The sequence below is a fragment of the Streptomyces sp. NPDC002130 genome (assembly GCF_040296465.1).
Lineage (GTDB): Bacteria > Actinomycetota > Actinomycetes > Streptomycetales > Streptomycetaceae > Streptomyces.
In genome coordinates this window covers 1-52,603 of record NZ_JBEOXI010000023.1, presented here as the reverse complement: position 1 = coordinate 52,603, position 52,603 = coordinate 1, and the positions used below count along the sequence as shown (strand labels likewise).

Annotated in this window: 37 protein-coding genes; 26 read left to right on the top strand and 11 right to left on the bottom strand. The window is 67.4% G+C overall.

Annotation, left to right across the window (positions count from 1 at the left end; all coding sequences use genetic code 11):
• Positions 1 to 251: 251 nt before the first annotated feature.
• Positions 252 to 1,031 carry a transcriptional repressor LexA gene (gene lexA, locus ABT116_RS06900; RefSeq protein ID WP_351628884.1) on the bottom strand — a complete coding sequence of 260 codons (780 nt, stop codon included), beginning with the start codon at positions 1,029 to 1,031 and terminating at the stop codon, positions 252 to 254.
• Between the two features lie 618 nt (positions 1,032 to 1,649).
• On the opposite strand from lexA, the gene nrdR reads away from it, so the two are divergent.
• Entirely contained in the window at positions 1,650 to 2,210 is a 561-nt protein-coding gene (nrdR, locus tag ABT116_RS06895; RefSeq protein ID WP_351628881.1) for a transcriptional regulator NrdR, read from the top strand.
• Positions 2,211 to 2,372: 162 nt separating this feature from the next.
• On the top strand, positions 2,373 to 5,264 hold the full coding sequence (locus ABT116_RS06890) for a vitamin B12-dependent ribonucleotide reductase (RefSeq protein ID WP_351628878.1): 2,892 nt from the start codon (positions 2,373 to 2,375) through the stop codon (positions 5,262 to 5,264).
• A gap of 83 nt (positions 5,265 to 5,347) precedes the next feature.
• Here ABT116_RS06890 and ABT116_RS06885 read toward each other — a convergent pair whose 3' ends face one another.
• Positions 5,348 to 5,881, bottom strand: coding sequence for a TerD family protein (locus ABT116_RS06885; protein WP_351628875.1), 534 nt, complete (start codon positions 5,879 to 5,881; stop codon positions 5,348 to 5,350).
• 154 nt (positions 5,882 to 6,035) lie between these two features.
• On the opposite strand from ABT116_RS06885, the gene ABT116_RS06880 reads away from it, so the two are divergent.
• The 3 genes from ABT116_RS06880 to ABT116_RS06870 all read left to right on the top strand — a co-directional run bounded on the left by ABT116_RS06880 (position 6,036) and on the right by ABT116_RS06870 (position 8,484).
• Positions 6,036 to 6,641: a YdbC family protein gene (locus ABT116_RS06880; RefSeq protein ID WP_053671020.1), complete on the top strand. Its 606-nt coding sequence runs from the start codon at positions 6,036 to 6,038 to the stop codon at positions 6,639 to 6,641.
• Positions 6,642 to 6,906: 265 nt separating this feature from the next.
• Positions 6,907 to 7,566 carry a histidine phosphatase family protein gene (locus ABT116_RS06875; protein ID WP_351628872.1) on the top strand — a complete coding sequence of 220 codons (660 nt, stop codon included), beginning with the start codon at positions 6,907 to 6,909 and terminating at the stop codon, positions 7,564 to 7,566.
• Between the two features lie 12 nt (positions 7,567 to 7,578).
• Positions 7,579 to 8,484, top strand: a complete 906-nt coding sequence (locus ABT116_RS06870; RefSeq protein ID WP_351628870.1) for an ADP-ribosylglycohydrolase family protein — start codon at positions 7,579 to 7,581, stop codon at positions 8,482 to 8,484.
• 385 nt (positions 8,485 to 8,869) lie between these two features.
• Here the strand turns inward: ABT116_RS06870 and ABT116_RS06865 are convergent, their stop codons facing one another.
• A complete protein-coding gene (locus tag ABT116_RS06865) occupies positions 8,870 to 10,417 on the bottom strand; it encodes an MFS transporter (RefSeq protein WP_351628867.1) in 1,548 nt (515 codons plus the stop codon).
• Positions 10,418 to 10,606: 189 nt separating this feature from the next.
• Between ABT116_RS06865 and ABT116_RS06860 the strand changes: the two genes are divergently transcribed.
• The 3 genes from ABT116_RS06860 to ABT116_RS06850 all read left to right on the top strand — a co-directional run bounded on the left by ABT116_RS06860 (position 10,607) and on the right by ABT116_RS06850 (position 12,821).
• On the top strand, positions 10,607 to 11,227 hold the full coding sequence (locus tag ABT116_RS06860; protein ID WP_351628865.1) for a TetR/AcrR family transcriptional regulator: 621 nt from the start codon (positions 10,607 to 10,609) through the stop codon (positions 11,225 to 11,227).
• Between the two features lie 194 nt (positions 11,228 to 11,421).
• Positions 11,422 to 12,123: a ribonuclease HII gene (gene rnhB, locus ABT116_RS06855; protein ID WP_351628863.1), complete on the top strand. Its 702-nt coding sequence runs from the start codon at positions 11,422 to 11,424 to the stop codon at positions 12,121 to 12,123.
• 68 nt (positions 12,124 to 12,191) lie between these two features.
• Positions 12,192 to 12,821 carry a hypothetical protein gene (locus ABT116_RS06850; RefSeq protein WP_351628862.1) on the top strand — a complete coding sequence of 210 codons (630 nt, stop codon included), beginning with the start codon at positions 12,192 to 12,194 and terminating at the stop codon, positions 12,819 to 12,821.
• A gap of 289 nt (positions 12,822 to 13,110) precedes the next feature.
• Here the strand turns inward: ABT116_RS06850 and ABT116_RS06845 are convergent, their stop codons facing one another.
• A complete protein-coding gene (locus ABT116_RS06845; RefSeq protein ID WP_351628859.1) occupies positions 13,111 to 13,722 on the bottom strand; it encodes a hypothetical protein in 612 nt (203 codons plus the stop codon).
• A gap of 313 nt (positions 13,723 to 14,035) precedes the next feature.
• The gene (locus ABT116_RS06840; protein ID WP_351628856.1) at positions 14,036 to 16,201 is read right to left on the bottom strand and encodes a RecQ family ATP-dependent DNA helicase; all 2,166 of its coding nucleotides are present in this window, start codon (positions 16,199 to 16,201) and stop codon (positions 14,036 to 14,038) included.
• 141 nt (positions 16,202 to 16,342) lie between these two features.
• Here ABT116_RS06840 and ABT116_RS06835 point away from each other — a divergent pair, with 141 nt between their 5' ends.
• From ABT116_RS06835 to ABT116_RS06755, 17 genes are all read left to right on the top strand, one after another.
• Positions 16,343 to 18,163 (top strand): DUF4192 domain-containing protein, encoded by a 1,821-nt coding sequence (locus ABT116_RS06835; protein ID WP_351628854.1) that lies wholly within the window; start codon positions 16,343 to 16,345, stop codon positions 18,161 to 18,163.
• Between the two features lie 620 nt (positions 18,164 to 18,783).
• Positions 18,784 to 20,703: a glycogen debranching N-terminal domain-containing protein gene (locus ABT116_RS06830; RefSeq protein ID WP_351628852.1), complete on the top strand. Its 1,920-nt coding sequence runs from the start codon at positions 18,784 to 18,786 to the stop codon at positions 20,701 to 20,703.
• Between the two features lie 129 nt (positions 20,704 to 20,832).
• Positions 20,833 to 21,591 carry an NUDIX hydrolase gene (locus ABT116_RS06825; RefSeq protein WP_053671009.1) on the top strand — a complete coding sequence of 253 codons (759 nt, stop codon included), beginning with the start codon at positions 20,833 to 20,835 and terminating at the stop codon, positions 21,589 to 21,591.
• Between the two features lie 143 nt (positions 21,592 to 21,734).
• Positions 21,735 to 23,819 carry an ABC transporter ATP-binding protein gene (locus tag ABT116_RS06820; RefSeq protein ID WP_351628850.1) on the top strand — a complete coding sequence of 695 codons (2,085 nt, stop codon included), beginning with the start codon at positions 21,735 to 21,737 and terminating at the stop codon, positions 23,817 to 23,819.
• 161 nt (positions 23,820 to 23,980) lie between these two features.
• Entirely contained in the window at positions 23,981 to 24,868 is an 888-nt protein-coding gene (locus tag ABT116_RS06815) for a FadR/GntR family transcriptional regulator (protein WP_351628848.1), read from the top strand.
• 425 nt (positions 24,869 to 25,293) lie between these two features.
• Entirely contained in the window at positions 25,294 to 26,835 is a 1,542-nt protein-coding gene (locus ABT116_RS06810; RefSeq protein WP_351628846.1) for an RNA polymerase sigma factor, read from the top strand.
• A gap of 118 nt (positions 26,836 to 26,953) precedes the next feature.
• A complete protein-coding gene (locus tag ABT116_RS06805; protein WP_351628844.1) occupies positions 26,954 to 27,850 on the top strand; it encodes a tyrosine-type recombinase/integrase in 897 nt (298 codons plus the stop codon).
• 8 nt (positions 27,851 to 27,858) lie between these two features.
• Entirely contained in the window at positions 27,859 to 28,131 is a 273-nt protein-coding gene (locus tag ABT116_RS06800) for a hypothetical protein (protein ID WP_351628843.1), read from the top strand.
• A gap of 370 nt (positions 28,132 to 28,501) precedes the next feature.
• The gene (locus ABT116_RS06795; RefSeq protein WP_351628840.1) at positions 28,502 to 28,816 is read left to right on the top strand and encodes a hypothetical protein; all 315 of its coding nucleotides are present in this window, start codon (positions 28,502 to 28,504) and stop codon (positions 28,814 to 28,816) included.
• Positions 28,813 to 29,496 carry a bifunctional DNA primase/polymerase gene (locus ABT116_RS06790; RefSeq protein WP_351628837.1) on the top strand — a complete coding sequence of 228 codons (684 nt, stop codon included), beginning with the start codon at positions 28,813 to 28,815 and terminating at the stop codon, positions 29,494 to 29,496. Before ABT116_RS06795 ends, ABT116_RS06790 begins: the two co-directional genes overlap by 4 nt.
• The gene (locus ABT116_RS06785) at positions 29,493 to 31,040 is read left to right on the top strand and encodes a hypothetical protein (protein WP_351628834.1); all 1,548 of its coding nucleotides are present in this window, start codon (positions 29,493 to 29,495) and stop codon (positions 31,038 to 31,040) included. Before ABT116_RS06790 ends, ABT116_RS06785 begins: the two co-directional genes overlap by 4 nt.
• A 1,213-nt stretch (positions 31,041 to 32,253) precedes the next feature.
• Positions 32,254 to 33,489, top strand: a complete 1,236-nt coding sequence (locus tag ABT116_RS06780; protein ID WP_351628831.1) for a helix-turn-helix domain-containing protein — start codon at positions 32,254 to 32,256, stop codon at positions 33,487 to 33,489.
• The gene (locus ABT116_RS06775; RefSeq protein WP_351628828.1) at positions 33,471 to 34,049 is read left to right on the top strand and encodes a flavoprotein; all 579 of its coding nucleotides are present in this window, start codon (positions 33,471 to 33,473) and stop codon (positions 34,047 to 34,049) included. Before ABT116_RS06780 ends, ABT116_RS06775 begins: the two co-directional genes overlap by 19 nt.
• Before the next feature lie 348 nt (positions 34,050 to 34,397).
• A complete protein-coding gene (locus ABT116_RS06770) occupies positions 34,398 to 34,757 on the top strand; it encodes a hypothetical protein (RefSeq protein WP_351628826.1) in 360 nt (119 codons plus the stop codon).
• A 5-nt stretch (positions 34,758 to 34,762) separates the two neighbouring features.
• The gene (locus tag ABT116_RS06765; protein ID WP_351628819.1) at positions 34,763 to 36,064 is read left to right on the top strand and encodes a radical SAM protein; all 1,302 of its coding nucleotides are present in this window, start codon (positions 34,763 to 34,765) and stop codon (positions 36,062 to 36,064) included.
• Positions 36,061 to 36,966, top strand: a complete 906-nt coding sequence (locus ABT116_RS06760) for a radical SAM protein (RefSeq protein ID WP_351628816.1) — start codon at positions 36,061 to 36,063, stop codon at positions 36,964 to 36,966. The genes ABT116_RS06765 and ABT116_RS06760 overlap by 4 nt, the downstream gene beginning before the upstream one ends.
• Before the next feature lie 36 nt (positions 36,967 to 37,002).
• Entirely contained in the window at positions 37,003 to 37,773 is a 771-nt protein-coding gene (locus ABT116_RS06755; RefSeq protein ID WP_351628813.1) for a hypothetical protein, read from the top strand.
• A 59-nt stretch (positions 37,774 to 37,832) separates the two neighbouring features.
• Here the strand turns inward: ABT116_RS06755 and aspS are convergent, their stop codons facing one another.
• The 6 genes from aspS to ABT116_RS06725 form a co-directional block, all read right to left on the bottom strand.
• Positions 37,833 to 39,143 carry an aspartate--tRNA(Asn) ligase gene (aspS, locus tag ABT116_RS06750; protein ID WP_351628811.1) on the bottom strand — a complete coding sequence of 437 codons (1,311 nt, stop codon included), beginning with the start codon at positions 39,141 to 39,143 and terminating at the stop codon, positions 37,833 to 37,835.
• Positions 39,144 to 39,744: 601 nt separating this feature from the next.
• Positions 39,745 to 40,284 (bottom strand): hypothetical protein, encoded by a 540-nt coding sequence (locus ABT116_RS06745; protein ID WP_351628808.1) that lies wholly within the window; start codon positions 40,282 to 40,284, stop codon positions 39,745 to 39,747.
• A 51-nt stretch (positions 40,285 to 40,335) separates the two neighbouring features.
• Positions 40,336 to 41,298 carry a hypothetical protein gene (locus ABT116_RS06740; protein WP_351628806.1) on the bottom strand — a complete coding sequence of 321 codons (963 nt, stop codon included), beginning with the start codon at positions 41,296 to 41,298 and terminating at the stop codon, positions 40,336 to 40,338.
• Between the two features lie 119 nt (positions 41,299 to 41,417).
• Positions 41,418 to 44,867, bottom strand: a complete 3,450-nt coding sequence (locus ABT116_RS06735) for a DUF499 family protein (protein ID WP_351628803.1) — start codon at positions 44,865 to 44,867, stop codon at positions 41,418 to 41,420.
• 34 nt (positions 44,868 to 44,901) lie between these two features.
• Positions 44,902 to 47,640, bottom strand: coding sequence for a DUF1156 domain-containing protein (locus tag ABT116_RS06730; RefSeq protein ID WP_351628800.1), 2,739 nt, complete (start codon positions 47,638 to 47,640; stop codon positions 44,902 to 44,904).
• Entirely contained in the window at positions 47,637 to 51,170 is a 3,534-nt protein-coding gene (locus ABT116_RS06725) for a helicase-related protein (protein WP_502983827.1), read from the bottom strand. Before ABT116_RS06725 ends, ABT116_RS06730 begins: the two co-directional genes overlap by 4 nt.
• A 521-nt stretch (positions 51,171 to 51,691) precedes the next feature.
• Here ABT116_RS06725 and ABT116_RS06720 point away from each other — a divergent pair.
• Positions 51,692 to 52,543, top strand: coding sequence for a S1 family serine peptidase (locus ABT116_RS06720; protein WP_351628797.1), 852 nt, complete (start codon positions 51,692 to 51,694; stop codon positions 52,541 to 52,543).
• Positions 52,544 to 52,603: the final 60 nt, after the last annotated feature.

Here is a 52,603-nt window from a genome sequence, read left to right as displayed (position 1 = left end):
AGCAGGGGGTGCGGGATGGACGACAGCGGCAACCTCGCCGGTGCCTACAGCGACGACAGCGTGCTCTTCCGGGTGCTCCGGCACCTCGGCTGGGAGCTGAGCCGCCGACCGCCCCCCCCACGTGCACGAGCCGCTGGGCCCTGAGGCTCGGCAACTGCCCCGGACAGCGCAGGGCCCCGGAACCGGCGCAGGGGTCCCGGGGCCCGGTCAAGGGGTGGGCCCGCTGGGCCCGCCCGACGCGGTGCGCGCTGTCAGACGCGGCGCAGCACGGCCACCACCTTGCCGAGGATGGTCGCATCGTCGCCGGGGATAGGCTCGTAGGACGCGTTGTGCGGCAGAAGCCAGACATGGCCGTCCTCGCGCTTGAAGCGCTTGACGGTGGCCTCGCCGTCGAGCATCGCGGCCACGATGTCGCCGTTCTCTGCGACCGGCTGACGGCGCACCGTGACCCAGTCGCCGTCGCAGATCGCGGCCTCGATCATCGAGTCACCGACGACCTTGAGGACGAACAGCTCACCGTCGCCGACAAGCTGGCGGGGGAGAGGGAAGACGTCTTCGACGGATTCCTCGGCGAGGATCGGGCCACCGGCCGCGATCCGGCCGACCAGCGGCACGTAGGACGCGGCGGGCTTGCCCGCGGTGTCCGTGGGCTGCACCGAGGCGGCCTGGTCGGAACCGCGCACCTCGTATGCGCGCGGGCGGTGCGGGTCGCGGCGCAGGAAGCCCTTGCGCTCCAGTGCCATCAGCTGGTGGGCGACGGAGGACGTGCTGGAAAGGCCGACGGCCTGACCGATCTCGCGCATCGACGGCGGGTAGCCCCGTCGCTGCACGGAGTCCCTGATGACCTCGATCACCCGGCGCTGGCGGTCGGTGAGTCCGGAACTGTCCGCCCGGATGCCGGGAGGTCGGCCCGGCAGGGAGCGCTTTTGCCCCTCAGGGTTCGTGGCTTCGTTCATCGCATGCACCGGCTCCAGTCGGCCCTGGGAGCGGTCCTGGGCAGCGATGGCGGCACTGTCTGCGGTGGTGGTCACGTCGGCCCCTCTCGATGGTCTCCCTGCTGGACAACGGTAGTTGCTTTCGAAAGGTTGCGCCAAACACACGTTCGAGTGAAAAAACGCGAATCACCGGACGCGATCATGTGTCCGGGTGTATTGGCGGCCGAACCACCTGGCGGGCAAAAGGGCCCATTGCTGTACTCTTCACCGCCGGGGTGATCGCCTCGTGGACTGTGCCCCAGTCTGCCATCCGGCATTCCCTCACCCGGGGACCAGCCCTCATCTGTGCGGGAGTCCCACGTCCCCTCCTCGCGGCGCCCACGGTATCTCCGCATGTGTCGCGGCGATACGGCCGTGCAGGAACGGATGTGGCCGCGCCCCTGGCGAAGCCGCCGACGGCGGCGCCTTCGAGGTGAACGGGCCCGTGCGGCAGGGGTTGACGGCGTCACCTGCGCCAACGCGCGCGACACGCGAGATGGGTGTGGATGTATGAGCCAATCCCCACATCTAGTGGTTGGATTGCATCAGCAGCCCAGAAGTTGTGGTCCCCCCGGTCTCGAGGCTCATGGTCATCGCCTATGCTTGGGGCTGCTTCGTGGGGCGCAAGATGCCCGGCGAGGCTATTGAGTCTGCTGTGAGGAGGGTTGGGAATTCATGCACTGCCCCTTCTGCAGGCACCCCGACAGTCGTGTCGTGGACAGTCGTACGACCGATGACGGCACATCGATCCGCAGGCGCCGCCAGTGCCCTGACTGCTCCCGTCGTTTCACGACCGTGGAGACGTGCTCGCTCATGGTGGTGAAGCGGTCCGGAGTCACCGAGCCCTTCAGCCGTACGAAGATCATCAATGGTGTGCGCAAGGCGTGCCAGGGGCGACCTGTCACCGAGGATGCGCTCGCCCAGCTCGGCCAGCGGGTCGAGGAGGCGGTGCGAGCCACCGGAAGCGCCGAGCTGACCACCCATGACGTGGGGCTGGCCATACTCGGTCCGTTGCAGGAACTCGATCTCGTCGCCTACCTGCGGTTCGCCTCCGTCTACCGGGCGTTCGACTCGCTCGACGACTTCGAGGCGGCCATCGAAGAACTCAGGGCGCAGACGGGACACACCGATACCGACGATCCGGACCGCGAAGACGCGGCTGCGGGGAGCCAGGAAGACGACCGCGGGCCCGGAGGGACGAAGCAGGTCCCCGAGCCCGCAGGCGCCGCCGACTGACCGGCGGGCCGGACCCGGAAGCCAGCTCCGGGCCCGGCCGGGCGGCGGCGTGAGAAGACCTGTTGCGGGCGTGTGAGTGGGTGCCCGCAACACCAGACAGAACATCGTGCACCGGGAACAACGGGGCACTTCAGGGCGTTTTCGCCCGTACAGGGAGGCGGCATGACAGAGACGGCGAGCGGTCCGGCACGGAGTTCCCGCGCCAAGAGCCCCAAGGCGAGCAAGGGCCTGCGTGTCGAGCGCATCCACACCACCCCTGGGGTCCACCCCTACGACGAGGTGGCCTGGGAGCGTCGTGACGTCGTCATGACCAACTGGCGCGACGGCTCGGTCAACTTCGAGCAGCGCGGCGTCGAGTTCCCCGACTTCTGGTCGGTGAACGCGGTCAACATCGTCACCAGCAAGTACTTCCGCGGTGCCGTGGGCACCCCGCAGCGTGAGACCAGCCTGAAGCAGCTGATCGACCGCATCGTGAAGACGTACCGGAAGGCCGGGGAGGACCACAAGTACTTCGCCTCGCCCGCCGACGCCGAGATCTTCGAGCACGAGCTGGCGTACGCCCTCCTGCACCAGATCTTCAGCTTCAACAGCCCTGTCTGGTTCAACGTCGGCACCAAGCAGCCCCAGCAGGTCTCCGCCTGCTTCATCCTGTCCGTCGACGACTCCATGGAGTCGATCCTCGACTGGTACAAGGAAGAGGGCATGATCTTCAAGGGCGGCTCCGGCGCCGGCCTGAACCTCTCCCGGATCCGCTCCTCCAAGGAGCTTCTGTCCTCGGGCGGCAACGCCTCCGGCCCGGTCTCCTTCATGCGTGGCGCCGACGCCTCCGCAGGAACGATCAAGTCCGGTGGTGCCACCCGCCGCGCCGCCAAGATGGTCGTCCTCGATGTGGACCACCCGGACATCGAGGACTTCATCGAGACCAAGGTCAAGGAAGAAGAGAAGATCCGCGTCCTGCGCGACGCCGGCTACGACATGGACCTGGGCGGCGACGACATCACGTCCGTCCAGTACCAGAACGCCAACAACTCGGTCCGTGTCAACGACGAGTTCATGAAGGCGGTCGACCAGGGCGGCCAGTTCGGGCTGCGCGGCCGGATGAGCGGCGAGGTCATCGAAGAGGTCGACGCCAAGGCACTCTTCCGCAAGATCGCCGAGGCGGCCTGGGCCTGCGCCGACCCCGGCATCCAGTACGACGACACCATCAACACGTGGCACACCTGCCCCGAGTCCGGCCGGATCACCGCGTCGAACCCGTGCAGCGAGTACATGCACCTGGACAACACGTCCTGCAACCTGGCCTCGCTGAACCTGATGAAGTTCCTGAAGGACGACAGCAAGGGCAACCAGTCCTTCGAGGCCGAGCGCTTCCAGAAGGTCGTCGAGCTGGTCATCACCGCGATGGACATCTCGATCTGCTTCGCGGACTTCCCGACGCAGAAGATCGGCGAGAACACGCGCGCGTTCCGCCAGCTCGGCATCGGTTACGCCAACCTCGGCGCCCTGCTGATGGCCACCGGTCACGCCTACGACTCCGACGGCGGCCGCGCCCTCGCCGGCGCCATCACCTCCCTGATGACGGGCACGGCGTACCGGCGCTCCGCCGAACTCGCCTCGGTCGTCGGCCCGTACGACGGGTACGCCCGCAACGCCGACGCCCACAAGCGCGTCATGAAGCAGCACTCGGACGCCAACGACAAGGCCGTCCGCATGGACGACCTGGACACCCCGGTGTGGGCCGCCGCCAGCGAGGCCTGGGGCGATGTCCTGCGCCTCGGTGAGAAGAACGGTTTCCGTAACTCACAGGCGTCCGTGCTCGCCCCGACCGGCACCATCGGCCTGGCGATGTCCTGCGACACCACCGGCGTCGAGCCCGACCTCGCGCTGGTCAAGTTCAAGAAGCTGGTCGGCGGCGGCTCGATGCAGATCGTCAACGGCACCGTCCCGCAGGCCCTGCGCCGCCTGGGCTACCTGGAAGAGCAGATCGAGGCGATCGTCGCCCACATCGCCGACCACGGCAACGTGATCGACGCCCCCGGTCTCAAGCCCGAGCACTACGAGGTGTTCGACTGCGCCATGGGCGAGCGGGCCATCTCCCCGATGGGCCACGTCCGCATGATGGCCGCGATCCAGCCGTGGATCTCCGGCGCCATCTCCAAGACGGTCAACATGCCGGAGTCGGCGACCGTCGAGGAGGTCGAGGAGATCTACTTCGAGGCCTGGAAGCTCGGCGTCAAGGCGCTCGCGATCTACCGCGACAACTGCAAGGTCGGCCAGCCGCTCTCCGCCAAGACCAAGGAGAAGGAGAAGGCGGAGATCACCGAGAAGGCCGAGGAGACGATCCGTACCGCGGTCGAGAAGGTCGTCGAGTACCGCCCGGTCCGCAAGCGTCTGCCGAAGGGACGTCCCGGCATCACCACGTCCTTCACCGTCGGCGGTGCCGAGGGCTACATGACCGCCAACTCCTACCCGGACGACGGTCTCGGTGAGGTCTTCCTCAAGATGTCCAAGCAGGGCTCGACCCTCGCGGGCATGATGGACGCCTTCTCCATCGCCGTCTCCGTCGGCCTCCAGTACGGCGTGCCGCTGGAGACGTACGTCTCGAAGTTCACCAACATGCGCTTCGAGCCGGCCGGCATGACGGACGACCCGGACGTGCGGATGGCGCAGTCGATCGTCGACTACATCTTCCGCCGCCTGGCGCTGGACTTCCTGCCCTTCGAGACGCGCTCCGCGCTCGGCATCCACTCCGCCGAGGAGCGTCAGCGCCACCTCGAGACCGGTTCGTACGAGCCGAGCGACGACGAGGTCGACGTCGAGGGCCTGGCCCAGTCGGCGCCGCGCGCCCAGGAGCTGAAGGCCGTTTCGGCTCCGAAGGCCGAGGAGGCGGTCAAGCCCGCCCCGCAGCAGGCCCACACCAGTGCCGAACTGGTGGAGATGCAGCTGGGCATTCAGGCAGACGCCCCGCTGTGCTTCTCCTGCGGTACGAAGATGCAGCGTGCCGGTTCCTGCTACATCTGCGAGGGCTGCGGCTCGACCAGCGGCTGCAGCTGACGCCGAGCACCTGAGCCGATGACGGAGGGGCACCGCCTGCGGGCGGTGCCCCTCCTGTCGTAGGTGCCTCGTCGGTGGCGACGTCAGGGACGGTGTGCAGAGCCCATCGTCGCGGTGAAGTCGACGGGGTCGCCCTCGAAACCACGGAGGCCGGCGCGGAAGTCCCACGGCCCCGAGCCGTCCCTGGCGAACTCCGCGACCGTCGCCGCGGTCGCACCCAGGACACCGCCGAAGTCGTCCTCCGTGAGGACGGTGTACCCCTCGCGGATACGCAGTCCGGGGTTGCGCACACTGACGAAAGTGCGCTCTGCCGGACGCTGCTGGATGACGACACCGACGACTACGCGCGCGTACCGGACGTCGAGCCGGTCCAGTTCCAGCGTCATGACTTCGTCGTAGCCGAAGCCCTGGCCGTCCTTGCTGTCCCGATTGAGAGTGATGGTGCCGTCCGGGGAGCGGCTGTCGAAGTGCACCACGTATGCGGGATCGCCGTGCGGAGCGTCCGCCAGGTAGGTCGCAGCGACCAGGTCCAGGTCGGTGGACGGCTGTCCCGCCGGGCTGGGATCCCACCGCACCGCGATCTCGACCTTGCGAAGCCCCTTGTTGAGCCCGTCCACCAGAGTCCCCTTCCCCGTACCGACCCGTCCGCCGGCCCAACTGCCGGGCGCGCATGACTGTTTGTCCATCCTGCCACGCGCGCGGGCGCGTGCGGGGAGGAGCGGTCCAGCCGAGAGTGACCGACGCCACGCTCCGTGGCCTTACCATGGCGCGGTGCTGGTCAAGTGGATTCGCTGCACCGTGGTGGACCGCCGCGGTTTCGAGCGGGGGCAGCGGAAGTGGGCGGGGCTTCTGGGGGAGCCGGGGTTTCGCGGGCAGGGGGGTGGCTGGAGCCGGGGGCGGCCGGACGTGGCGCACATTTTCGCGTTCTGGGAGAGCCGTGCCTTCTACGACTCCTTCATGGCACGGTCCCACGACCGGCTCGCATCGTCCCAGGCGGGCACGTTCAAGGACGCCCAGGTCAGACTCTTCGACTACCGCTTCGACGTGAAGACCGGCTTCGAGCCGCGGTTCACGGACGCCGACCTGCTCCGGGTGGCGCTCTGCCGTATTCACGAGGCGCGGGCCGAGCACTTCGTGCTGATGCAGGAGAAGGTCTGGAACCCGGCGATGGCCGGCTCGCCCGGCATGGTGCGCGGGCTGTTCGGCGAGGCACCCGGGAACGAGTTCATGGTGCTGTCGATGTGGCGCTCGGCCGCCGAGCACGGCAAGTACCGCACGGAACGCGTGGAGCGGCTCGCCCTGAGGGCCCAGACGGAGGCGGACGTGGCGGCGCTCACCGGGGACGTCGTGGACATGGAGTCGAGCTGGACGGTGTGATTCCGGGCGGTGTGTGTCTCCAGGCGGTGCTTGCGAGCGGTGTGTGGTTCCTTGCGGCGTCGGCGGGTGTAACCGGATGGCATGACTCCGGGGGCGCGACATCGGGGGTGCCACTCCCGGCGTGTGACTCCGAGAGCCGGAGGGCGTCGTTCCGGTCGGACAAGCGTGCGAGCGGAGTGATCTGCGGGGCAGGAATCGTGTGACCTACGCTGTATGGGCGCGGTGTGAGTCCTCCACGGGCCCTCACCCGATCTAGGGTCTTGGCATGGCACGACCACGGCGCATCGTCCTTGTCCGGCACGGCGAGTCAACGGGCAATGTTGATGACTCCGTCTACGAGCGTGAACCCGACCACGCCCTGGCACTGACCGGGCGCGGCAGACGGCAGGCGGAGGCGACGGGCGAGCAGCTGCGCGAGCTCTTCGGCGACGAGCGCGTCAGCGTCTACGTCTCCCCGTACCGCCGTACGCACGAGACGTTGCGCGCGTTCCACCTGGACACCGGTCTCATACGGGTGCGCGAGGAACCCAGGCTGCGCGAGCAGGACTGGGGCAACTGGCAGGACCGGGACGAGGTCCGCCTTCAGAAGGCCTACCGGGACGCGTACGGCCACTTCTTCTACCGCTTCGCCCAGGGCGAGTCCGGTGCCGACGTCTACGACCGGGTCGGGGGCTTCCTGGAGAGCCTCTTCCGCAGCTTCGAGGACCCGGACCACCCGCCGAACGTCCTCATCGTCACGCACGGCCTGGCTATGCGGCTGTTCTGCATGCGGTGGTTCCACTGGACCGTCGCGGAGTTCGAGTCGCTGTCGAACCCGGGGAACGGCGAGGTGCGGATGCTCGTTCTGGGGGACGACGGCAAGTACACGCTCGACCGGCCCTTCGACCGCTGGCGAGACCCCGAGCCGTACGAGATCACCGGATAGAGTGGCAGGGCGATGACCGCTGATTACTCCCCCGACGCGCGCCTGGACCGCGCCCTGGCCTGCCTGCGCGGACTGTCCGTCGGGGACGCCCTGGGTTCCCAGTACTTCGTGCCGGTGAACTACCCGCTGCTGAAGCGCCGCGAGGTGCCGTCCGGGACGTGGCAGTGGACGGACGACACGGAGATGGCCGGCTCGGTCGTCGCCGTCCTGGCCGCCCACCACCGCATCGACCAGGACGCCCTGGCCCTCTCCTTCGCCGAGCACCACGACTTCGACCGAGGGTACGGTCCCGCCGTCAATCGCCTCTTGCGCCTCGTCCGGGAGGGCGGCGACTGGCGGGAACTCGCCGCCGCGCTCTTCAAGGGACAGGGTTCGTGGGGCAACGGCGCGGCGATGCGGATCGCCCCGCTGGGCGCCTGGTACGCCGGAGACCCTGAGCAGGCGACGCATCAGGCGGAGATCTCGGCCTACACCACCCATCAGCACCGCGAGGCGGTCGTCGGGGCCATGGCCGTCGCCGCGGCGGCCGCGTTCGCCGCCGCGCCCGACGGACCGCCCGGCGCCGAAGCGCTCCTCGACGGGGTCATCGATCTGGTGCCGAAGAGCGCCGTGGGCGCGGGACTCCGCAGGGCCCGGGACATGCTCGACTATGACGACCCGGGCACGGTCGCGGCGGTGCTGGGGTGCGGGCGGCGTACGACCGCCCACGACACGGTGCCCTTCGCCCTCTGGTCGGCCGCGAGAAGCCTCGGCGACTACGAGCGGGCGTTCTGGACGACTGCCCAGGTGGGCGGGGACGTCGACACCACGTGCGCCATCGTCGGCGGCGTGGTCGCCTCGGGGAAGGCGGGGACGCCGCCCGCCGACTGGGTCGAGCGGACGGAGCCGCTTCCGGACTGGGTGCCCCTGTCGGCCTGAGTGTCAGGACTCTCACCCATCGGAAACTCTCCGTATATCTCGGGAACTCTCCGTAACCGCCCGCCCGTTGTTCCGATATCCGCTGTGCGGGCCGTCGAGGCGCGTGTGCGCCGGACACCCGGTGAGCGCGAAGGAGGGCGGACACCCGGGTGAGCGCGAAGGAGGGGGCGCCATGGAGTTTCTGTTCGCGGCTTGGATCCGTTGGTGGGACGCTGTCGCGCCTCGTGTGCAAGGCATGCGGTTGGCCACGCTGCCGGCCTTGTCCTCCGTTCCCAACATGCAGCCCGGGCATCCGCAGCTGATCGTGAACCAGCTCGACGTCCGTCGGCGAACTTGTGTCGTGTCCGCCGACGGGCCGCCGGGGCCGGTTCGTGACGCCCTGGAATCAGCCGAGGCCCGGTCCGGCGGAGCCGGAGAGCGCCTCCAGGTCGCTCTTGCGGACCCGGATCACCAGCCAGGCCGTGGCCAGAGCGAGGACGGCCATCGCGGCGGCCGGGATGAAGGCCGTCGAGATGCCCTGCGCCAGCACCTCGTGCCCCCACGGCGCGGGCAGTTGCTGCGTCCTGGCGAACTCCGCCTTCTGCTCCGCGGATCCGTCGGCCATGAACTTCGGAAGCTGCTTCTCCGCCTCGTCCTTGGTCGCCGTGCCGAAGACCGTCGTCAAGATGGAAAGGCCCAGCGATCCGCCCACCTGCTGTGTCGTGTTGAGCAGCCCGGACGCCGCACCCGCCTCGTGCGGGGCGACACCGGAGACGGCGGTGAGCGTCAGCGTCACGAAATTCAGCCCCATGCCGAAGCCGAACACCAGCATCGGGCCCAGAACCCCGCCGGCGTACGAGCTGTCGGAGCTGATGAGCGCCTGCCAGGCCAGTCCGGTCATCGCGAGCGCCGAGCCCACCAGCATGAAGGGCTTGGGGCCCAGCACCGGCAGGAACCGCTGCGACAGGCCCGCGCCGAGTGCGATCACGACCGTCACGGGCAGGAAGGCGAGCCCTGCCTCGATCGGGCTGTACCCGAGCACGTTCTGCACGAACAGGACGATGTAGAAGAACATGCCGAACATCGCCGCGGCCAGGCTCAGCATGATCACGTACGTGCCCGAGCGGTTGCGGTCGGCGAACATCCGCAGCGGGGTGATCGGCTCCTTGGCCCGGGACTCGATGATTGCGAAGGCCAGCAGCAGCACCACGGCGGCAGCGAAGGACCCGATGGTGAAACCGTCCCGCCATCCCTCGTCCGCGGAGCGGATGAAGCCGTAGACGAGCAATGCCATGCCCGCGGTCGAGGTCACCGCGCCCGCGACGTCGAAGCGGCCGGTGTGCCGTTCGGACTCGCTGATGTAGAGCGGGGTGAGCACGGCTATCAGTACGCCGATCGGCACGTTCACGAAGAGCACCCAGCGCCAGTCGAGCCACTCGGTGAGCATGCCGCCCGCGAGCAGACCGATGGCACCACCACCGGCGGAGACCGCGGCGAAGACGCCGAAAGCCCGGTTGCGCTCCGGACCCTCGGGGAACGTGGTGGTGATGAGCGCCAGCGAGGTGGGCGAGGCGATCGCGCCGCCCACCCCCTGCAGGACCCGGGCGGCCAGCAGCTGCCAGGGCTCCTGGGCCAGCCCGCCGAGCAGCGAGGCGAAGGTGAACAGCAGGATGCCGGTCATGAAGACCCGGCGCCGTCCGAGGATGTCACCGGCGCGGCCGCCGAGAAGCAGCAGGCCGCCGAAGGTGAGTGTGTAGGAGCTGACGACCCACGTGAGGTCGGTGGTGCTGAACTCGAGCGCGTCTTGAATGTGCGGGAGCGCGATGTTCACAATCGTCGCGTCGAGTACCACCATGAGCTGGCAGGCCGCGATGACGGTGAGCGCGATACCGGGGCGTCCCTCCCGGCGTGCCGCGCCTGGCTTGTGATCTTGGAGCAATGGAGAGGTGGTCACTATGGGTCCCCCACGAGTGCTTTAGTGAACGCTGGCGTTCACTGCCGCGTCAACGGTAGTGAATCCCCGACAGTGAACGCAAGCGTTCACTTACGACGTCGTCGTTCGGCACGTCCCCCTTGTGTGGCCGTCCGGCGCGTTCCCCATCCCCGAAAATGCCCGCTTCCTCTGCTCGTTGGAGAGAGTCAGATGGTTACCCCCAGCTGGGCGGATGCTCCCGCTCGGACGGCCGCTCGCCGCCGAGGCGCGGTACTCGAACGCGCCATCCTCGAAGCCGCCCTGGATCAGCTCAGCACCGTCGGCTGGAACGGCCTGACGATGGAGGGCGTCGCCGCCGGCGCGCAGACCGGCAAGGCCGCGGTCTATCGGCGTTGGCCGTCCAAGGAGGATCTTGTCGCCGACGCCTTGCGTGCCGGGCTGCCGCAGTTCGATGCGGTCCCGGACGAAGGGGGCGTGCGTGATGACCTCTTGGTGCTGTGCCTGCGAGCCCGTGACGCGATGTTCTCCCGTCCGGGTTCTGCACTTCGCTCGGTGATTCACGAGTGCGACACAGCGCAGGCCGAGCGCTTCCATGCCGTGATCTTCGAGGGGGTTGTGGAGCCCACCATGGAAATGTTGCGCGAGGTTGTCGACCGAGGTGTCAAGCGAGGCGAGGTGCGCCCCGAGGCTGTGAACGGTTATGTCTTCGACGCCATACCGGCGATGATGATGTATCGCTCCAAGATGTGCGGATGTGAATGGCAGGACCGCGAAGTCGAGGAGATGATCGACCAGTTGATGGTTCCGCTGTTGCGGCCGCACGGTTCCTGACGTCCCCGCCGATGGGGCTGTTGCTCCTGCGGGCCGGTGCGAGACCGTCGCGCTGAACGGTGCGCCGTGCTCGCGTCGAACGGTCGCCGCGCTCGTGTTGAAGGCTGCCCGACGGGAGCTCGCGAGGGTGGCGAGCTCGCCGTGACCGACCGGGGTGTCGCGGACGCTTCAGGGCGGCGTAATCTAGGTGCGCCATGCCGTACGAACCACCTACTCACACCGTCGAGCGCTCCCTTCGAGCCACGACCGGAGCGAAGATCGTTGCAGGTGTCGACGAGGTGGGGCGCGGCGCGTGGGCCGGTCCCGTCACCGTCTGCGCGGCGATCACCGGACTGCGCCGCCCGCCCGAGGGGCTCACGGACTCCAAGCTGCTCACCATCAAACGACGCACCGCCCTCGCCGAGGAACTGCGGACCTGGGTGACGTCGTACGCACTGGGGCACGCCTCTCCGGAGGAGATAGACACCCTGGGGATGACGGCCGCACTGCGGCTCGCGGCGGGGCGTGCGCTGGACGCACTGCCGGTCCGTCCCGACGCCGTCATCCTCGACGGCAAGCACGACTACCTCGGTACCCCTTGGCGGGTCCGTACGGTGATCAAGGGTGACCAGTCCTGCGTGGCGGTCGCAGCGGCCTCGGTGATCGCAAAAGTCCAGCGCGACAAAATGATGGCCGAACTGGGTATCGACCATGCAGACTTCGGTTTTGCGGACAACGCCGGGTATCCATCACCCGTGCACAAGGCCGCACTGGCGGAGCGGGGCCCCACCCCCTACCACCGCTTGTCGTGGGCGTATCTTGATGCGTTGCCCCAGTGGCGGCACCTCAAGAAGGCCCGCAGTTGGGCGGACGGAAGCGTTCCGGAGATCGAGGGTCAGCTCGGCTTCGATTTCTGACGGTTTCGTTCGCGCGCATGCGCCACCCGCCGAAGCGGGCCGTACTAGCGTTTGATAAATATCAACTCATGCCTCTCATTCCCGAGGAGCCTCAGATTCACGAGAGTGCCCAGGGTCCCCGCGTCACTCCGGCCAGCGGCCGAGTCGCGCCGACCCCCCGTCCCGTACCAGGCCCCCGTCCCGCGGCACCGTCGCGTCCCGGTCGCCCCGGCCCTCTCCGGCCGGCGCCGCCGGTGCAACGGACGCCGCGCGACGTGGCCGCCAAGCCCGCTCCGTCGGGCCCTGCCGCCGGTGCCGCCGCTCCGGTCACCCCGCAGATCCAGTTGATCCCGGCTTCCGTGGAGGGGGCGCTCGACGCCGCCGAGGAAGCCGTGGACCTGCTGCTGGACTCCGGTCGTGCGCCCGGTGACATCCTGGTGATCACGACCGGGGAGCAGCACCCGTGGGCCGCCCACGAGCTGTCCTTCGGTGAAACCGCCTACTGGGCCCAGCATGACGCGGGCGACGACGTCTTCTACACGGAGGCCACCATCGCGGAACGCGCCGCGTCGCGTCCGGTGGTCGTGGTCGCCGTCAACGGTGGTCCTGAGGCCGCGGCCGTGAGCGCCCTGTCCCTGGCACACTCCCGGGCCGGCGCCCTGCTGATCGTCTGTGGTGACCCGCAGCGGATCAACTCGGTGCTGGGCGCGGGCGTCTGAGCCGGGTGCCGTAGCGCCCGGCAGGGCGCTGGGGCGACTCCGGGCGCCGCTGCTGCGGTGCCGCACGGCGGGCGGTCCACCCCGCCCGGGCAAGGGGGAGACCGTGTCTGTGTGGTGGCCGAGCGCGGTCCGGGGTGCGCCCTCTGCGGCTGCGCCGGACGACTGTGCGTGCGGTTCGGGCAGAGCAGCATTCAAAGGGCTCGTTCATGCTGCCCGTCGTCGGGATCGCGGTGTGCCGGGCGGCAAAGTGCCGTTGATGCCGGGGCCGTGCGGAGCGGTCGGCCGGGACTCAGCGTGCCGCCGCCGCACGGCGCAGTACCTCGGAGGCGCCACCGGTGCGGGGTATGGGCGGCGGTGCCTCCGACGTGGCGAACGGCTCCGGTGCCGACGCCGAGTGAGGGCGACGTCCACCGCGGCCCTCGCCCAGGACTTGCCAGCCGTCACGGGTCAGCGTGATGTACGCCCCGCAGCGCAGCCCGTGCAGGGTGCAGGCGTCGCGCAGCCCCCACATCCACGCGCCGTCCTCCTCCGTCCAACGCGCGTCGCCCTCACGGCAGTAGAGCAGCACCGCGGTGCGTACCGGTGTCCGGCGGCGCAGATCGTGCGGAATGACCCGACGCAGTTGCGCGAGCAGCGCGTTGCGGAACATCCAGCCGTCGGCCGGAGCCGAACGGCGCACGAACGAGGCGCTCGCCCGCAGCCGCTCGTCCGGATCGAGCACGGCGACGACAGCGGTCGCCGGCTGCGGGTGGTGCCGGGCGTGCAGTCCGCTGACGATCTCGCGGGGGTTGCGCAGGAGAGGGATCCCGGCGGCGGCCCATTCCGCGGGTTCGAGCAGGCGGTTGGCGGAAGCGACGGACGTCGACGCCGCTGCCGAGGCCGGAGCGAATCCGAAGGTCACGGTCCTCCCTTCGGCTACGCGCCCACACTGCGGGCGGGGTCGGATTCTGGGAGCGCGCACCGCGGCAAAGCCCTACCGGAGCGGCGGGCGAGCCGTGCGGGAGCGGACCTCAATTCTTCCTGTCGAACTTGAATGCGGCAACGAGCAATTGCGGCAGCCGACCGTTATCAGATGATGCGCGGCTAATATCCCCACGGTGTGTGTCGCCGGACCGCCCATGGCGGTGTTCGAGCACGACACGTTCGTACGTCATGGCGGTGGGCTGCGTCCAGAGGTGTGCGCCGGGACAACCGCTCCGAACCAGCGCACGCCGTCAGCCCTGTACGGCCAGCACCAGCGGCAACACCCCCTGCGCGCCGGAGCGTCGGAGCATGCGGGCCGCGACCGCGAGGGTCCAGCCGGTCTCCGTGTAGTCGTCCACCAGGAGGACCGGGCCCTGGGCCCCGGCGAGAGCGGACGCGAGGGCGGGCGGCACGGCCAACGCTCCATCGAGCGCCTTCAGCCGCTGGGCGCTGTTGGTGCGGGAGCCCGGGTAGGCGTCGCCGGTGTACTCGACCGTGCCCAGCAGCGGCAGCCGGCCGATCTCCGCGATGTGCGCCGCCAGTGAGTTGATCAGCTGTGGTCGCGTACGCGAGGCGACGGTGACGACGCCGGCCGGGCGCGATCGGCCCTCCGGTGCGCCGGCGGCCCAGCCGTCGGGGCCCTTGGCCCAGTCGGCCAGGACGTCCACCACCGCCCTGGCCACGTCGTCGGGCACGGGGAGGTCGGGGGCCTGGGGCGCGAGCATGGGCCGCAGTCGGTTGCCCCACCCGATGTCCGACAGGCGTCCCAGCGCGCGTCCTGGCGCGGCCTGTTCGCCGGCGGGGATGCGTCCCTTGAGCTCCACTCCGATCGCCGGCAGCCCGGTGGGCCACATCCGCCGGGGCTCCACCTCGACACCTGCCCGGCCCAGGTCCACGCGTGCGGCGTCGAGCGCCTCCTCTGACGTGTCGGCGGTGAAGCGCGGACCGACGCAGTTGTCGCAGCGACCGCACGGCTTGGCCGCCTCGTCGTCGAGCTGGCGCTGCAGGAACTCCATGCGGCAATCCGTTGTCGACGTGTACGCGCGCATGGCCTGCTGCTCGGCCTCACGCTGACGTGCCACCCAGGCGTACCGCTCGGTGTCGTAGGCCCACGGTTGGCCGGTGGCGATCCAGCCGCCCTTGACCCGCTTGACCGCCCCGTCCACGTCGAGAACCTTGAGCATGGTCTCGAGACGGGAGCGGCGCAGCTCCACCAAGGGCTCCAGGGCCGGCAACGACAGAGGCTTCTCCGCGTGCGCGAGGAGGTCGAGCGTGCGACGTACCAGGTCTTCCGGGGGGAAGGCAAGCGACGCGAAGTACTTCCAGATCGCCTCGTCCTCCTGGCCCGGGAGCAGGAGTACCTCGGCATGCGCCACGCCGCGGCCCGCGCGGCCCACCTGCTGGTAGTAGGCGATGGGGGAGGAGGGGGAGCCCAGGTGCACCACGAAGCCCAGGTCGGGCTTGTCGAAGCCCATACCGAGCGCCGAGGTGGCGACCAGCGCCTTCACCTTGTTGCCGAGGAGATCCTCCTCGGCCTGCTGGCGATCGGCGTTCTCCGTCTTGCCCGTGTAAGACGAGACCGTGTGTCCGCGCTGCCGGAGGAAGGCGGTGACCTCTTCGGCGGCGGCCACGGTGAGGGTGTAGATGATTCCGGACCCCGGCAGCTCGTCGAGGTGCTCGGCGAGCCAGGCCATCCGGTGCGCGGAGTCCGGCAGGCGCAGCACGCTCAGGCTCAGGCTGTCCCGGTCCAGCGGGCCCCTCAGGACGAGTGCGTCCGAGCTGCCGCCGGTGCCCAGCTGTTCAGCCACGTCGGCGGTCACACGCGCATTGGCCGTGGCGGTGGTCGCGAGCACCGGCACACCGGGCGGGAGATCGGCGAGCATGGTGCGCAGCCTGCGGTAGTCCGGGCGGAAGTCGTGACCCCAGTCGGAGACGCAATGGGCCTCGTCCACCACCAGGAGCCCGGTTGCGGCCGCGAGCCGAGGGAGCACCTGGTCACGGAAGTCCGGGTTGTTGAGCCGTTCGGGACTCACCAGCAGGACGTCCACCTCGCCCGCGGCGATCTCTTCCTGAACGGCGTCCCACTCCTCCGTGTTGGAGGAGTTGATGGTCCGGGCGTGGATGCCGGCCCGAGCCGCCGCCTCGACCTGGTTCCGCATGAGCGCGAGAAGCGGGGACACGATCACTGTGGGGCCACTGCCCCGCGCCCGCAGCAGCGAGGTCGCCACGAAGTACACCGCGGACTTGCCCCAGCCCGTGCGCTGGACGACAAGGGCACGGCGTCTGTCGGCGACCAGCGCCTCGATCGCCAGCCACTGGTCCTCGCGCAGCCGGGCCTCTCCTGAGACGTCCCCGACGAGACGGGTGAGGACGGCGTCGGCGGCCGCCCGGAGTTCCGCGTTGCTCGTGTGCTCCATACGTTCCATACAACAGGACGGCACTGACATCCGGAGCCGCGCACCGAGACCTGTGGACGCAACGGCTGCGGATGACGCGTCCCTGATCAGACTTATCCACAGGCCCAAGCGGAGGTTCGGGTTCCGCGAGATCGTCTTCGCATGACGAACCACAGCGAAACGACCGGATCCCCTGAGAACGGTGACATCACCGGGCCCGAGACGCAGAGCGGGCACAAGAGCAGCAAGCAGGAGAAGAAGGGGAACGACCCGTCCGGGCCGCACACCACCAGCCCGCCCTACGCCAGTCATGGAGGCGAGCACCAGGTCACCCTGCGCACGCCGGCCGAGCTGGCCGACGCCCTGCCGTACCTGCTCGGATACCGCCCCGAGGACAGCATCGTCCTGGTCGCGCTCCACGACAGCGACGGACGCGGGCGGTTCGGAGGCCGGGCCCGGCTCGGTATTCCCGCGAACGCGGACGACTGGCCGTCAGCAGCCCGGCAGCTGTCCCACGGCCTCGTGACGGGCAGCGAGCGCCGAGGGGCCCGGCCCGAGTCGATGGTCGCCTTCCTGTGCCAGGAACCGGAGAAGGGACAGACCGGCCGCCAGGTGATGGAGCGGCTGCGGCCCCTGGCCCAGAGGCTGCGCATCGAGTGCGGTTCCCTGGACGTGGTGGTCGTCGAGGCACTGTGCATCTCGGAGGGCCGCTACTGGTCGTACTGCTGTGACAACGAGGCATGTTGCTCCTCCGAGGGCGCCCCCATGGGCCTCCCCGGCACCTCAGTGCTGGCCGCAGCCGCCACCTACGCAGGCATCCAGGTGCGCGGCACGCTGAAGGAGCTCCGGGCCCGGTTGCTGCCCTGGGAGAACGCCGCGGCCCTCGAGCAGGAGGCCGCCCTGGACACCGCCAGCATGGCGCTGGTGCCGAAGATCCTGGACGACGCGGGCCGCGTTGCCGTGGCCGACGAGACGCTGGAGCTGGCGGGCAGGATCCTGGACCGCTTCGCCGAGGCACAGCCGGTTTCCGGCGTGCTCCTGGCGGATCTGCGCGACGACGAACTGCTCGGCTACGACGAGGCCGCCCGGCTGATCCTGGGCCTCCAGGACCGAGCGACCCGCGACCGCGCGGCCGCGTGGATGGAGGGCGACGAAGCCGCACGCGCCCTTCGCCTTTGGCGGACCCTGGCCCGCCGGTGTGTCGGGCCCTACGCTGAACACGCCGCTGCGCCGCTCACCCTCGCCGGCTGGGTCGCCTGGTCGGCCGGCGACGAACTGGAGGCCCGCGAAGCCCTCGCCATGGCCTTGGGTGCCGATCCCGACTACCTCTTCGCCCGCCTTCTGCACCAGGCCTGCAACGAAGGCCTCGACCCGGAGTCGATCCGCAGGTGCCTTCGGGCGGAGCGGGAAGACCGTGGACGCGCGGCCGCCGACCTGGAAACGTCGGCGGACAATGCCGAGTCCGCCGGGCACGACACCACCGAGGCGACCGACATCGAACCCCACAGCATTCCTTCACAAGCAAGGGCGCCTCGGCTCGGACCATTCGGCAACTCCTCACCGGCAGCCCCGCCGCCCGAGTCCGAGCCGCACGGAAAGTCCTCTCGATCGGCGGCGCCGTCCCGCCGTCGTCGCCGCATTCGTCCGGCCGCCACCCCCGGCGCAGCATCCGGTGGTACCCGCGCGGACGACCGTGAGGGAGGAGCCCGCACCCCCGGCCGACGCCCGCCGGCGGGCACCACACACCCGGCTGGCAGCACAGGCTCTGCGGCCACCACACGCCCTGCGGCCACCACACGCCCCGCAGGCGCTACCGAATCCGGTGCTCGCCCAGGCCGTGCGACATCGGCGGGTACCGCCCGGCCCGGCAGTGTGCGAACGGGCGGCGCGCGTGCGCGTGCGGCGAAGAAGGCAGCCACGCCTGGCCGTCACGGGCGCGAGGAAGGCATGCAGTCCGGCCACGGCGTGAGCGGTGAGGAGTGAGCTTCCCGCGGGCGGCCCCAAGGCGCACGGGGCCGGGCCGTGGGCGTGACCCGGAGGACGCTCGCGGCGTTCACCTGAGTGGCGGAACGGCCGGACGGGCCGTGAGGCCGCACTGCCCCTGCTCCGTCGGAGCCCTCCGGCACCCGCGCCGAACCCGATCTTGGCGCACCGAGCGCAGAGGAAGCCGTCCCATGCACCAGCCGACTCCGCCCGCCGCCGACGACCGCCGCCCCCAGGGTGGACCCACACTGCCCCTCGGGTCGGGCCTCGGCCCGCCCGGGGCATGGGCACCGCGAGCGGGGGACCAGGCTGTTCCTCCCCAGCCAGCGGCACGTGTCGACGGTTACGGGCCGAGGTTCCCCGGCAACACGTCCTACCCCTCTGCGCCCCCCGGCGCCGACTGGCGTCCGCCCTCGTCGTCGGGCCCGGGCCGTTCGTCTCCACGGTGGTCGGGCCAGAGCCGTCGCCCTGGCACGGGTCCGGGATGCGGCCCAGCCTCATCGCCCTTCGCTCAAGGGCGGACACCGTCACCCCTTGGGCACTCATCCACACCCCCGCCCCGGGGCGCCACGATCCCCGGACTGCGCTGGTCCGCCGACCTGCCCCCCGCCCACACCGCGATGATCTGCGTCGCCCTTCCCGGCCTGGCCATCTCAACCGAGGAAGGGCAGCTGACCGGCCGGGGACTGGAGGGCTTCTACCGTGCCGGCCGCCGCGTGCTCTCCCGGTGCGAGATCCGCGTCGCCGGACGAGAGCCGCTCGCCGTACAGGCCCGCATGGCCTCGGCCGACCGCGCCCGGTTCGTGGGCACACTCCGCACATCACCGCAGACGGGCCCGGACCCTGACGTGATCGTGGAGCGTAACCGCTTCGCCGACGGCACGGAGCGGGTCACCCTGCACAGCGCGGCTCCGCGCACCCTGCGGCTGCCGGTCGAGATCGTCCTGGGCACTGACCTGGCCGACCTCGGCGCGATCGCCTCCGGCAGTGCGGGCCCCGACCTCCCCGCAAGTGTCCATGGCTCCGGCCTGCGCTGGTCCTGCGCCACCGGCAACGCCTCCGTCACGGCCGAACCGCCTCCCTCGGACGCCCTGGCCTCGGCAGGGCTGCTGCGGTGGGAGCTCGACCTGCCCCCGGGGGGCAGCAGAACCGTCGAACTGCGGGTGCGGCCGGACGGCGCGGGACCCCTCCGAGCCGTGGGACGAGCGGCGACCAGCCCGCTGGCCGCCGCATGTGCGGAGGGCGACGATCCGAGAGTCCCGGCCCTCCTGCGGACAAGCATCGAGGACCTCCAGGCCCTCCTCCTGCGTGACACCGCGCACCCCGCCGACACCCACCTCGCGGCCGGGGCACCCTGGCGCTGCGGTCTGGCTCCCGCCGACGCGCTGGCCGCCGCCCGAATGGTGCTGCCGCTGGGCACCGGCCTTGCCGCGGGAACGCTGCGGATCCTCGCACGGACCCAACTCACCGGGCCTGGACCGCAGTCGGGAATGATCCCCGGCCCCAGACGGGACGCCGGGCCGCACCTTCCGCCGCAGTGCACCGGCACAGAGGCCACGCTGCTCTTCCCCGCCCTGCTGGCAGAGGCCCGCCGCTGGGGCCTCCCCGACCAGGAAACGGAAGCGCTGCTGCCCGCTGCCGAGCGCTGCCTGACCTGGCTGCGAGACACCGTGGACGACGGCACCTACCTGCGCGACCCGAACCCGGGCGGGCCCGTCCGCTGCGAGACACAGGCCCACGCCCACCGTGCCGCGCTGCTCGGAGCCGACTTGCTAGACGCCTGTGGCCGGACGGGGGCAGCGGCGCTCCGGGAGTGGGCACAGACCTTGCGGACCGCCTTCCGGGAGCACTTCTGGGTCGAGGACCGGGGAGGCGGCCGGCCCGCGGCGGCACGTGCGCCGGACGGCAGTCCGGTGCCTCACCTGGGCGCCGCTGCCGTGCACCTCCTCGACACGGGCCTGCTGGGCGGAGGCGAGTTGGCGCCCGGACTGCTCGACAAGGTCCGGACCGAGCACCTCGCCCGACTGCTCGGCAGCCCCGTCATGGACTCGGGCTGGGGCCTGCGCGGACTGGGCTCGAAGGAAGCGGGATTCAATCCGTTCGGCCACCGTGCAGGAGCCGTACGGACCCAGGAGACGGCCCTCGCCGCCGCGGGACTCGCCGCCGCGGGCTATGAGAAGGAGGCCGGCTCACTGGTGCGCGGCGTGCTCGCGGCCGCCGAGACCTTTGCCTACCGGCTGCCCGAGATGTACGCGGGGGAGCAGCGCACGGAAGGAAGCGCTCCGCTCCCACACCCGGCAGCCTGCCGTCCTGCGGCCACCGCGGCGGCAGCCGGAATCATGCTGCTGACCACCCTCGTCGGCATCCGCCCCGATGCCCCGGCCGGCACGGTCACCCTGCGCCCCGTACGCAGCGCACCCCTCGGGGAGATCGGTTTCACGGGACTGCGCGTGGCGGGTGCCCGGTTCTCCGTGAGGGTCGGCCGGCTGGGCCTCGCCATGGTCGAGGAGGCGGCCGACGGACTGCAACTGGGGGTGTGACGTGCAGCGACGTGCCGTTTCACGACCAGGTGCGGGCAGCTGAGTCCATAAGCGGACCGAAGCGGATCACCAGGCGGACGGACCGGCGAAGGAGGTGTTTATCGTCAGGCAGACGACTATGATCGCCGCATGCCCTACGACCCGTCAGCGTTTCCGCCCTTCGCCGTCACCGTGGACCTGGTCGTGCTGACCGTGCGACGCCATGCCCTGTGTGCGCTGGCGGTGCGCAGGGGCGAACCGCCGTTCCAGGGACGGTGGGCGCTGCCCGGCGGCTTCGTACGGGCCGACGAAGACCTGGCGCAGGCCGCGGCGCGCGAGCTGGCCGAGGAGACAGGACTGCGCGTCCACGACCCGTCCGTCCCGGCTCAGGACAACGGCGCACACCTGGAGCAGCTCGCCACCTACGGAGATCCCAAGCGGGACCCCAGGATGCGGGTCGTCAGCGTCGCCCACCTCGCCCTCGCTCCCGATCTGCCCCCGCCCAGGGCGGGCGGAGACGCCAGCAACGCGCGCTGGGCCCCGGTCGAGGAACTGTTGCAGCAGGGCGGTTACGGGCGTGAGGCCGAGCCGGTCGCGCCGCTCGCCTTCGACCACGCGCAGATCTTGGCGGACGGAGTGGAGCGCGCCCGCTCCAAGATCGAGTACTCATCGCTGGCCACCGCCTTCTGCCCGCCCGAGTTCACCGTCGGGGAACTGCGCCGGGTCTATGAGGCGGTGTGGGGCGTTGCGCTCGACCCGCGCAACTTCCACCGCAAGGTCACGGGCACGCCCGGCTTCCTGGTTCCCACCGGTGGGACGACGACCCGCCAGGGGGGACGCCCGGCTCAGCTCTTCCGCGCCGGTGGCGCGACGCTGCTCAACCCCCCGATGCTGCGTCCCGAGGTGTGAGTGGTCGGCCGGGTGCGGGCGGCGCCCTGGCAGGGACTCGACCCGCCGACCACCCGGTCACGGGTGCAGGGCCTTCCCGAGGCGGACCTCGGTAAGGCCCTGGGTACCCGAAAAACCGGACATAGCGCGCTATCTTGCTGTGAGTGATCCAGGCCTTCGGACTGACCAGCAACCCCCGCAAAGAGCTTCCGCCCGCAGCCGACGACGTCTCGTTCGAGGCGCAGGCGGGCCGCATCACCGCGCTGCTCGGAGCGCCGGGCGCCGGCAAGACGACGGTTCTCAGACTGATGCTCGAACTCCAACCGGGTCGCGGCATCACTCTCTTCCGGGGGCGTCCACTGCACCGCATCGCCCACCCCTCGCGCGAGGTCGGCGTGTTGCTGGGCGACGTGCCCGGGCATCCCGCCCGCACGGTGCGAGGTCATCTGCGCATGCTGTGCGCAGCCGCGGGAGTTTCGGTTCGGCGTGCCGACGAAGTGCTCGAGGCGGTCGGGCTCGTGAGCCTGCGCGAGGAGCGCCTCGGCACCCTTTCCCGCGGCATGGACCGGCGCCTCGGCCTGGCCTGCGTCCTCCTGGCGGACCCGCACACCCTCGTCCTCGACGCCCCGTCCGACGGACTCTCCACCCGTGAGAGCGCCTGGCTGCACGGCATGTTGCGCGCCCACGCCGCCCAGGGCGGCACGGTCCTGTTCACCACGGCCGACCCCAAGGGAGCCGCGCGCACCGCCGATCGCGTCGTCACCCTGGAACAGGGCAGGCTCGTGGCCGACCAGGAGGCCGCGGAGTTCGCGCGTACCCGCCTCCGCCCCCGTGCCGCAGTGCGGAGTCCGCACGCGGCCCGTCTGGCGGTTCTCCTGGCCAAGCACGCCCGCACCTCGCAGCGCTCCGTCGAAGTCGTCCGAGAGGGCGGCAACCGCCTTTCGGTGTACGGCGGTACCTGCGCGGACATCGGTGAGATCGCGTTTCGCCACGGCATCGTCGTTCACCAACTCGCCGACGAGATCGGAGACATGGGGCCCGGTGCGGGTCTCGCTCACGCGAGCGGGCCGCGCGACCGAATCCTGGTCGAGCCGGTGCGCGTCACGGACACGCACGGGACGGCCCTCACGCCCAGGCCCGATGAGTCGCCATCGTCTGCCGGCCCGTCGAGGCCCTTCGCAACAGACGCCCCGACCCCCACAACCGAGCCGCACCCCGTGCTCGAGCAGGGATCCCTCTCCAACGCAAAGGAGCCGGTCACCAGCGAGCCGTCCTTGTCCTTCGGGCAACCGCAGCTGCCCGACGCCGAGCCGTATCAGGTCTTGGATCTCTCCCCGGCCGGCCGATCAGACGACGGCTCTCCGACAGCGACAGCGACCGCGCCGCCCCGGCCGCGGGCGCCGCATCCGACCGGCGCCCTCACCGCCCGCACGCCCGACGCGCTGCCGCCTCTGCCGCCCCCCATCTCCGTCCGTCCCGCCCCCAGCCCGCTCCGCCCGCTCCGGTACGAGATCCGCCGTGCCACCGGGATCGGCACCGGGTTCCTGACCGGGGCCGTCGTACTCGCCGTGTCCGCCGTGACCGCCGTGGTGCTCGCACGCATCGGGCACACCCCGCAGCCGCGCCTGCTGGCCGCGTGGCCGCAGGAGCTGCCCCTGCCGCCCGCGGCGCTCGGGGCGGGACTGCTCGGCGCGCTGGCATTCGGCGACGAGTTCCGCCACCCCGCCCTGGCCGCGGACCGGGGCACCGTGCCCCGCCGGCTGGGGCTCCTGGCCGCCAAACTGCTCGTCGCCTCGACCGCCGCGCTGGTGCTGGCCGTCCTCACCGTCGGCTGCGACGCCGAAGTGCTCTATCTCGTCTACGGACGGGAGCTCGCACAGGTTCCCGCAGACTGGGTCCCGCTCATGACGAGTTGGATCGGGCTCGTGGTCGGCTGCGCCTGGGCCGGTGTACTCGCCGCAGGTGTCTTCCGGTCCACCACGGCCGGGCTCGCCGCCGTGGCCGCCGTCCCCCTGCTCGTCGTACCCGTCGTGCACAGGCTCGTGAACGGACCGTCTGTGCGAACCGCGGCCGGACTCCCCGTGCGGCTGCGAGAGACGCTCCTGCCGCGGTGGCCCTTCGGGGGAGAGCGGTACCTGGAGGCCGCGCTCAAGGTGATGTCCCAACCCGTGGGCGGCGCATTGATGTTGTCGCTGACCGCGCTGCTCTGCGCCTATCTGCTCACCACCCTGCGCAGCAGATTCCGGTGACGACGGTCCGTAACCCTTGGTCCGGCCATGCGCACAACTCCCCGCAGAACGCCCATTTCTTTCCGATAAGGCGTCAATTGCGACGGGGTGAGCGATCACCCTTTCGTGTGCTTTTCACCAAAGACCTCAAGGGAGTTGGAAGCGGCGCCGACAAATGATGCGTGAGTACCCTTGCGCACACCATGATGACCGCCGCCCGCTCCGCCGACTCCGGCCTCGCGAGCCCGGGCGAACTCGACCGCTACCCGTACGCCGAGGCGCCCGCCGTCGACCGCGTCGGAATCCCTGCCTGGGACGGCGGAGACCCCGAGCTGGGCCGTGTGGGCCGCCGCGCCGCGGGCAGCCGCGGACGCGGGCTGCACGGCCAACTCGTTCAGCAGCTGGGTCAGATGATCGTCTCCGGCGATCTGGGCGCCGACCGGCCGCTGGTGCCCGAGGAGATCGGTCAGCGATTCGAGGTCTCCCGCACCGTCGTCCGCGAGTCGCTCCGCGTCCTGGAGGCCAAGGGTCTGGTGAGCGCCCGTCCGAACGTCGGCACGCGCGTGCGCCCCGTCAGTGACTGGAACCTCCTCGATCCGGACATCATCGAGTGGCGGGCCTTCGGGCCCCAGCGCGACAACCAGCGCCGTGAGCTGAGCGAGCTGCGGTGGACGATCGAACCGCTCGCCGCCCGCCTCGCCGCCGGGCACGGTCGCGAGGACGTCCAGCAGCGCCTCGCGGACATGGTCGAGATCATGGGGCACGCGATGGCTCAGGGCGATGCGCTCACGTTCTCCCGCGCCGACTCCGAGTTCCACTCGCTGCTCATCCAGGTCGCGGGCAACCGCATGCTGGAGCACCTGTCCGGCATCGTGTCCGCGGCCCTCCAGGTCTCGGGTGGCCCTGTCACGGGCTGTGACCGGCCGAACGAGACCTCCCTGGCGCACCACGGCCGCATCTGCGAAGCCCTCGCCGCCGGTGACGGAGCGGCGGCCGAGACGGCCATGCGTCAACTCCTCACGGTCCACCCCGAGGTGGAACGGGTGGTGCCCGCCCCGCGCGAGCACTGACCGCGTTCCGCGGGCGGCGCGGCCGGGTGTGCCACCCCCCTCCTGTGGCAGTGCCTGATCGGTGATCCGCCTCCCGTCGGACCCCGTGGGATCCTTGGATCCTGCGGGGTCCGACGGCGCGAAGGGGCCGATACCCGGTGGCGCGGTCGGGCCGATACCGTATGTGACCTGTTCTGTCCATGTTCGACCGTTTCTGTTCGCTTACGGGGTGTGACTCGGGCCACGCAGATTCGGCGTAACGCTCGCGGGAAGAACGCGATGACCTAAGAGGTGACAGCCGCGGAGGGAATACGGACGCCGTTCACGGCGCTGTGCATCTTCCCGGCCCCCGCCCGCGCCGTCGGCCCATCCCCAAGCCGGCGGTCGGCTCCTGTCCACACCGGACGGGGCCGGAAGCCGTTTTCCAACGTTCCGAGAGGTTGTTCGTGTCGGCCAGCACATCCCGTACGCTCCCGCCGGAGATCGCCGAGTCCGTCTCTGTCATGGCGCTCATTGAGCGGGGAAAGGCTGAGGGGCAGATCGCCGGCGATGACGTGCGTCGGGCCTTCGAAGCTGACCAGATTCCGGCCACTCAGTGGAAGAACGTACTGCGCAGCCTCAACCAGATCCTCGAGGAAGAGGGTGTGACGCTGATGGTCAGTGCCGCAGAGCCCAAGCGCACCCGAAAGAGCGTCGCAGCGAAGAGTCCCGCCAAGCGCACCGCCACCAAGACGGTCGCGGCCAAGGCGGTGACCACCCGGAAGGCCACCGCCACCGCCACGCCGGCGGCGCCCGCCGCCGAACCCGCCGTCGAGGAGGAGGCGACCGCCAAGAAGGCGGCCGCCAAGAAGACGACCGCCAAGAAGGCGGCCGCGAAGAAGACCGTCGCCAAGAAGACCGCGGCCAAGAAGACCGGCGCAAAGAAGGACGACGCCGAGATCCTCGAGGAGGAAGTGCTCGAGGAGGCAGCCCCCGGCAAGGCCGGCGAGGAGCCCGAGGCCACCCCCGAGAACGCGGGCTTCGTACTCTCCGACGAGGACGAGGACGACGCACCCGCCCAGCAGGTCGCCGCCGCCGGTGCCACCGCCGACCCGGTCAAGGACTACCTCAAGCAGATCGGCAAGGTCCCCCTGCTCAACGCCGAGCAGGAGGTCGAGCTCGCCAAGCGCATCGAGGCGGGTCTGTTCGCCGAGGACAAGCTGGCGAACGCCGACAAGCTGGCCCCGAAGCTCAAGCGCGAGCTGGAGATCATCGCCGAGGACGGCCGCCGCGCCAAGAACCACCTCCTGGAGGCCAACCTCCGTCTGGTGGTCTCCCTGGCCAAGCGCTACACCGGCCGCGGCATGCTGTTCCTGGACCTCATCCAGGAGGGCAACCTCGGTCTGATCCGTGCGGTCGAGAAGTTCGACTACACCAAGGGCTACAAGTTCTCCACGTACGCCACCTGGTGGATCCGTCAGGCGATCACCCGTGCCATGGCCGACCAGGCCCGCACCATCCGTATCCCGGTGCACATGGTCGAGGTCATCAACAAGCTCGCGCGCGTGCAGCGCCAGATGCTCCAGGACCTGGGCCGCGAGCCCACCCCGGAGGAGCTGGCCAAGGAACTCGACATGACCCCCGAGAAGGTCATCGAGGTCCAGAAGTACGGCCGCGAGCCGATCTCGCTGCACACCCCGCTCGGCGAGGACGGCGACAGCGAGTTCGGTGACCTCATCGAGGACTCCGAGGCGGTCGTCCCGGCCGACGCGGTCAGCTTCACGCTCCTGCAGGAGCAGCTGCACTCCGTCCTGGACACCCTGTCGGAGCGCGAGGCGGGCGTCGTCTCGATGCGCTTCGGCCTCACCGACGGTCAGCCGAAGACCCTCGACGAGATCGGCAAGGTCTACGGCGTCACGCGCGAGCGGATCCGTCAGATCGAGTCCAAGACCATGTCGAAGCTGCGCCACCCGTCCCGTTCCCAGGTGCTGCGCGACTACCTCGACTGAGTTAGGTCCCACTCGGCGCCCCTGACCTGCTGCTTTGCAGGGCGGGGGCGCTTTGCGTTGCTAGCACAGCGCTCGTACTCCAGATATCGATCGGCCGCCTCTGGCATATGCTTAAGGCATGGGTGCATATTCGGACATAGTCGCACTACTCGACTCCTGGCTCCTCCACCTCGCCGCCGAGCGGAAAAGTGCGCAGACCCTGAAGACGTACGGCGACGGGGTTCGCGCCTTCCTGCGTTGGTGCGAGGCGGAGGACCGGCCCCCGGTCCTCGATCGGCCTACAGTCAATGCCTTCGTTTCTGCTCTGCTGGACCATGGAGCGCAAGCGTCCACCGCGCGGTCCAGGCAGTTGGCTCTGCGCCGCTTCAGTGCCTGGTTGGCCGACGAAGGCGAGGTCGACACCGACCCGCTCCTGACTCTCAGGCCGCCGAAGCTTGATCACAAGGTCGTCCAGGAGCTTGATGATGACCAGCTCCGAGCGTTGATCAAGGCGTGCAAGGGGAATGACCTTCGCGACCGGCGCGACGAGGCGATCGTCCGCTTGATGGCTGAGACCGGGGTGCGAGCGGGCGAGGTCGTGGGCATGAGCGTGGCTGACATCGACCTGAAGCGGTGCGAAGTGGTCGTGCGGCGAGGCAAGGGCGGCAGGGGGCGTACCGTTCCCATCGGTCCGCATGCCGCCCGAGCTGTCGACCGGTACGTCCGGGCCCGCAGGACGCATCGGCTCGCCCAGACACCTGCCCTGTGGCTCGGCGACCGGGGCAAGGGCTTCACCTACGACGGCCTGTACGTTGCGCTGCGGCACCGTGCCGAACGTGCTGGGATCCCGAACTTCCACCCTCATGTTCTCCGTCACACTGCAGCCGGGCGGTGGCTCGCCGCCGGCGGCTCAGAAGGTGGCCTGATGGCCATCGCTGGTTGGAGCCGCCGCGACATGATCGATAGGTACACACGGGCTACATCCGAGCGCCGGGCGGCAGAGGAAGCGCGGCGCCTCAGCTTGGGGGACTTGTGATGCCATCCATGACGTTTATGCCTCCGCTGGCCGATCTGCCCGATTACCCAGCAGGTCGGTCGTTTATGGCCGAGGAGGTCCTCAGGGTTCGCTGTACTGTGTGCTTCAGCCTGGCGGCGATTCTGCGCACGGACGGTCTGCTCGACTTTGTCGGTCATCCCTGCGGTCAGCGCCTCGACTTTGATGCGCTGCGCCCCCAGATCGAGAAGGCCGTTGAGACCTGGCGCGCTGAGGGCAAGGTCCAGAAGCTGAAGGCGACGCCACCGCACCCTGTACCATGAATAGCGCTTAGTCACCGCCGATCGTTTACGAGGCGCGCGCGGCGTCGATTCCACCGGGAGCACAGGCGGGCCCGGAAGATTCTTTCGAAGGTTTCTTCCGCATGCCCAGCGACAACCGCACTGTGATCGCGCGCATTGCCTCCCACGCCATGTGGGCTCACTGCAACGATCCCGCTGCTCACACTCTCCCGGCCCGTGAGGCCTTCCTCTACCGGTTCGAGGTCGAGGTAGACCCCGACGGTGCCCTCCCCCCAGCGGAGCGGGCCCGTCGCGCTGAACACGCGAGGAAGGCGTACTTCCTGCGGCTTGCTCTTAAGTCTGCAAATGCCCGCAAGGCTAAGGCGGCCGCCCGCCGGGGCGGTGCCACGGCATGAACAAGGGACAGGGCCCCGTCAGCCGGCGCCCCATCAGTGACGACATCACGGTAACCGAGATCAACGGCCAGCGCGTACTGGTCATCCAGCCGGTCATCTCCGACGACGCCCCGGGGCCGTTCAAGAACGCCCTCGCCATCCGCCGGGCCACGAACACCACCGGCGTCTGCCCGGATTGTGGCGCCCGGAGGGTACTGCCGAACCGAGCCGAACGTCGGGCTGCGGCAAAGGCGGGGCTTCTGCCCATGGCGAGGACCGTCCACGAGGGTGACTGCGGGGTTCTCTGCGACGGGGATAGGGGTGCGTTGTGAGCACGATTGTCGCTGCCCTCTTGGCGGTCGATGGCGTGGCTCGTCGCCCCTTCGTCAGGGTCGCTCCCGCGCTGGCCGCTGCGGGACTGCACGTGTTTCCGTTGCGGGCTAAGGGGGCACCGCTGGTGAAATGGGGCACCGCAGCCACCACCGACCCGGCGATCATCGAGGGCTGGGTCCAACAGTGGCCAAGTGCCCTGGTCGGCATCGCGTGCAAACCGTCGAAGCTGCTGGTGGTCGACCTCGACGTCAAGCATCCCCCGATCGATGGCCGCGCGGAGTGGGCCGCACTCACCTTGGCCTGCGGCGACCCCGAAGCCCGGTGGGCCGGCCTCACGGACCGCACCACCCTCATCAAGACCTCCAGCGGAGGGCTTCATCTGTGGTTCGCCAATCCGGACGACATCCCCGGACGGAACGCCATGCTGCCGGGAATCGACGTCAAGGCAGCGGAGGGGAGGTGGGGTGGGTACGTCATGGCGCCCGGCAATCCGGGCTACTCCGCATTGGGCCTGAAACCGCCCTTGGTCAGGCGCGACTGGCTGGCGCTCATCCTCACCCACGACGACAAGCCGCGTACGGGCTGGACGCCGGAGCCGCGCCCGGTACCCCCGAAACCCGTCGACCCCGGTGTCCGTGAGAGCCTCGCAGCAGCCTTGAAGGCCAGGGGGCTGTCATGAGAGACGACGAGTTCATGCAGCCCGGCCCAGTCGGCAAAGATGCCGCGGACCGTCTAATCGCCTACGTGGAGCAGGCCATCAAGGAGGAGACCGCCAACGCCGAAGGCGGCAACCAGGCCCTCAACGACGCCACGTTCGCCCTCGCCACCCTCGGCGCGGCCCTGCACGGACTGGCCCCCGGACTACTGTCGCAGGAGCGGATCCGTGCCCGCATGAACCGAGTCGTGGACGGTTGGACGGAGTTCAGGGGCGGAAGCGAGCAGAAGCAGCGCGACACCATCGAGAGCGGCCTGAAGGCAGGATGGGCCAAGCCACGCGACCTCGCAACGATCATCGCCACCGTGACTCAGGACGCAGACCCCGTGCAGCCGACTTCTATTGCGGTACAGCCACCACCTATCGCGACACCGTGCTCGTTGGAACAGTGCCACAAGGTCTTCCGTAAGTGGCTCGGCGAGGAGTACGACATGGACAGCCTCAACGCAGTGCTCGCTGCGGCGGCGGTGGAACGCCTCGATGGCGACCCGCTGTGGCTGCTGGTGCTGTCCGGTCCCGGGCATACGAAGACCGAGACCGTGGCGCCGCTGCAAGGGGCCGGGGCGCTGGTTGTGTCGGCGATCGTGTCCGAGGGCGCGTTGCTGTCCGCCACCGGTAAGAGGGACCGAGCCAAGGACGCGACCGGCGGGCTGCTGCGTCAGCTCGGGAGTCAGGGCACCCTCGTCATCAAGGACATGACGACAATCCTGTCGATGAACCGCGATGCGCGCGCGCAGGTCCTCGCCGCCCTCCGGGAGATCTACGACGGCCACTGGGTGCGCGATGTGGGTACCGATGGTGGGCGCCGGCTCACATGGCAGGGCCGGATCTGTGTCGTCGGTGCGGTCACGAGCGCATGGGACCGGGCGCATGCAGTGATCTCCACCATGGGCGATCGCTTCGTCATAGTCCGCACCGACTCGGCAGAGCACCGCAGGGCCATCGGTCGCCGCGCGATCGGCAACACCGGCAGCGAGGTGGAGATGCGCGCCGCGTTGTCCGACGCCGCCGGGGGAGTACTGGCCGGGATCAATGAGGATTCCGGTATCACCGTGACCGAGGACGAGTCGGAACGGCTCCTCGCCGCTGCCGACGTGGTGACGCTGGCCCGCACCTCCGTGGAGTGCGACTACCAGGGGCGCGTAATCGATGCCGACATGCCCGAGGCTCCGACCCGGTTCGCGAAACAGCTGACACAAGTCCTGCGGGGAGCCGTGGCCATTGGTATGAACCGGTCCGACGCGCTGCGGCTGGCGATCCGGTGTGCCAAGGACTCTGTGCCACCGCTGCGGCTAGCGATCCTGCTGGACATGGCCGAGCACCCGCACTCGTCGACGACAGACGTGCGTAAGCGGCTGAAGAAGCCTCATAACACCGTGGATCGCCAGATCCAAGCTCTGCAGATGCTAGGGCTGGTGTGGACCGAGGAAAGCGGCGAGTCCGTCGCCGGAAAGACCGTCTGGCGATATGGCGTCACTGAGAGCTATGATCCGAACGCTTTCAGTTAAATTCCTGTTTCCAGAAACGTCAGTAGGAGCACGCAAGGGCGCAGGGAGGAGAATCAATGAATCAAGGAAGGCGTTAACGCAGGTTCCGACAAACCTGGAAACGTAACCAACATCACCAGTACCGGCAAGGTGGTTACCTCTTTTCGGATCAAGGAAATCGAGGGGCACCCAAACGCTCGCTGAGTACGGCAGGCTGCCACCACCTGGTTGTAGAGGTGGCCCCTGGGTGTGGTGGTCCAGTGAGGGTGGGATGGGTACCCGCCTGTGGCCAGTCCCTTGTGCAGATACGCATGGTGTCAACGACCAGATGAGATCTTGACAATTGAATCAAATAATGTTCAAGATGCTCTAATCTTGAAATTTTCCTGTTCTTTCACCCTTACCTCATACGTCATGCCTCTTACCTCTTCGAGAAGTCGACGCTTGTCGATAGCGGTTGATGGGATCCGGTTCACGGTCTTCGGGCGGCCTGTATGACTGACTTCAGAGGCTCTTGTTATCGCCCCATCGTGCCGTGATCCCATCGCACCCAGAGCGGACCCCTCGTGCCTCCCGCCTCGCATGTGCCTCCGCCTCGGGTGAACTCCCGGCGGGGTAAGTGACTGTCCGGGACGGGGCCTGGGGCCTGTGCTGGTTGAAGGGGAACACAGCGGAGTGGTGGCGGGGCTCCAGGCCCGTCGATTGGACGGGGAGGCGGCGTGCGTCGACATATCGGATGACTCACTCAGGGCAGGGGCCGGTAACCATAGAGGTCCGGCTGATGGCGGGGGTGGTATCCCATGGTGGTAGGTACTGGTGTCGGTGATAGGGCCCCAGGCCATATGCAAGCCGCCCATGGCGTGCCGGGCAAAGGGCCATTTCTATTTAATGTCACCCCCGCTAAAGAATCCTTTGTGTCTCATTACCTAAAGGGGGTGGCGATAAATTAAAGTCGTCGGGTGTGGGGCGGGATATGAGGGTGGGTAGGGTCCCCTCGAACGGAGGGGGGAGGGTGGTGGCGTGATGAACATCTCGCGAATGACCCCCGCACCTGATCCGTTTCCCTCTCTAATGTAAAAATTACAGCTCATATGAGCGCATGGTGATCTGGTCCTCGACCAATGGCTTCCTCGGGTGCTGTTCCGGCCCTCGGGCGTCATTCGCTACGGCCTCGGCGGTAACCGTAGGGCGCCGCTATCGTGGAGCCAGGCTCCTACTGAGCGGGAGGGCACGCATGCGTGGGCTCGGGGATCACCTGACCATTGGTGAGCGGATCGCATTCCATCGGAGACGTCGCGGTTACACACAGCAGGTCTTGGCTGGCCTGGTGGGTCGCAGTACCGATTGGCTGGCGAAGGCGGAGTCGGGCCGGCGAAAGCCTCCCCGAATCGACATGCTTGCCGAACTGGCCCGTGTGCTTCGGGTGCCGCTTGGCGACCTGCTCGGGAAACCCGTTTTGATGGAGGATGAGCGCCAGCAAGACGACGTACCCGCTGTCCGGGACGCTCTGATGAGTCCCCGCCGCTTGTCTCGGTTGCTCTTCGGGGCAGAGGTTGAGAGCCAGCTCCCGAGCCCGAGCTCGGTCGCACCTCGCGTCGAAGAGGCTTGGGACGACTACCAGGCCGGTCGACTCGGCAAGGTGGTCGCCGCGCTTCCCGGACTTCTTCATACCGCCCATGGGCTCGAAGATCGTGCTGTTCGTTCCGCCGCAGAGCGCACCAACTCCTGGGCAGTCTCTGCGCGCGTCCATCACCTCGCAGCCACGACGCTTGCCAAGGTGGGGGAATCCGACATCTCGTGGCTCGCGGCGGAGAGAGCTATGCGGGCTGCCGACGAGTCGGAGGATCCACTGGTCCTCGCCTCCGCTGCGCGGTCGGGCACGCATGCCCTACTAGCCAACGGCCGGTACGACGATGCTCTGGAGTTGGCGATGACGGCGTCGAGGTGGCTGTCTGCTCGCATCAAGGAGAGCGATCCGGCCGCATTGAGCTTGCTGGGCATGATCTATCTCCGAGCGGCCATCGCCGGAGCCCGACACCAGGATCGTTCGACCGTCCAAGACCTCATGGACCGCGCCGAGGAGCTGGCCGACCGCCTTGGTTCAGACGAGAACTACTGGCACACCTGCTTCGGCCCGACGAACGTGATGCTCCACCGACTGTCGGCGGAACTGGATCTCGACAACGTGTCGTACCTGGTGGAGCACGGTGAGATCGATGTGGACCACATAGCGGCTGAGCGGAGCGTCTCTCACCGAATCGACTACGCCCGGGCGCTCTCCCTGACCGGGCGAGTGGACGACGCCTTCACACAACTGCGCATGGCCGAGTCCACATCGCCACAGCTCGTGCGGAACAATCCTCGTGTCCGTGACACGCTGCGCGACCTGATCAAGCAAGCTCCGGTTACGGGCGGAGCTCCCTCGTCGGAGCTGTTCGTGATGGCTCAACGGTGCAGGGCGGTGCAGTGAGCACAGGGAATGGCCGGATCTTGGGAGTCGTGGGTTCCAGCGCTGGGGGGATCGAGACCTTGCGCACCGGGCTCGTAGAGCCAGCCCTGGGACGAGGCTGGCGAGTGGCGGTAACACTCACGCCGACGGCGGGTCACTGGCTGCGTATGAGTGGGGAGCTCGACCGCCTGGAGAAGCTGACCGGCTTGCCCGTCCGGCACGAAGCGCGGTTGCCCGGTGAGGCAAGTCCGCACCCGAAGGTGGACTGCTACGTGGTGGCTCCGGCGAGCGCTAATACGGTCGCCAAGCTCGCGACCGGCCTCGCCGACAACCAAGCGCTGACGCAAGTCGGGGAAGCCATCGGCACACTCGAACTACCCGTCGTGGTGTTCCCCAGGGTCAACGCGGCCCATGTCCGACACCCCGCCTGGAAACGCCACATCGCAACGCTGCGAGAAGCCAACGTGCACTTGGTTTATGGACCGGATGTCTGGCCCCTCTACGAGCCTCGACAAGCCCCCGGCGGGCGTGAGCTGCCTTGGAGGGCAGTACTCGACACGGCCGAGCGCGTCATGGCCTGACGCGAAGAGCCCTCTGAGCTGCCAAAACGACGGACCCGGACAGTTTGTCAGGGCTGCTGCCTCCCGATACGTCGAAGCTGTCTGCCATGTTGCAGACGCGCCGACCGGAGAGAGGAGCGCCGACCATTCATGGCCAGCCACTCACCCACGTGCACCACGCTGCTGTGTGCACTTAAGGGCAGCAGGGCTGGCGGCGGGACGTCGACGCGACCACCCTGCTCGGTTGTCGGCGCACTGCAATGCTAAGCGCCGTCCTGCTCAAGACATCTGAGCGAGGCGGCACCTCCGCCTGACTCCGGCGGATGCACGGGGTTGTCCAGCGTGTCCAGTACCCAGGGAGGATCAGTCATGCCCCAAGCGAGGCGAGCGAAGAAGGATCACTTGATCTACGCGGACGTCGTGGACTCCAAGTCGAAGGCGGGCGTGTGGATGGGGGAGCGTGCCTCCTTCCAAGAGAAGCAGGGCCGCATCATCGAGGCGCTCAAGGAGCGGACCGACTGGGTCGAGCTGAAGGACGCGATCATGGTCATCGGCACCGACCCGGCCGGCATCACGGTCATCGCACCGAACCCGACGCTGCCCGGCATGATCGTCCTCACCGACGGCGGCTCGCCGGCCACCTCCGCGAAGCTCCAGGCCGCCGCCGAGGAGAAGGTTCGCGAGGTCATGGGCGAGCTCGGGATCGCCGAAGAGGAAACGGCGGCCTGACCACCATGGCCGTCCCCCGGATGCTGTGGGGGAAGTACTTCCAGTACGAGCGGGATGGGGAAGCGGTTCTCCTCGATCCGGTCACGCTGGGCAGTGTGTTCATCGACTCCGGCGAGGTTCACGACCTCGCCGGGGTCCCCCCGACCACGACCCACGAAGCCCTCGCAGGGCTCGGCTTCACTCCCGAAGGCCCCGTGGCCGACCGGCGCGAAGCACTCCATGACCGACTTCGACTCCTGGGCCTCGACCCCACCCCCTGCCGCATCAGCGGCCTACGCGTGGTCCTCACCGACCGCTGCAATATGGCCTGCACCTACTGCTTCGTCGACACGAACACCGGTAAGCCGGACATGACGAAGGAGGAGCTCTCGGAAGGGCTGGAGTTCCTGTTCGAGCAGAACGCCGGACAGGACGAGGTGTCCATCCAGTGGTTCGGCGGCGAGCCGACCATCCGCTTCGACCTCATGCGGTACGGCGATCAGCTCGCCGACACCCTCGCTGAGCGCTATGACGTGGCCAGGGTGCGGCGCACAGTTGTCACCAATGGCGCCCGTCTCACGGATGAGGCTCTCGACCATTTCGTCGCGTACGAGTACGGCGTCGGTATCTCCATCGATGGCCCTCCGGGCATCAACTCCGCGCACCGCCTTCTGCTCGGCGGTCAGCCCGCGGACGACCGGATTCGCCGCAACGTCGCCCGGTTCATCGAGGCGGAGGGGCTGCACGTGGGCTGCAACCTCACGCCGACGGCCGCGAACATCGGACGCCTTGCCGAGACCGTTCGGTGGATCATCGACGACCTCGGGCTGAAGTTCATCTACGTCAATACGCCCATTCCGACCGCGGGCCGCTGGCAGGTCAACGGCGCTGATCTGGCCCGCGAGCTGTACGGGGCCCGGCTGACCGCCCTGACACGGGGCGGAATGCTGTTCTCCGTCCTGGACCGCGCCTTCCAGGCCCTCGACACCCGACGGCCGATGCTGTTCGACCACATGCAAGGCGACCGCAGTCTGAACGCCGCCCTGCTGCCCGGCCACCGGGTCAGTCTGTGCGACATCAACTTCACCGAGCCGTCCTTCCTGCGCACCCTTGATGAGGTGCGAGCCGATCCGGGGAGCCTGGCCGGCGTGGCCAAGAAGGTCGCTCCCGTCCCCGAGTGCGGGAACTGCCCGGCTCTCGCCATCTGTGGCGGGCCATCCCGCAACGAACAGGCGCTCATCGGAGGCAGCACACCGGACCCCGAGATGTGCGCGTTCTACACGAGCACCGTGGAGATCGCCGTGTGGGACAACACGGGGGTGCAATGAACACACAAGTCCGAACGGCGCTGATCTCCACAGCCGGGCACTGCAAGGTGGCGTGCGGGTTCTGCTTCCGGGCCGACCGTGCCCACGGCTTCCTCGACACCGCAACCTACGCCCGCGCGCTGTCACGGCTGAAGGAAACGGGCGTGGAGGGGGTGTGCCTGAGCGGCGGCGAACCGACGCACCACCCGCGGCTGCGGCAGTTCGTACGACTGGCCCACCAGTTCGGAATGTCGGTGTCGATGGTGACCTCAGCCCGCACCGCGGCCGAGGTCACCGCTCTCTCCGAGATTGCCCATCTGCTGGCCAACGTGACTGTCTCCGCGGACTCCCAGGGCGCGATGCTGCTGGGCCGCACGACCCGCACAGCGGCCTCGGGTATCGACACGCTGAGCACCATCAGCACCGGCATGAAGATCCTGCACGTTACCTGCTGGGGCTTGAGCGACGGTGAGTGCCAGGATCTGGCCGACCTCGTGTCCGAGGCGGACGTGGAGATTCAGTTCAGCCCTGTCGTCCTCGATGAGCGAGCTCTGCGCCGCGAGGGCAAATCGGTCCAGGACTATCTGGTGCAGCAGCACCTCGACGCCGACCGGCTGGGCCGCCATTTCAACCTGTCCGGCCGGTACCGGGCCTACCTCAAGGAGCTGCGGGACCTGCAGCTACCGCCAGCTGGGGGTGAGCGGTGGTCGTGCCGCTCGGCGACCGCGTACGTGTCCGCCGACGGTTACATACGACGCTGCCCCTACGGCCAGGCGTCAGTGAGTGTCAACGCACCCCGTGCCGCAATCAGATATTTCCTGACTGCTCCGGCGCAGGACCGGGTGACCCCGGACTGTGCTGCCATCTGCCGCCTCTCCGCCGAGTCCGACGAACGCAGTGCGCCGTGTGCCGCGCAGGCGTGAGACCGGCCCGGCGCACACGACTCCATGGACTGCCCTATGACGATCACGACACCCGACGACTTCACCCGTCGGTGGCGGCAGCCGCCAAATTTCCCGCTGGACATTCCCTTCGACTACACGTTCCTGCCCGCCGTCGACATCTTGGACCACATCCGCAAGGACAAGGAGGTCCGGTTCACGATCCTCGGGGACGACGACTGGCAGGTACGTATGGACCGCACCGCTGCCTTCCGTACCGCCCCGCTCGAAGAGGTCGTCACCTGGCCGTTCCGACTGGTGCACTTCAACCTCAGCCGCTTCTACGACGACCTGCTGAGCGGCTTTCAAGACGAGGTCATGATCCCCTGGCGCACCCACCTGTCCGCCCGGGGCTTCACCTGGCAGCGCCTGGCACCCATCCTGTTTCTGTCCACCGCGGGCGGGTCCTCGACCTACCACAATGACAACTCGCACGGGCTGGCCTGGCAGGTCCACGGCTCCAAAACGTTCCACAGCTACCTCGACCCCGACAAATATCTGCCGGCCGACGCTGCGGTCATCGGAGAAACCACTGGCGAGGAGCCGCCCGAGCACGACGTTGCCGACCGCCACTCCGTCACCATGCGGCCCGGAGACCTGCTGTGGAGTCACGCCCTGACACCTCACTGGGTCACCACCGAGTCGGCGCTCGCCATGAGCGTCACCCTCTCCCACGGCGGCCTGAGTCACCAGGGCCTCTTCTCCGAGCGTGAGCTGGCACTGCGGGCCTACTGGGACAAGAACCCCGGCGAGGCGTGGATGCACGACCTGCGCAACGTCCGCTACTGAGACCGCGTCCCACGACACGAGGCGACTCGCCCCATGTCGTGGGACGCACTCACGATTGGCTACGGGGTGAGCCGGTTCGGCCCGCGGAAGAGGAACGTGGCCTCACGGATAGAGTCCAGGCCGAGCATCACCATCAGCACCCGCCCGAGCCCCATGCCAAGCCCGCCGTGCGGCGGGCACCCATGCCGGAACGCGTTCAGGTAGTCCTGCATGGGCTCAGGGCTCATGCCCTTCTCGGCGGCCTGCTTCAGCAGCACGTCGTACCGGTGTTCACGCTGCGCGCCGGTGGTGACCTCCAATCCCTTCCACAGCAGGTCGAAGCTCAAGGTCACGCTCGCGTCGTCGGCTGGCCGCATGTGATAGAAGGGCCGGATGCCGACCGGGTAGTGCGTGATGAACACGAACTCGTGTCCGGTGGTCTCCTTGATGTGGGCCGAGATGCTGCGCTCACCCTCCGGGTCCAAGTCCTCCTTGATCCCTGCCGGGTCCCAGCCACCCTCACGTAGGATTTCGTGCGTCTCGGCCATGGTGACGCGGGGGAAGGGCGTCGTGGGGACGGTGACCTCGACGCCGAAGTGTTCGGCGATCGCCTCGCCATGTGCGCCGGCGACCTTGGCGATCGCGTGGGCGAGCATCTGCTCCTCGAACGCCATCACGTCCTCGACGCCGTCGATCCAGGCCAGCTCCACATCGACGCCCGTGAACTCGGTGGCATGCCGGGAGGTGAACGACGGCTCGGCGCGGAAAACCGGCCCGATCTCGAAGACCTTGTCGATCCCGGCCGCGATCGCCATCTGCTTGAAGAACTGCGGCGATTGCGCCAGATACGCGCTGCGGCCGAAGTAGCCGAGCTCGAAGACCTCCGCGCCGGACTCCGAGGCGGTGCCCATGAGCTTGGGGGTGTGCATCTCGGTGGCGCCCCGCGCGTAGGCGTACTCGCGCATACCCTGTTCAAGGGTGGTCTGCACGGCGAACATCAGCTGGGCGGCTGGACGGCGGCGCACGTCCAGGAAGCGCCAGTCCATCCGCTGCTCCAAGCCGGTGTGCTCGTCGATCGGTAGCGGTGTGGCGGCCAGGTTGAGGACCTCGACCGCTTCGGGGACGATCTCCAGGCCGCCAAGCTTGACCTGGGCGGCGTCCACGACGCGGCCGGTGATGCGGATCGCTGACTCGGGTGTGAGTGCTTCGAGCTGGGCTTCCAGCGGCCCGTCGTCGCGTGTGTGGGTCACCTGCACCGTGCCGGTGTGGTCCCGCACGAGGACGAACTGCATCTTGCGCTGCAGGCGGAGCGTGTTCACCCACCCGCAGATGGTGACGGTACTGCCGACGTGTTCTCGCAGGTCGGAGACGTGTACGCGGCTGTGGATCATTTCGGTCCTCCGAAGGACGTCGTCATGATCCCTTGGGAGTGCGGGCGAGAAGGGCAACTCGCGGTACCACCGCACTTTCGCCGCCACAAGGTGGCGACCTCATTCAGGCCCGGTGACGGGGGCTGGCCGGCGGGGCATTGGACCATTAGAGCGGCCGTTCCTCCCCGCGCTCAGGAGGGTCTTCACCTCGGGGCGCGAGACCGCCTTCCCAGCTACCGGCGGCTCTCTCTACTCGCGTGATCCGTGGCTACTCGTCTCCGTCAACGCGTTGCCCAGCAGGATACGGAGCGTGTGGCGGCAGTTGCAATCAAGAACCGCCTCGTGGAGGGGAAACCTGCCGTGAATGTGCCCCATCCGCCGCGCGGCGCTCGGTCTGGAGCCGATTCCGGCGAAGGTCGAGGGAGCGCGCTTGAAGGAGGCAGGGTTGGTTGGTCGAGGCCGTGTCCCGGCGGGCTCACCGTCGACGGCCGGGCCAGACGGGGGCCTTGGCGCCAGGACGGGACGCACGGAGATCTCACACCCCGCGGAATCTCGCTGGCCCTATACGCCCGCGCCACTGGCGCACCAACATGATCAAGGGCAGCTGTCAACGGCTTGCCGTTCACCCCCGCAGCTGTTGCGGTTCCGGGGACCTATCTGCCAGGTCTCGATCTGTGGCCTTGATCACCGCGTCGAACAGCCAGAGCAGCCGATACGACCGAGCTACCCCAAGCAGAAGCGCTCCCTCCACCATCCAGTGAACGCCGCCGGGATCGGTCTCCGTGGTGTCCAGCGCTGTGGCCAATAGGCAGACACCCGCGATCAAGAGCGTTGCCGAAAGAATACTGACCCAGTTTCGCCGGAACTGGGACGCCAGAGGTCCGGCTGTGCGTAGGGTCCGCATGCGCCTTCCAGTAGCCGCTGCGTACTGGGAGATTGCCGCGGTGACGAAGCTGCCGACCAATGCGACGACGGTGGCTCCCGTTGTGTAGATCTCCAAGCGCTGCTCGCGCCCCGGTTTCCCGAAGAGGTCACTGCTCCCTGACCACTTCACCCAGGCGAGGTGCACCCCGAGAACCACGACGACAATCAGCCAGTCAGCGCTCGGTCGTGCGCGCCACTTGTTGAGCAGTCGCCGTGGTCCGACCCCAGTGCCAAGCATGGTGAGTCCCCCTGCGGCCAGTAGAAATACTTCCCCCTGTCGCAGTCCAGCCTAGATGTCAGCACCGACAGCGGCTCTGAGGGTCCGCTCGTGCTCGCGAGCTACACGCGCCAACTCGGTCAGGGCAACGTGGAGGTCGATTGAGTGCCCATCGGTGGACTCGAGGGGCACCCTGCACTTCGCGGTGATGCGTTCCGCTACAAAGTCAATCTTCTCGTCTGTCGCTTGCTGGTTCCACTCTTCGATGTGCGCCTCGGCCCGTGCGACGTCGACCGCGTCGGTGTTGTCGAGCCAGTCGCCGATGTCCGAGGCAAGCGCGGAGGTTGAGTCCAGCAGCTGCCGGTGTCCGCGTGAGCGGCGCCTCACGGAGTACCACTTGGGCTTTTTGGGCACTTCCAGTGTCAGTGTGATCGTCATGTCCGGATACTCCTCATGTATCCGGCTGATCGCGGATCCGATGTCAGAGCTGCTACGTAGCGCCGACGGGCTGTCGTGTGCCTCGGGCTGCACGCGGATGGTCAGCTTCTCCACTGCGGTTGCGCGGGCGAGCTTGTCGCGAGATCGGGCATCAACCACTGGACGGAGCCGGATCTCCTCACTGGTGAGGTGCATGCCGTTGAACCATCTCTGGATCGCCTGCACACGCGGCGCCGAGATACCGCCGCCCATCGTGGCCACGACGTTTCCGAACGAGAGAAAGTACACCGTTGTGACGTCGACTAACCCCTGGTTGGCGGCGAGCTGCAGGTAGCTGAACGAGCCGTCGTCGTAGTTGATCTGCTGAGGCACGTCTTTGCGGACCTTCGCCAGGAGCAGGTGAGGATCCGGCTGATTGGGGTCGACAGCTCCGATCAGGGTTTCGCCAGCTGACTCCACCGTGCGTTGCGGGATTGGCAGATCGCGCAGCCTTTGCATCCTCGCGCCCCAGTCGCTGTGTTCCATCCGGGAGTTCGGTTCCTTCGCATTCGCGATCTCGTAGAAGTGAACCGTTCTGTCCCGGTTTCGTGCAGCCATCGGTGCTCCCCCGTCACGATGTTTGGTCACCAGAATAGCGAGTGCGCAGCGGGTCGCTCAGTGTGTCTCCTCCCAGCGGGTCTGCCAGCTCCTAGGAAGCGGCAGACCCATCCCGGCCTCTACTCGATCTCGAACTCGGCGTTGAGCTTTAGGGTGTTGGCGTTCTCGGTGAGGATGCGCACCTTGTCCTCCGAGAATCCTTCTGGGTTTCTGGCCTGGATCTCGACGGTGATGTCCACCTCGGCCCCGATGGCGTCGAGGTGCTGGAGGATCTCGAAGAAGTACTTCGTCGCGTTCTTGCTGTACTGCTCGGAGGTCAGCTGCGCGTTGGCCCAGAAACGGGTTGGGATTTGCGGGATGACAGGTTGCTGTGAGCTGCCAGGCGCCGGCGGCGTCGTTCCTGTCGCCGTCGCGGTCGTGGCAGCCGCGGGAGTACTACTCGACGTGGCGGTGGCAGCCTCGCGCTTCTGAGAGGCTGCCTCTTCGTCTGCCTGTTGTTGCCTGATCGCCTGATCCGCACGCACAAGGATGGTGCTGTCCGTGATCTGTCCGAACTTCGCGTTACCGCCGGGCAACGTCAGCCCCTGGTAGCGTCCGCGTTCCTCGTCGAATCCAGAAGCGAGTGCGAAGCCCTCCGTCTCCCAGGTCACCATGGACAAGACATCTTCAATGCCCTGGTCGAGGATGAGGCGATTCACCAGGCGGTTCATGTACGGGTAGGTCGTGTGCAGCTCCCAGAGCTGCCCCACCGAGATGTGTCCTCGCTCCCAGATACGCGACAGCGGTCCAACAAGCTTTTGGTAGAGCAAGGCGGGAGCCTGCTGGACATACAGAAGCCCCTCCCGCCTGAGGCGGTCAGCCGTGCGCACGGCTGCGTCACCAGCGCGCCCTCCGTCCACCTTCAGGTGCTCCCAGACGATAGGGCCACCTGAACTCTGTTCGGGAATCAGCGCCCATCGGTAGGCGTCGCCGATCCGCAGCTCAATCTTCTCGTTTGCCTGGTCGCGCCGAGTCTGTGCCTGACGCCGCTGACTCTCGGTGAGATCAAGCTCCAGCTGGATGTCGAGCACCTTCTTCCAGCCGAGGTACTCGCGGGCCGCCTCCATGAGGTCGCCCATGTCCTTCTTGTCCGGTGCCAGGAACACGAGTGTGTTCTGGTGACTTCGATTCCTTGTGCCGTGGGTGGACAGTGTCTCTGCAGCGAACTCCAGAGCTGGGGTGTCTGGGACGTCCTTGCCGCCGCGGTGCACGTACTTCGGATGCAGCAGTACCAACCGTGCCTGCTCGAGATCGGGAACGTCCTTTGTGTGCTGCGGTGCGATGTGGACGGCACCAAAGTCCCCGCGCCGGTGCTGGATCGGGCTCAGCCGTCGGACGATCTCCGCCCACACATCCTCGTCCCGGCCAATGAGCCGCTCCGCCTCGTCCTTGGCCCTTCGGGTGATGTTCGCATGCGTATCGAACCAGTAGCGGTCAGCGTCGCCGTACAGATATGTGGACCGGTCGGCGAGCGTGTTCAGGGCGGTACGGAAGTTCCCCATGGCGTCGCCCGGAATAGCCATACCGAGCCTGATGTGCGCCTCGGACAACCCCTTCTTGGCGGCCTTGATAGTGGGAGCAGACCCCATGAAGACGGTGCGTGCGACGCGGCGGCTCATCGCCCGCTGGCCGAGCACCGTCTTCTCATTGTCTACCGCTACCGGGGTCGAGTCGGGGCCGTCGACGTCAGCATCGATGATCGGCTTCCAGCGGTCCTCCAGGTAGTGGGTGAGTTCGCTAGCCACGCGTTGGTCGTCGAGCGGGATATCGCCCGGCATGATCATGGGGCTTTTGTTCTGGTCCCGCCACAGCGCGTGGATGACTGCACTCATCAGCCTCAGCACGCCGCGAGTGCGCTGGAAACGGTCAAGCGTCGACCAGTCCTCGTAGAGGCGGCTGAAGAGCTCCGGGTGGATCGGATATGTCGACTTGATTCGCCGCTCGTAGTCGGTCCTGTCCACACCTGCCGGGAAATCCCGCTTGTACGTGGCGTAGAACTGGGTGAAGAGCCGGGCGGCTTTGTTTATCTCCGCCTGGACTGCACCGGTCGGGGTCTCGAAGAGGCGGCGTCGCACGATCTCGAAGGACTCATCCGAGCTCGCTGGCCGCCAGGCATCAGCCTTGCGGTGAATGACCTTCTGTAGCCGGTCCAGCGCCACCTGGCCGGCTTCGCCGCCGATCTCGTCAGCGTCCGCCCTGTCGTTCTGCCCATCCTCTGAAGCCGGGATGGACAACACCAGTTGAGCACCGCTCACCGCCTCGACCGCCTCGGTCAGGGACTGGGCGAAGGAGAAATGCGTCTCGAACGTACCGGCTGGAAGCTCGTCGTTGTTGACCAGCTGGCGCGCGTAGACCACCCACTCGTCAATGAGGATGAGGCACGGGGCATACGCGGCGAGCAGGTCCTGCAGCAACTCCGAGCCTGGGCTAGTGCGCGTCCGGTCTGCCTCGGCGATGACGTCGTAAGCCTGCCGACCACCTAGCTGCCAGGCCAACTCTCCCCACAGAGTGTTGACTACAGTGCCGTCTGCCTTCACGTCGGGCTGGCCAGGCGCCAGAGCCGTCCCCACAAGCACAGCCCGGCGCACGTCCTCCTTGGGCAGCCCCGAGGGGGAGGCCGCAATGAGCTCCTGCATCTCTTGAGGAAGCCGTTGCGGCTGGAGTCCCTGAGAGTAAAGGTGGTAGAGGGCGAGCATGGAGTGAGTCTTGCCACCCCCGAAGTTGGTCTGAAGGTTCACCGTCGGCGAGGCGTTGTTGTCCCCGCAGACCCGCCTCAGCGATTTGCTCAGCAGTTCGCGCAATCCCTCGGTGAGATAGGTCCTCTGGAAGAATTCCTCGGGCTCTGTGTACTCCGGTGCGCCTTCACCCTTCGCCACCTGCGCGAGATTGGCCGCGAACTCAGAGGCGTTGAAGTCGCCGCGCGCCACGTCCTGGTGCGGCACGAGGACGTCACGCCAAGGCTTGAGGCCGTCAGCGGCAACACTCGGCATCGCGGCCGCGCGCTTGGTCTGCCGCTTAGTCTCAGCCTCGATCATCGTCCGCTGGAGGTCGAGTCGGGACTTGCGGATCTGCTCGACCAGCTCAGCGGTGGCACCCACCGCGACCAACAGCCGTTCTGCGGTGTCCAAGGCACGCACAGTGTCGTCAGCGCTGAACGGCTCGTTGTGTGCCCACCGGTTGCGGACGTCATTGACCTCGCTGGCGTACCCGCGGGTGGCACCAGGCAGCGAGTGACGGAAGTACGAACCCCAGTAGCGCTGGATCATGTTCAGCAGGAACTGCGGGTCGCGCTTCGAGGTCAGGCTGCGCCCTTTCTCCCGCTCCTCGGCGACTGCATCATCGAACCACGTCGTTCCCTGCCGTCTGGTCATCTCCCGTTCTACGAGCGGGAGCAGACCATCGGGGAGCAGCTGGATGACGCGGCCGATGCGGTCGAGGTTACTCATTGCCATGGTGTCCGCAGTCCTGTCTTCTAACGCTTCCGTGTCCGCTGCGCTGTTGGCGCCGTGCGCTTTCTCATTGTTCTGCATGCCCGGCTCGCTTCTGTGTGATCGGCTTCGGCGGTCAAAACAATGCATCTTCCTCTGCTGTCAAGCCGCGCTTGTCCGCTACCCGAGCCGCGGTCTGCAGGTCCGGCCAGGTACTCACAAGGTTGTTGAACCACCGCTGGCTCTCCGTCCAGCCTCGGCCTTCACAAACGTTGTGCAACAGGTAGGCCAGGCCCTTGACTGCGTCTTCGTCGATTTCAGGGCGCGTCCGGGCGCGAGCTAGGAATTCCCCGGCCGCGTCAATGCCGGTGCCTGGGCCCTTGCCCTCAATGAGACGGGACAGGTGCATGGCTACTTCCCAGACGGCAAGGCGGTCGTCGGTGGCTGGATCGTAGTTAACTGGAAGGTCGGCGGGCGCAATGAGCTTCGTCTTACCGGCGGCAGACTTCACTACTCCTGCATACACGAGACCTGGGATCGAGGTGTTGTAGCGGTTCGCTAGTTTGTCGGCCTCTCCGGAGTCGGCAATCTCCCACTGATGTTCCTCAAACCACCTGATACACCAACGAGTATCGGAGTCGAAGTCCTCTTCATACTCTGAAAGCAACTCATCCAATGCCTTCGTAATAAGAGAGAGCGCGGTCCGTACACGCATCGGTGAACCGTCGGATTCAGTGACCCGGGTGTACCTGGAGAAGATTTCCATCCCAGGACCGATGGCTGCCTGACCCAGGTCGCTTGCGGGAATCGAACTCTGCTGCAGCGGCTTGATCCGCCCAGGAAGTTCGCGACGTAGGGCTTGCAGGAAGCCTCGGCGATCCAGGGTCCCTGCATCTTCTCGACGAGGACGGCATACCATTGCAATGTACGAAGCAAGGGAGTTGGCTCCCTGTCCGATCTGGCGAGTGCTGTTCGTTGCATGGAGAGGCCACGTCCCGACCACGCTTACACCAGCAGCGAGCATGGCCTCGAGTAGGGCATCCCAAGCCGAAGACGTCAATTCCCCATCCTTGGTTTCCTCCTGCCGGTGAGCGTAGATGACGATCACCGGCAAGTCCGGACGGGATGCTCGCTTGAGCGAGGCAAACGTCTCCGTGAAGCCATCGATGAAGTACTGGCGAGCCTTTTCGGGGCCGCCTTGGCGGTATGGGTTCGCTACCAGCTCATCCGTTTTGGGCGTTGCCATCGTGCCGAACAGATCGGGATGGATATTCTTTGCTGCACGTCGGAGCCACACGTAGAAGTAATCACTCAGGTCGGCATAGGGGATTTGAGCAAAATAAGGAGGATCGGTCGCAATGAGCGCACTCCCCGGCTCGACAAGTGATCCGGCTTTACGGGCGTCAGCTTGAACTGCTACACCGCGAGTGGCAGGTCGGGGTAGGGGGGTAAGCCCATTGGAAATACTCGCAACCTGCGCTTTCCAGCTTCCAACCGATCCTCCGAGCGGGTTGGTCTCGGCGAAGTCCCAGGTCATGGCAATGGCCTGCCTACCAAACCCCGGCTCTGCCTTTGATGCACCGTTGCGGGAGTCTAGACGCCAGCGGGTTTGGGAGGAGTTGGACTGTGCAAGTTTACTGACGCAGATGGCAAGGACTGAGGAAATCGCCACTGCCTGATCATCGCTTCCGCCGTCATTTCTCACCCAGTCGGGAACCTTGGCCACTGCGTCAGCAAAGGCGCCTAGTACATGGAGCTGACGGGCAGTGTAAATGTCTGCTTGTCGTCGCAACCCGTACAGTGTCGTACTGAACTGCTTCGAGTTGTTCGCGAACTCCAACTCTGGAATCTCGCCAGGAGGTTCGATGCTCTCCGAGAGACTTCCTTCCGACTCCGGAAGGAAATGCCGACCGAAAGCATTGTCTACTGCAATCGCCAGGAGTTGCGTTCCCATGAGGCCCGAGGTGCCCGCGTGCCGGATGTATGCTTCATTAACTTCACGCTCACAGGCCGGACAAGTGAATTTCCCGCGCACGCCAGATCGCTTTGTGGCACTCGGTACCCTCGCACTCAGGCCTGTACCGATATTGAAGCGTACCTTTCCGTTTTCTACGACACGATTAAGCCAAGCTTCGCGTCCTTTCTGCTTACTCAGCCACGGTGAGCTATAAAGAGGAATGGCTACGCCGCAGGTTGGGTTCGGGCAGGGAGCAGTCCTCGCCCAGATCCACGCGACTACTTCACCGTCTTTTGCTTTCTCGTACAGGTCGCCGACCCGGACTTTGACCTCGCTCTCGACGCGTTTCGCATAGTGCTCGACATCAGCAAGAAGTCCAGCTAGGGGGTCGATTGTCATGCCTTTGAATGTTCCGTCATCACCGGATACCGAAGGCTTACCGAGCACGGCGGGCACAAGTTGTGTTTCGACGCGAGTTACCAGCACCGGCACAGGGTTTAGGTCGCTTGCCACCGTGGGGAAGCCGAGTCGCTGCGCCTCGACCAGGGTGGATCCGCCACCGCAAAACGGATCAAGGACAGTCGGAAGTTCATCCCCCTGCTCTGCCAGTATCGCCTTCGCGCGCTTCAGCGCCTCCAGCGACGGGGCCGTTCCGTTATCAGGGACCAGAGCTTCGATGATCTCGAGCAGCTCTGTCCGCTTCTCCTCGTCACCGGGATCGTCCACAACAGCCGCGAACAACAACGCCCGCCACGCCGGGGTGGGCATCGGCGCGAACCACTTATGGATGTTCTTAATGGTGCCGACCTTGCGGTCCTTGTCCGCCTTGCTGGCCCTGCTGATGGCCTCCGTCGGCAATGCCACCTCAATGAGCTTCCGCTTCCTCGGCATCGACTCGTTGTCCGTTTCGGCGCTCAAAGTGGAGCCCCTCCCTTGTTCCAGGCATCCGGCCACGACAGCAGGAGCCCCTCGGCCTTCAGATCTCCGAACTCGGTGTCGGCGAAGGCATTGCTTAGGTACCGCACCTCATCATGTTCCGGCCCCCCTGGGTGCACAGATACGAGAGCGAGGCGGTGGTGATCGCCGCGGTTCTTTGCGACCAAGATCTCGTTTCTGCTGATGTAGAACTGATCCGCTCCGGTGCGGCGGCCCTTGACCTCGATGTGGACGAATCGGCCTTCCGGCGTCAGGGAACGGATGTCGTATCCCGGGTTGTTGTGGGCCATCTCCTCAGGTATGCGCCCTAGATCCCGCTCTGCTCGCAGTACGGCGGCGATGGCTCTGCGGTCGGTCTCGTACCCATCTACCGCGTGCAGCGGGGCAAGGGCGGAACCATCGTCTTCCGCCCCAACCGCTCTGGCCAGCCAGCCAATCGGAACGATCAACGCATGGCCAGCTACCACCGGAGGTTTGGGCTGCAAGGATGCATCCTTCTCCAGTTCAGCCAGACGCTGTTCGCGGCGGATTTCAAGTTCCTCAGCCCACGACCGCGCTCGCTCTGGCCGATGTCGGATCCGTTTGCCCTCCGCCAAGTCCTGCTCCAGCTTGCCGGCCTGGGCGTACCAGTAGCTGATCTCCTGCTTCAGGCGCTGCTCGACCTGAGTGCGGGTACGGTCGATGACCGGGAGGAGGCGTTCACGAGCCGAATTGAGGTGCTCCGGCACGGCCTTCTGGATCGCCCAGTCGAGCGCTCGTCCGCTTCCGCCGTCACGCAGCCACTCCTCATCGAGCAGGACCTTTATGGCCTTAGTCTCCAGGGCCGTTGGGGGCCGGTAGTCGAGATAGGGGGCCGGGCCCGCGTTGCGAGCCACACCGTCGGGCAGCAGCTCGGTGAACGCGAAGGTCCGGTCAACAGCCCGCCGGTGGCCATCCAGGATGTCCTGCTCCAAGGCGACTAGGAGCTGTGGCTGGTCGCCTGAGTCGGCGGCGTCAACCAGGATGGCGCCCTTGCTCAGCAGGTGTCCGTGTCGCCGCACCGTCTCATTCAATACGGCATCGAAGAGGGGATGCCCCGGCGCGATGAGATCGGCTCGAGGCTTACCCGGAACGGTGATGCGTTCCCGCTCGAAGCACACGCGCTCGTACTTGCGCTGCACCATACCGCCCAGCCCATCACCGAGGCGACCCACCTCACGCAGGACAACAGGCACGTGTGTTATCTCGGAACGGTCGGATTCCCGGGGCTTAAGCTGACCGCCCAGGCGGGCGAAGGCATCACGGAAGAACGCTTGCACATAGTGAGGGTGTAGCCGGCGAGCCTGTGCCTCTTCCATGCGCAACCGCACCCTGTGAACGTCCTCGATCCCCATAACCTGGGTGTCAAGGGCAAGGCCCTTGATGAGCTCGACGGCGCGCTCACCGACTCGCGCGTCTATGACCTCGTCGAGCTGTGCTTTCACGTCCGGCTGATCGCCATAACGGATTGCCTTGACCAGTAGTTCACGCAGCGGTTCACCCTCGAAGATCTCGCCCAGGACATTGTAGACCTTGCCCTGATACGCCTTGCTTTGCTGCTCGATCTTGTCAAGCAGCCGTTGGAAGACCTGGCCTTCGCGGGTGTTGTCGGCGACCAGGTTCCAGAGGTGGCACACCTCGGTCTGCCCGATGCGATGGATACGGCCGAAGCGCTGCTCGATCCTGTTCGGGTTCCACGGCAGATCGTAGTTGACCATGAGGTGGGCACGCTGAAGGTTCAGGCCTTCGCCGGCCGCGTCGGTGGCGACGAGCACCAGAACGTCGGGGTCCTGGTTGAAAGCGTCCCGAACGTTGCGCCGCTGTTGACGTGGCGTGCCACCGTGAATGCTCACAACCGTCTCGGGGCGCCCTATGAGCGCGCGGATGCGGTGAGCCAGATACTCGAGGGTGTCACGGTGCTCGGTGAAGACGATCAGTTTTCGAGGGCGTCCCTCGGCGTCTCTCATGTGCTCGTTGTCTTGCAGCAGCGTGGAGAGTTCCAGCCACTTACGGTCCTCACCAAGCGCCAGGACACGGCTAGCCAAGCGTTCCAGCTCCCGCAGGCTGTCGATCTCCTGCTTCAACTCGGCGATGGTCAGTGCGGCGGAAGCTGAGTCAACGACCTCCTCCTCCAGCGTCTCCAGCTCGTCGCCAGACAGGTCGTCCAGCTCGCTGTCGAGCGACTCCATTCCTGCCAGCGTCACAGATGCGGCCAGCTGCGGAGTGGTGGAAGTGAGCTCGGCGCGCTGCTTCGCGGTGAGCATTTCCTCGCGTCGTGCTTCGAGCCGTCGTCGACGGCGTTCCAGAGATCTTGCGATGGCCTCGGGACTCGATGCGAGGCGGCGCTGCAGCACAGTGAGGGCGAAACCGACCTGGTTGCCTCGACGGCCGTCGAGCCGCTCGGCACGGTTCATCTCGTCACGTACGTACTCGGTGACCCGCTCGTACAGTTCCTGCTCGGCGGGCGAAAGCTCGTACGGGACCGTGTAGGCACGACGCTCCGGGAAGAGCTTCCTCCCATCAAAGGTGAGAAGGTCCTCCTTGACCATGCGCCGCATCAGGCCCGACGCGTCGTGCTGGTGGACTCCGTTTCGGTACTTCCCGGCGAAGCGGTCCCCGTCGAGCAATGCCATGAACAGCTGGAAGTCCTCCTCCTTGCCTGCATGGGGAGTGGCGGTCATCAGGAGGAAATGCCGCGCGACCCGGCCGAGCAGGCGACCGAGCTCGTACCGCTTCGTCGTCTTGAGCTCGGTCCCGAAGTAGCTGGCACTCATGCGGTGCGCCTCATCGACGACCACCAGATCCCACGCCGATTCGGCTAGACGCTCCTGGATCTCCTCGGATCGCGCCAACGCGTCCATACGCGCGATGAGCCGAGGGTGCTTGTCGAAGACGCTGCCGTCGATGGTGGAGTCGATGAGCTGCCTGGTGAGCAACGTGAAGTCGAGCCCGAACTTCTCCAGAAGCTCGTCCTGCCACTGCTCAACGAGACCTCCAGGAGCGACGACCAAGCAGCGCTCCAGGTCCCCACGGAGAGCCAACTCCTTGATGTAGAGACCGGCCATGATCGTCTTTCCGGCCCCTGGATCGTCGGCAAGCAGGAACCGCAGGGGAGTGCGGGGGAGTAGCTCGTTGTAGACCGCCTGGATCTGGTGTGGCAGTGGGTCGAGCACGCTGGTCGAAACAGCCAACATGGCGTCGCCCCGCGCGGCCATGCGGATACGCAAAGCTTCTGCCGCGAGTCTGAACAGCTCGGGGTCGGCGTCGAATCCCTCATGGGAGGAAGCGGACGTTCCTGGAGCGAGGTTGCTCTCGTGGTCCCTGTAGAGGATCGTCTCTTCCACCGTGCCGTCGGGACGGCGGTACGTCACCTGTGCAGCAGCTGTTCCGAACATCTGCAACGCGACTATTGCGACGTCTACGCCGGGGGTGATGCCCGCGACCAGGCGGCCAGGGGTTAGATCTTCGAGCCGGAGGGGGCTTTGTCCAGACAATCCTTAGCCTCCTGCCGACTGCACCCCGTGGTAACGCGTATAGCGGAGTCCAATGATGCCTCAGCTGGAAGCTTGTGCGTCCCGAGACGGAGATGTCTCCTCAGTACTCGGCTGACTGGGCGCCACTACGTTCGCCGGGAGACGCGTAGAAGGCCGCCGTCAGGAGTCCGCCTTCCGAGGCACAGCCGACTGGCGTCGAGGAAGACAGCCATCAGCCAAGACCACCTGTGTAGGTCGCAGGGGGCGGCGTGGTGTCGCAAGCAGGAACGCGGGATGAGGATGCTCAATCCAGGATATTTCCAGACTCGCGCTTCCAAACGACCTGCGCGTATGCACGCCAAGCGCAGCGCTCAGCCGTCCATACTGCGCGACTACCTCGACTGAGCGAGGTCGCACGACACCGAAGGCCCGGTTCCCCTGAGGGGACCGGGCCTTCGCAGTGCTGCCTCGCCGCGGGTGCGGAGTCAGGCGGGGTGGATCACTCTGGGTGTCTCATCGACACCATGGAGTGAGGAGCACGAATGCGTCGTCGTCTGGCACGAGCTCTGTTCCTGCCGCTGACCCTGGCAGTCGCGGTACCGGCCCTGACAATGGGCTCCAGTGCCCCTGTGGCCGCCGACAGTGTGGTCATAGGTGGATTTCCCGTCGAGATATCCCAGAGTCCGTGGACGGTGGCCCTGTCCAGTCGTGACCGGTTCGGGGGTACGCGAGCGGGCCACTTCTGCGGCGGCGTGGCGGTGGGCCGCACGACCGTCCTTACCGCAGCCCACTGCCTGGACGAGAACTTCCTGGATGGGCCCCCGGAGCGCGTACGGGACCTCAAGGTCATAGCCGGACGCACAGACCTGCTTGAGGGCCGCAGCGGCCAGGAGGTCGGTGTGCGCCGCGCATGGGTAAACCCGGCCTACGACGGGGACAGCAACGAGGGGGACTTCGCCGTGCTCACTCTCGCCGAGCCCCTCCAAGGCGACTCGGTGATCACCATGGCGGCCGGCGGTGATCCTGCGTACACGCCAGGTGGGACCGCGACGGTCTACGGATGGGGTGACACCTCGGGCGCCGGCGACTACCCGGACAGTCTCCGGGGGGCACGTGTGCGTGTGCTCCCCGACACGCTGTGTGAGGAGGCGTATCCGGGCGGTTCCGAAGGGACCTACGATGCCACGAGCATGCTGTGCGCAGGGGAGACGAAGGGGGGCCGGGACGCCTGCCAGGGCGACAGCGGAGGGCCGCTGGTGGCCAAGGGGCGGTTGATCGGACTCGTGTCCTGGGGGACCGGCTGCGGTCAGGCCGGCAGCCCCGGGGTGTACATGCGTGTGTCCGAGATCATGCGGACGCTCGGCTGGACGCGATCGACTTCCGCAGGCGTCTGAAGCGTCCGGCGGAGCCGGTGCCGGGTCGGCGGACGAGGACGGGCGGTTGCCTCTGGTGAC

What these genes read in the sequence shown, in the direction of transcription:
- nrdR (WP_351628881.1), top strand. Translation starts at nt 1,650, where the DNA reads ATGCACTGCCCCTTCTGCAGGCACCCCGACAGTCGTGTCGTGGACAGT.
- ABT116_RS06890 (WP_351628878.1), top strand. Translation starts at nt 2,373, where the DNA reads ATGACAGAGACGGCGAGCGGTCCGGCACGGAGTTCCCGCGCCAAGAGC.
- ABT116_RS06875 (WP_351628872.1), top strand. Translation starts at nt 6,907, where the DNA reads ATGGCACGACCACGGCGCATCGTCCTTGTCCGGCACGGCGAGTCAACG.
- ABT116_RS06870 (WP_351628870.1), top strand. Translation starts at nt 7,579, where the DNA reads ATGACCGCTGATTACTCCCCCGACGCGCGCCTGGACCGCGCCCTGGCC.
- ABT116_RS06860 (WP_351628865.1), top strand. Translation starts at nt 10,607, where the DNA reads ATGGTTACCCCCAGCTGGGCGGATGCTCCCGCTCGGACGGCCGCTCGC.
- rnhB (WP_351628863.1), top strand. Translation starts at nt 11,422, where the DNA reads ATGCCGTACGAACCACCTACTCACACCGTCGAGCGCTCCCTTCGAGCC.
- ABT116_RS06850 (WP_351628862.1), top strand. Translation starts at nt 12,192, where the DNA reads ATGCCTCTCATTCCCGAGGAGCCTCAGATTCACGAGAGTGCCCAGGGT.
- ABT116_RS06840 (WP_351628856.1), bottom strand. Translation starts at nt 16,201, where the DNA reads ATGGAGCACACGAGCAACGCGGAACTCCGGGCGGCCGCCGACGCCGTC.
- ABT116_RS06835 (WP_351628854.1), top strand. Translation starts at nt 16,343, where the DNA reads ATGACGAACCACAGCGAAACGACCGGATCCCCTGAGAACGGTGACATC.
- ABT116_RS06830 (WP_351628852.1), top strand. Translation starts at nt 18,784, where the DNA reads ATGATCTGCGTCGCCCTTCCCGGCCTGGCCATCTCAACCGAGGAAGGG.
- ABT116_RS06825 (WP_053671009.1), top strand. Translation starts at nt 20,833, where the DNA reads ATGCCCTACGACCCGTCAGCGTTTCCGCCCTTCGCCGTCACCGTGGAC.
- ABT116_RS06805 (WP_351628844.1), top strand. Translation starts at nt 26,954, where the DNA reads ATGGGTGCATATTCGGACATAGTCGCACTACTCGACTCCTGGCTCCTC.
- ABT116_RS06800 (WP_351628843.1), top strand. Translation starts at nt 27,859, where the DNA reads ATGACGTTTATGCCTCCGCTGGCCGATCTGCCCGATTACCCAGCAGGT.
- ABT116_RS06795 (WP_351628840.1), top strand. Translation starts at nt 28,502, where the DNA reads ATGAACAAGGGACAGGGCCCCGTCAGCCGGCGCCCCATCAGTGACGAC.
- ABT116_RS06785 (WP_351628834.1), top strand. Translation starts at nt 29,493, where the DNA reads ATGAGAGACGACGAGTTCATGCAGCCCGGCCCAGTCGGCAAAGATGCC.
- ABT116_RS06780 (WP_351628831.1), top strand. Translation starts at nt 32,254, where the DNA reads ATGCGTGGGCTCGGGGATCACCTGACCATTGGTGAGCGGATCGCATTC.
- ABT116_RS06770 (WP_351628826.1), top strand. Translation starts at nt 34,398, where the DNA reads ATGCCCCAAGCGAGGCGAGCGAAGAAGGATCACTTGATCTACGCGGAC.
- ABT116_RS06765 (WP_351628819.1), top strand. Translation starts at nt 34,763, where the DNA reads ATGGCCGTCCCCCGGATGCTGTGGGGGAAGTACTTCCAGTACGAGCGG.
- ABT116_RS06760 (WP_351628816.1), top strand. Translation starts at nt 36,061, where the DNA reads ATGAACACACAAGTCCGAACGGCGCTGATCTCCACAGCCGGGCACTGC.
- ABT116_RS06755 (WP_351628813.1), top strand. Translation starts at nt 37,003, where the DNA reads ATGACGATCACGACACCCGACGACTTCACCCGTCGGTGGCGGCAGCCG.
- aspS (WP_351628811.1), bottom strand. Translation starts at nt 39,143, where the DNA reads ATGATCCACAGCCGCGTACACGTCTCCGACCTGCGAGAACACGTCGGC.
- ABT116_RS06745 (WP_351628808.1), bottom strand. Translation starts at nt 40,284, where the DNA reads ATGCTTGGCACTGGGGTCGGACCACGGCGACTGCTCAACAAGTGGCGC.
- ABT116_RS06740 (WP_351628806.1), bottom strand. Translation starts at nt 41,298, where the DNA reads ATGGCTGCACGAAACCGGGACAGAACGGTTCACTTCTACGAGATCGCG.
- ABT116_RS06735 (WP_351628803.1), bottom strand. Translation starts at nt 44,867, where the DNA reads ATGCAGAACAATGAGAAAGCGCACGGCGCCAACAGCGCAGCGGACACG.
- ABT116_RS06720 (WP_351628797.1), top strand. Translation starts at nt 51,692, where the DNA reads ATGCGTCGTCGTCTGGCACGAGCTCTGTTCCTGCCGCTGACCCTGGCA.